Below are 54502 nucleotides of genomic sequence, written 5' to 3' on the forward strand. Positions count from 1 at the left end.
AGGCCGTTGGGGCCGGGCGTCAGCGCCAGGCCGATGACGGTGCCAAGGTAGATGAGCCAGGTGTGCAGGGCCATGGTCGATCCCCGGTAGGGCGGGAGCCGCCGGGAGGCCGCTCATCCAGCCTGCACGCTAGCCCATGGGCGCCGCGCCGCACAAGGCCGGGTGCTTGTTGCGGTGGCCGTTATGCCCTGTTCTATGGCGGGGAAGGCCTGTGTCCCGGGTGGGCTGGCAGGCATCTTCCCTAGCAGGGGCCGCGTCGCCGGCAGTCTGTCGGGGCAGCGCCGGGCGCCCGGCTGTGGCACACTCTGCCGCTTACGACAGGCGTGCCGCCACCGGCGTTGCCGCTTTGCCGGTCCAAGAATTTCTGCCTGCGGCTGGCCGCGGGCTTATCGCACACCTGGTCGCCAGCGCGACCCAGACGAAGAGGAACGCCCCGTGCACAAAGCCGTAATCAGTGGCACTGGCCTGTATACCCCGGCTAACAGCATCTCCAACGAGGAGCTGGTGGCTTCCTTCAACAGCTACGTTCAGCAGTTCAACAGCGACAACGCCGCCGCCATCGAGCGGGGCGAGGTCGAGGCGCTGAGCGAGTCCAGCGTGGCCTTCATCGAGAAGGCATCAGGCATCAAGAGCCGCTACGTGATGGACAAGGCCGGCATTCTCGACCCGCAGCGCATGACCCCGCGCATCCCCGAGCGTTCCAACGACGAGTGGGGCATTCTCTGCGAGATGGCCGTCGGTGCCGCCAAGCAAGCCCTGCAGCGCGCCGGCAAGACCGTCGCCGATATCGACGGGGTGATCGTCGCCTGCTCCAACCTGCAGCGCGCCTACCCGGCGGTGGCCATCGAAGTGCAGGCGGCCCTCGGCATCCAGGGCTGGGGCTACGACATGAACGTGGCCTGTTCCTCGGCCACCTTCGGCCTACAGGCGGCCAACAACGCCGTGCAGACCGGCCAGGCCCGCGCCGTGCTGATGGTCAACCCGGAGATCTGCACCGGCCACCTGAACTTCCGCGACCGCGACAGCCACTTCATCTTCGGCGATGCCGCCACCGCGGTGATCGTCGAGCGCGCCGACCTGGCGACCTCGGCGCAGCAGTGGGACATCGTCGGCACCAAGCTGCTGACCCAGTTCTCCAACAACATCCGCAACAACTTCGGCTTCCTCAACCGCGCCGCGGAGGAGGGCATCGGTGCCCCGGACAAGCTGTTCGTCCAGGAAGGCCGCAAGGTGTTCCGCGATGTCTGCCCGATGGTTGCCGAGCTGATCGCCGCGCACCTGGCCGAGAACCAGCTGAATGTCGGCGACGTGAAGCGCTTCTGGCTGCACCAGGCCAACCTCAACATGAACCTGCTGATCGCCCGCAAGCTGCTCGGCCGCGACGCCGAAGAGGGCGAGGCGCCGGTGATCCTCGATACCTACGCCAACACCAGTTCGGCCGGCTCGGTGATCGCCTTCCACAAGCATCAGGACGACCTGCCCAGTGGCGCGCTGGGCGTGCTCAGCTCCTTCGGTGCCGGGTACTCCATCGGTAGCGTGATCCTGCGCAAGCATTGAGTGCTGCAACCTGAGGTGCGCTGAGCGCACCCTACGGGAGGCCCATGAGCGATGACGATCTGCTGCCGCGCCTGCTGGCAGGCGAGCAGCAGGCCTTTCGCGAACTGGTGGCGACCTACCAGGGCGCGATGCGCGCGGTGGCCTATGCCATAGTCGGCAGCCGACATGCCGACGAGGTGGTGCAGGACGCCTGGCTCGCCGTGGTGCGCAATCTGGACGGCTTCCAGCGCCGCTCCAGCCTGAAGACCTGGCTGCTGACCATCACCGCCAATACCGCCAAGAGCCGCCTCAAGCAGCGGCGTCGCGAGGTGTTGCTGGATGACCTGCCGGCGCCCCATGGCACGCTCGGCGGCGAGCGTTTCGCCGCCGACGGCCACTGGCTGACCCCGCCGCACGCCTGGCACGAGGATTCGCCCGAGGCCCTGCTGGGCGAGGACGAGCTGCGCCAGTGCCTGGAAAAGACCCTGGCCAGCCTCTCCGAGATGCAGGCCAGCGTGCTGCTGCTGCGCGAGCGCCAGGGCCTGGAGCTGGAGGAGATCTGTAATCTTCTCGAGCTTTCGCTCTCCAATGTGCGGGTGCTGCTGCACCGCGCCCGGCTCAAGGTGTTCGCCACCCTGGAGCATTTCGAGGAGACCGGCCAATGCTGAGCTGCAAGGAACTGGTAGCCCACTCCAGTGATTTTCTCGACGGCCAGCTGAGCCTGCGCGAGCGCCTCAGCGTGCGCGCGCACCTGGCCATGTGTCGCCACTGCCGGCGCTTCATCCGCCAGATGAAGGTGACCCAGGGCGTGCTGCGCGCCTTGCCGGATGCGGCCATCCCCGAGCTGGATGCCCTGGCCGAGCGCCTGGCGCAACAGCGTCGCCAGCCCTGAGCGATTGGCCCCGGCGCGTTCTGCGGCCTGGGTGATGCACATGGCAGCGGCTTCAGCCGCGTCCACCCCGCGCGCCGGCCCGGCGCAGAAAAAACTTTTCGCCTGGCTGTAACGCCCCGTAGTCTGCTGGGTCTAGTGTTGCGAGGGGGCCATGCCGGCCTCCGCAATCACCCCCACCGGAGAGACTCCATGAAACAGCTGAATTCCGTTGTCGCCACCCTGGGCGCCGCCCTGCTGAGCACCGCCGCGTTCACCGCCCAGGCGGCCGGCAACCCGTTCGCCGCCGAGGAGCTGAGCAGCGGCTACAGCCTGGCGGCCCAGGAGAAGGCTAACGAAGGTTCCTGCGGCGAAGGCAAGTGTGGTGGCGAGATGAAGGCCGCCGACGGCAGCAAGGCCGGCGAAGGCAAATGCGGTGGCGAGAAAGCCGCCATGGAAGGCAGCTGTGGCGAGGAAGGCAAGATGGCCAAGGAAGGCAGCTGCGGCGCGACGAAGGCCGAGTAAGGAACGGCGCACATGACCTCGCAGCCTTTCGTCAGCGGCGCCGGCCTCGGCCTGCGCCGCGGCCTGCTCCCGGCGCTGCTCGACAGCGCCGAGGGGCAGGTGGATTTCCTCGAACTCGCCCCGGAAAACTGGATCGGCGTGGGCGGGCGCTTCGCCCGCCAGCTGCGCAGCCTGAGCGAGCGCCTGCCGCTGCTCTGCCATGGTCTGTCGCTCAACCTCGGTGGCTTCGCGCCGCTCGATTTCGAGCTGCTCGCGGCCATCAAGGCCTTTCTCGACGAGCACGGCATCCGTGGTTACAGCGAGCACCTGTCGGCCTGTGCCGACGATGGCCAGCTGTACGACCTGATGCCGCTGCCGTTCAGCGACGAGTCGGTGCGCCGCGTCGCCGCGCGTATCCGCACGGTGCAGGAGGTGCTGCAGCGGCCGCTGATCATCGAGAACGTCTCGGCCTATGCGCGCCTGCCCGGCGAGCTGGACGAGGCCACCTTCATTCGCGCGGTGCTGGCGGAGGCCGACTGCCGGCTGCTGCTGGACATCAACAACGTCTACGTCAACGCGAGCAATTTCAGTTTCGACCCGCGCGCCTACATCGACGCCATGCCCGGCGAACGCATCGCCTACCTGCACCTGGCCGGGCATTCCGACGAGGCCGCCGGCCTGAAGATCGACACCCACGGCGCGCCGGTGTGCGACCCGGTGTGGGCTCTGCTGGAACATGCCTACGCCCGCCACGGCGTGCGTCCGACCCTGCTCGAGCGTGATTTCAACTTCCCGCCGCTGGCCGAGCTGTATGCCGAGGTGGCGCAGATCCGCGCCCTGCAGCAGCTGGCCGACAGGCGCCGGGAGTCGGCGGCATGAACGCCGTGCAGGCCCAGGCGGCCTTCGCCGCCCGCATCCGCCAGCCCACGGCGCAGGCGCTGCTGCCGGGCATCCCCGGCGAGCGCATGGCGGTGTACGAGGCGCTGTTCTTCAACAACATCGAGAGCTTCCTGTGCAGCGGTTTCCCGGTGCTGCGCCGGCTGTTCGAGGATGCGCGCTGGCAGCGCCTGGTGCGCAGCTTCATCGCCGGGCACCGCTGCCGCACGCCATACTTTCTGCAGATCGGCGAGGAGTTCATCGGCTGGCTGCAGCAGGGCTTCGTCGCCGAGGCGGATGATCCACCGTTCCTCCTCGAACTGGCGCACTACGAGCGGGTCGAGCTGGCCCTGGATGTGGCCTGCGCGGAGCTGCCCGCGCACGGCTGGTCGCCCCTGGCCTGGCCGCTGGCCTATGTCTGGCCGGTGCAGCGGCTGAGCGCCGAATACCGCCCGGCGCAGCCGCCGGCCGAGCCGACCTGCCTGCTGGCCTGGCGTGATCGCGCGGACAGGGTGCGTTTCCAGCAGCTGGCGCCGTTCGCCTACCGCCTGGCCCTGCGCCTGCAGGCCGGCGAGGACAGCGCCGCGGCGCTGGCGGCCCTGGCCGAGGAGAGCGGCCTGGTCGCCGACGCGAGCTATTTCAACCATGCCCGTGCGCTGCTGGAAGACTGGCGGCGCCAGGACATTCTCTGCTAGCGGAGCTGCCCATGCTGACCCTGCTCAATCGCCTCCAGGATGCCCTGGACGCCACGCGTCGCCTCGATTTTCTCGGCCCGTTGCTGCTGCGCCTGTACCTGGTGCCGATCTTCTGGATGGCCGGCACGCACAAGCTGGCCGACATGCCCGCGACCATCGCCTGGTTCGGCAACCCGGACTGGGGCCTGGGCCTGCCGTTCCCCGCGCTGCTGGCCTGGCTGGCGGCGCTGACCGAGACGGGTGGGGCGCTGCTGTTGCTGTTCGGCCTGGCCCTGCGCTGGATCAGCATCCCGCTGCTGGTGACCATGCTGGTGGCGATCGCCAGCGTGCACTGGCCGTTCGGCTGGCAGGCGATCGCCGATCCGTCCGCGCCCTTCGCCAACGAACGGGTGCTGGCCTCGGTGGAGAAGCTCGAACGGGCCCGCACCCTGCTCAAGGCGCACGGCAATTACGACTGGCTGACCAGCAGCGGCAAGCTGGTGGTGCTGAACAACGGCATCGAGTTCGCCACCACCTACCTGGTGATGCTGGTCGCGCTGTTCTTCACCGGGGCCGGACGCTGGGTCAGCCTGGACTACTGGTTGGCGCGGCGCTGGCGCCGCCCCTGAGCCGAAATGACCCGGGTTTTTCCCGCCCGCGGCCGGCTCGCCGGCCCGGCGCACAGCGTCGGCCGGGCGCCGGGCAGGGCGCCGAGTTCACTTATTAGAAAAAGAAGTAAAAAGTTCCGCTGTCATCGAACTTTCATATATCAGAAACCGGTCTGAAATAACCCCCCGCCAAGATTCCCCTCCAGCACCAAGGGCAGTTGCCCGCGTGTTTTCAACGCAAAAGACCAATAGGGGAATTTTCGATGATCCGTAAGCACTTCGCCGGTTTCGTAACCAGCGCCCTGGCTCTGGCCGTTTCCGCCCAGGCTTTCGCCGGCACCGTGACCACTGACGGTACCGACATCGTCATCAAGACCAAGAGCGGTCTGGAAGTCGCCACCACCGACAAACAATACAGCTTCAAGCTGGGTGGCCGTCTGCAGGCCGACTTCGATCAGTTCGACGGTTTCTATACCAAGAACAACGACGCGGGCAACGAAGCCTATTTCCGTCGCGCTCAGCTGGAACTGGGCGGCAACTACAAGGACTGGCGCTACCAGATCAACTACGACTTCGCCGACAAGTCGGGTTCGAGCCAGAAGTTCGACGAAGCGACCATCACCTACACCGGCTTCTCGCCGATCAACATCAAGATCGGTCGTTTCGATCCCGACTACAGCCTGGAAAAAGCCACCAGCTCCAAGTGGGTCACCGCCATCGAGCGCTCCTCGGTACTGGACCTGGCCTCCTGGACCACCGACCACGAAGACGGCATGGGCGTGCAGGTCAACGGCACCTACGGCGGCATGTTCTACGGTTCGACCAGCGTCCAGCAGCAGGACAAGGGCGACTACCTGGAAGACAGCGACGGCAAGGACGTCAACAGCTTCTTCGCCCGTGGCGTGATCGCCCCGATCGTCAGCGAAACCCAGGTGCTGCATTTCGGTCTGGACTACGCGACCCGTACCTACGGTGGCGCCAAGGCTTATGACGGCAAGATCGATACCCGTCTGGGCGTGCGTGGCGTCGACCAGGGCGGTTCGAGCAACACCGGCAAGGTGCTGCTGGCCGGTGCCGATGGCAACACCGCTGGCTTCGACGACGACAGCGTGGTCGGCCTGGAATTCGCCTACATGTACGGCCCGTTCTCGGTGCAGAGCGAATACCTCAAGCGTGACCTGACCGGCGCCGATGACAATGGCGATCGCGAAGCCACCGGCTACAACGCCCAGCTCGCCTACACCCTGACCGGCGAATCGCGCGTGTACAAACTCGACGGCGCCAAGTTCGACACCATCAAGCCGGCTGACAAGCAGTACGGTGCCTGGGAAGTGTTCTACCGCTTCGACAACCTGACCGTCGAGGATGACGACCAGAACCTGGGCGTGGCTGGTATCGACGAAACCACCGCCGACGTCCACACCCTGGGTGTGAACTGGTACGCCAACGAAGCCGTCAAGCTGTCGCTGAACTACCTGATGACCAAGTCGGATGCCGAAACCGTTGCCGTGCAGAAGCGTGGCGAGCATGACGACGACGATGGCCAGGCCATCTCCCTGCGTGCCCAGTACGTGTTCTAAGTCAGACCCCATCATCTGACTGCTCCTCTGAGCCCCGCTATTGGCGGGGCTTTTTTTCGCCCCCAGGAAAAGGGACACTGCGGCATGCCCGTACAGACCCTCGATTCGATCCGCCAGATCACCGCCGCCGACTGGGACGCGCTGCTGCCCGGCGCCGCCCAGCCCTTCCTGCGCCATGCCTTTCTCGCCTGCCTGGAGGACAGCGGCAGCGCCGTGGCCGCCACCGGCTGGCAGCCCAGCCATCGCCTCTGGCGTGACGCGCGGGGCGAGCTGCGCGCCATTCTGCCGGCCTGGATCAAGAGCCACTCGCGCGGCGAGTACGTGTTCGACTGGGGTTGGGCCGAGGCCTGCCAGCGTGCCGGCATCGCCTACTACCCCAAGTTGCTGACGGCAGTGCCGTTCTCGCCGGTGGTCGGTCCGCGCCTGCTCGGCGCCCCGGCGGCCTGTGCGCAACTGCTGGGCGAGGTGAGCGCCACGCTGGGGGAGCAGGGCCTGTCGAGCTGGCACCTGAACTTCAACGAGCCGGCCGAGGCGGCGCTGCTGGCCCGCCAGCCGGGCTGGCTGCAGCGCAGCGGTTGCCAGTTCCACTGGTTCAACCGCGGCTACCGCGACTTCCAGGATTTTCTCGACGGCTTCGCCTCGCGCAAGCGCAAGCAGGTGCGCAAGGAGCGCGAGCTGGTGGCCGGGCAGGGCCTGGAGTTCGTCTGGCTGGCGGGGCATGAGCTGAGCGAGGCGCAGTGGGACTTCGTCTATCGCTGCTACGCCAACACCTATCGGCTGCGCGGCCAGGCGCCGTATCTAACCCGCGAATTCTTCAGCCTGCTGGCCGAGCGCATGCCCGAGGCCATCCGCGTCAACCTGGTGCGCCAGGGTGCGCGGCCGGTGGCCATGGCCTTCCTGCTGAGCGCTGGCGACTCGCTGTACGGGCGCTACTGGGGCTGTTTGCAGGACTTCGCCAACCTGCACTTCGAGACCTGTTTCTACCAGGGCATCGAGCAGGCGATTGCCGGCGGGCTGCAGCGCTTCGACGCCGGGGCGCAGGGGGAGCACAAGCTGGTGCGCGGCTTCGAGCCGGTGCTGACGCAGTCCTGGCATTACCTGGAGCATGCCGGCCTGCGCGCGGCGGTGGCGAGTTTCCTGCGCGAGGAACACGAGCAGGTGCTGCGCTACCGCGAGCAGGCGCTGGCGGCCTTGCCCTACCGGCGAGGCTGATCTGCTAGCCTGGCGGGCGACTCTTGCGTAGGGTGCGCCGCGCGCACCGGGGCCTTCTGCGGCTCGTCAGGTGCGCGCGGCGCACCCTAGGCGCAACGGCTGAAACCCGGCCAGGGATTGCCCCGGGCCGGGTCGGTGCCGCGCTGGCGATCAGCCCTTGGCCGGGGTGATGCCGTTGTTGATCTGGAACTGCTTGATCAGTTTTTCCGGCTTCTTCTCTTCTTTCTGCAGCAGGTAGACCACGCGCTCGCCGTTCGGGCCGCTGGCGACTTCGGTGTGACGGAAGATCGGCTCGCCGAGGTTGTTCACGTCGACCATGTCGCCGTAGCGCTGGCCCACGAAAATGATGCCTTCCTGGCGGATCTCGCCGTAGAAGCTGGAGGCCGGCGGCAGGCTCTGGGTGAGGAATTGGTAGGCGGCGATCTTGTTCAGATCCTTGCCCTGATCCTCGGCACGCAGGGCCAGCACGATGTTCTGGCCGTACTTGTCCTTCTGCTGCAGGTCTTTCAGGTAGGGCGCCTTGCCGCTGACGAGGAAGTCACGGTAGACCGTGGCGTCGTCGAACAGGTAGAGGCTTTCCTCGGTACGCACCTGGTACCAGTCTTCGTTGTTCAGGCTTTCCGCCTTCGGTGCCGGAGCCTGGCTGCTGCAGGCGGCCATGGCCGCAGCCAGCAGAGCGATGGATACAGGTTTGAACATGGATTTCACGGACATCAAATTACCTCCCCAGGACGAATGGCAAGAGAGTCTCGCCGCGCCAGGTGACGAAATGATGACGTTTGCGTAACAGGCTCGATTATTGCGATGCCAGAGCGCCCGGAGCCGGGCCGGCACGGGGCGCGAATGCGGTCACGCCAGGCGGCGATCGATCCCCGTATGATCCGCGCCTGTTCAACAGGGATGAGCCGAGAGGGCGCAACGGATGCAAAACTACCTGAAACAATGGGCCGCCCTGGCCCTGTTGTGTGTTCTGGCTGGGTGTTCCAGCCACGGCCGTGACCTCGGCGTCGCCGCCGAGTCGGCCACCGCGGCGCCGAGTGCGCCGGTGCAGGGCAAGGCCTCCGGGCGCCTGCTGGTGTGGACCGCCGATTTCTCCCTGCAGGTGCCGGACATGAGCAAGGCCCGCAACCAGCTCAGCGAGCGCATGCTGGCGCTGGGCGGCTATGTCGAGGAGAAGAGCGACTACGGCGAATACAGCCAGAGCTTCGTCTTCCGCGTGCCGGCGGATGCCTTCGAGGCGGCCCTGGGCAGCGTCGAGCAGAGCGGCAAGGTGCTCTCGCGCCACGTCAAGGGCGAGGATGTCACCGAGCAGTACGTCGACGTGGAAACCCGCCTGCAGAACAACATCGCCCTGCGTGACCGCCTCAAGGAGCTGCTGGGCAAGGCCAGGGACATCAAGGACATCCTGCAGATCGAGAACGAGCTGAACCGCATCCAGTCGGAGATCGACTCCATGCAGGCGCGCATGCGCATCCTCAAGGACCAGATCCAGATGGCCACCGTGCGCGTCGAACTGCGCCAGCAGGAGGCCCAGAAACCGGCGACCATCTACGGGCCGCTGGGCTACCTGTACAAGGGCACCGAGTGGTTCGTGACCAAGCTGTTCATCATTCGTGAGTGAGGCTGGCGGCAATGGCGACCAGCCGGGCATGATTGCGCTTCTTGCACACGGAGGGCACGGCAGATGGACGACACATTCCTGATCATCCCCGGCTACGGCGGTTCCGGCCCCGAGCATTGGCAGAGCCGGTGGCAGCAGGCCGATTCGCGCTTTCGCCGGGTCGAGCAGCGCGACTGGTGGCGCCCGCTCTGCAGCGAGTGGGTGGCGGCGCTGGAGCAGGCGGTCGCCGCCAGCGGGCCGCATACCGTGCTGGTCGCCCACAGCCTGGGCTGCGGGCTGGTGGCGCACTGGGCGGCGCAGACCCGCCTGGCGATCCGCGCCGCCATGCTGGTGGCCCCGCCGGACCCGGAAGGCCCGGCCGCACAGCTGAGCATCGACGGCTTCGTGCCGGTGCCCGACCTGCCGCTGGCCTTTCCCAGCCTGCTGGTGGCCAGCAGCAACGACCCTTTTTCCAGCCTGGAGCACGCCCACGGCGCGGCGCTGCGCTGGGGCAGCCGCTGGGCCAATATCGGCGCGGCCGGGCATATCAACGGCGACAGCGGCCTGGGCGACTGGCCGCAGGGGCGGGCGCTGCTGCAGTCGTTGCTGGAGTGAGGCGGCGTGCCTGCTGACGCGCCGACTTGTGGTTAACTTGGCGCCCTGCAATTGCACATCACACAGGCCCATCGTGAGCGAACAAGCGAAGAACCCCCTGCATGGCATCACCCTGGAACAGCTGCTCACCGAACTGGTGGCGCGCTACGGCTGGGACGGCCTGGCCAAGCGCATCGACATCCGCTGCTTCAAGAGCGATCCGAGCATCAAGTCGAGCCTGACCTTCCTGCGCAAGACGCCCTGGGCGCGGGAGAAGGTCGAGGCGCTGTTCGTGCAGATGCGCAGCAAGGGCTGACGGCCCCGGCGCCTGCCGCCCGGTGATCCATCCTCCTCCCGCGATAACCCGCCTTCAGCGATTGCGCACCTGCGGCGCGCTCAGCGGCAGCGCGCAGCCGGTCTGGCCATCGGCCTGCAGGTAGGGGCCGAGGATCGGTGCCATGCCCTTGAGCACCTGCACCGGCAGCGCGGAGGTGAAGCGGAAGTTCTCCGCCGCCTGGCCCGGCACGAAGGCGGTGAGGGTGCCGAAGTGGCGCGGGCCGAGGTAGAAGACGAAGGTGGCGGTGCGGTTCAGCGCCCGTGAGCTGAGCACGTGGCCGCCGCGGGTGACGCTTTCCACCCGGTTGTCGCCGGTGCCGGTCTTGCCGCCGAGGGTCAGCGGGCTGCTGTCGGCCAGGCTGAAGCTGCCGTGCAGACGCCGCGCGGTGCCGGCTTCCACCACTTGCGACAGGGCTTCGCGCAGGGCCGCGGCGACTGCCGAGGGCAGCACCCGCTCGCCGCGCTGGGCGTTCTGCAGCAGGTGGGTCTCGTAGGGCGTGGCGCTGGCGAACTGCAGGGTGTCGATGCGCACGCTGGGCTGGCGGATGCCGTCGTTCTGGATGATGCCCATCAGCTCGGCCAGCGCCGCCGGACGGTCGCCGGAGCTGCCGATGGCGGTGGCCAGCGACGGCACCAGGTGGTCGAACGGATAGCCCAGCCGTTGCCAGCGCTGGTGGATGTCGAGGAAGGCCTCCACCTCCAGCATGCTGCGGATGCGGCTGTCGCGGGCACTCTTGTGGCGGCTCTTGAACAGCCAGCCGTAGACTTCCTGGCGCTCCTTGCTGCTGGCCGCCACGGCGTCCTTGAAACTGGCCTGCGGCTGCTCGATCAGGTAGCCGAGCAGCCACAGCTCCAGCGGGTGCACGCGGGCGATATAGCCCTGGTCGGGCAGGCTCCAGGCGCCGGGGCCGTAGTCCAGGTAAAGGTTGTGGATCTTCTTGTCGGTCAGCCTGGCCTGCGGCAGGTGGGCCTCGAGGAAGGCGGCGAAGGTGGCTTCGTCCACCTCGGGCATCAGGTAGCGATGCACGGCGGCCAGGCGGGTGGGCGTATGGCGCAGGCCGTCGAGGAAGGTGTCGAGGCGCTCCTGGGCCGTCTTGCCCTGGTACTTGCGCCAGAAGCGCAGGAGGAAGGTGGTGCCTTCGCGGTCGGCGAAGCGCTTGAGGTAGTCGGCGCGCAGCGGGTTCTTGTCGTCGCCCAGCAGCTCGGCGCTGTTGCTCTCGCCGTGGTAGGTGCTGTAGCGCACCAGGTCGCGCAGCAGGCGGATGAACGGCAGGTTGATCGACTCGCGCAGGGCCTCGCGCAGGGTGGGAATGCGCCCGTTGTCCTCGCGCCTGAAGTTGCTGAAGCTGTGCAGCCCGCCACCGGTGAAGAAGCGCTCGTAGGGGCTGGCCGAGTACTTGCGCTCCAGGGCCGCGTCGAGCAGGGCGGGCAGGCCGAGGTCGGGTTGGGCGATCAGCTGGTCGAGGGCCCAGCGGGTCAGGTGGTCCTGCGCGGCCACCTCGACCTGGCGCAGCTGCTCGGCGCTCTGCCCGGCGTAGCGGGCGTGCAGCTCGGCCATCACCTCCAGGTAGCTGGTCAGCACGCGCAGCTTGGCGGTGGAGCCCAGTTCCAGCTTGCTGCCCTCGTTGATGTCGAAGGGCTGGTCGGTGTTGTCGGTCTGCACCCGCACCCGCGCGCCGGCCGGGGTGCGTTCGAACAGGGTGAAGCTGTAGCGCACCTCGGCGGTCTTTTCCGGCGACAGCAGGCGTTCGCCATACAGGCCGATTTGCCCGGCGAACTCGGGGTCGGCCAGTTGCCGCAGGTAGGCGCTGACCTGCTGCTGCAGCTCGGCGTTGAGCGTGCTGCTGGCGGCCAGGTCGAGGCGGTCGAGGTCGTACAGCGGCAGGTTGAGCAGGTTGGACAGGCGCGTGCGCGCCACGCTGATGCCCTTGTTGCTCTGCACCGGCTGGATCGCCGGGTGCAGCGCCAGGTCGCGAAAATGCAGGGTCTGCCCCAGCGCCGCGTCGCGCAGGGCCCAGCCGATCACCCCGCCGGCGGCCAGCACGCGGATATGGCTGTCGGTCAGCGCTTCCAGCTCGCGGCGGCCCTTGGCCAGGTAATAGGAGGGGCGGCGCTGGGCGATCATCAGCGCCAGCACCTGGCGCAGGGCCTGGCCGCGCTCGCTGTCGCGCACCAGCGGGGTGCGCTGCGGGTCGAGCAGGGCATTGACCTCGGCGAAGTCGGCGCCGAACCACACCCGCAGGCCATCGGCCAGGCCGTGCACCTCGCCATGCCCGGGGGCGGCGGAGAGCGGCACGCTGTTGAGGTAGTCGCGCACGATGGCCTGGCGCGCGGCGAGAGTATCCGGGCCCTGCTGGTAGGCACGCACGCTGGCGGAAACCATCTGCCGCAGCTTGTCGCGGGCAGAGGGGGTGCGACCGTCCGGCGAGTGGCGGTATTTCTCCAGTTGGGTGGCCAGGGTGCTGCCGCCGGCCGACTGTTCCTGCACCCCGAACAGCTTGCCGAGCTGCGACAGCGCGGCCTTGGCGAAGCGCGGCCAGTCCACCGCCGGGTTGGCCTGGGGCTGGTCGGGGTCGAGCAGGTGGCGGTTCTCGATATACAGCAGGCTGCCGACGATCAGCGGCGGGATCTCGGCGAAGCTGGCGTACAGCTGCTGCGGGTAGCGGAACTGGTAGAGCGGCAGGCCGCGGCAGTCACTGATGGTCAGGCCGGCCTGGGGTTTTTCGCGAAACGGCGGGAAGTAGCCGCGCTGGCTGTAGTCGAGCAGGGCGGGGGAGAAGCGCACCTGCTCGGCGACCAGGAAGCCGCGTTGCTGCAGGCGCTCCAGCAGCTGGGGCAGGCTGGCGTAGCCGAGGCGCTTGTCGAACGGCCCGGCCGCCGGGTAGTGGATCGCCGGGCTCGGTCCGGGTTGCAGCTGGTAGCTCAGCTCGGCGGCGTAGCGGCTGAATTCGCGGGCCTGCAGCCTGGCCGTGTTCAGCTCCTGGCGCAGGGCCAGGCCGAGGCCGGCGAGGGCGGTCAGCAGGACGAGCCACAGCCAGGTCTTGCGGCGTTTGCGGGGCGGCGGTTTTTTGGGCGACAACAGGGGCTCGGAATCGCCCACGGGGAGCGCGGTCTGCGGTGCGTTTGACTGCCATAGAACGCCCATGGGGATCGGCCTGGCCACCCGGGAAGCAAGCTCTTGCTGCAAGCTTAGCCGCGCTCTGCGCGGGCGGCGGCTTTTCGCTGGGGGTTCGCGGCTGCAGCTGCTCCTGTGCGCTGGCGGCGCGCCGGTGCAAGGCGTTACGCCGCCGGTTCGAAACTGTCGGCCCGGGCCATGGCCCACATGCGCGGGTAGAACTCGCCGGAGACTTCGCCGCCGAGCAGCTCGCCGGGTTCGAGGAACACGTGCAGCTGCGAGTACAGCTTGATCTCGCTGGCCGACATGCGCCGCACCAGGTGCCTGGCCTCGATCTGCGCCGGGTGGCTGAGGCCGGCGGCGGCGAGCATCTCGGCCAGGGCCTTGAGCGTGTTGCGGTGGAAGTTGTGCACCCGCTCGGCCTTGTCCGGAACCACCAGGGCGCGCTGGCGCAGCGGGTCCTGGGTGGCCACGCCGGTCGGGCACTGGTTGGTGTGGCACGACTGCGACTGGATGCAGCCGATGGCGAACATGAAGCCGCGTGCCGAGTTGGCCCAGTCGGCGCCCAGGGCCAGCACGCTGGCGATGTCGAAGGCGCTGACGATCTTGCCGCTGGCGCCGAGCTTGATCTTGTCGCGCAGGCCGCAGCCGACCAGGGTGTTGTGCACGAACAGCAGGCCCTCGCGCAGCGGCACGCCGATATGGTCGGTGAACTCCAGGGGCGCCGCGCCGGTGCCGCCTTCCTTGCCGTCGACCACGATGAAGTCGGGGAGGATGCCGCTTTCCAGCATGGCCTTGGCGATGCCCATGAACTCCCAGGGGTGGCCCAGGCAGAACTTGAAGCCGATCGGCTTGCCGCCCGCCAGTTCGCGCAGTTGCGCGATGAACTGCAGCAGTTCCAGCGGCGTGGAAAACGCGCTGTGGCGCGCCGGCGAGATGCAGTCCTGGCCCATCGGCACGCCGCGGGTCAGGGAGATTTCCGCGGTGACCTTGTGCCGCGGCAGGATGCCGCCGTGGCCCGGCTTGGCGCCCTGGCTCAGCTTGATCTCGATCATCTTCACCTGCGGGCTGGCGGCCTGCTCGGCGAAGCGCGCCGGGTCGAAGCGGCCCTGCTGGTCGCGGCAGCCGAAGTAGCCGCTGCCCAGCTCCCACACCAGGTCGCCGCCGTGCTCGCGGTGGTAGGGGCTGATGCTGCCTTCGCCGGTGTCGTGGTAGAAGCCGCCGCTCTTGGCACCCTGGTTCAGCGCGCGGATGGCGTTGGCGCTGAGCGAGCCGAAGCTCATCGCCGAGATGTTGAACACCGAGGCCGAGTAGGGCTGGCTGCACTGGGGGCCGCCCACCGTGACGCGGAAGGTGGCGGGGTCGCAGTGCTCGGCCGGCAGCATGGAGTGGCCGATGAACTCGAAGCCGCTCTGGTACACGTCGCTGAGGGTGCCGAAGGGCTTGTCGGCGCTCTGGTTCTTGGCCCGCGCATAGACCAGCGAACGCTGCGCGCGGGAGAACGGCAGCATGTCGCCGTCGGCCTCCAGCAGGTACTGGCGGATCTCCGGGCGGATGGCCTCGACCAGGTAGCGGATGTTGCCCAGGATCGGGTAGTTGCGCCGCACCGCCTGGCGCGTCTGCAGCAGGTCGATGAGGCCGACCAGGCTCAGCGCACCGCTCAGCAGGGTCGGCAGCCACAGCCACTCGTGGCTGGCGACGAAGGGCAGGCCGAGCAGGGTGAACAGGACGCAGCAGGCGAAGAAGGCGTAGCGGTTCAGCAGCGACAGGCTCATGCGGGCTCCCGGGATGGCAGGTACAGAGGCACAGGGTAGGCCGAAGGGGCGGCGCTGTCGCCCTCAGTGGCCGCGCAGGCGCAGGCTGATGGCGGCCACCGCTTCTTCGTCGGCGCGCAGGCGCGCGGGCAGGAAGTCGCGGACGAACTCGACCCAGGTGCGGGTCTTGGCATCGAGGAACTGCCGCGACGGGTACAGCGCATAGATGCCCAGCGGGAGCAGGCGGTGGTTGGGCAGCACGCGCACCAGGCTGCCGTCGCCCAGGCCGCCGACCGCCGAATACAGCGGCAGCGCGCCGATGCCCAGGCCGGCCTTGATCGCCTCGGTCATGGCGTCGGCGGTGTTGACCTGGAACGGCGTCTGCTTGATCTGCACCTGTTCCTGGCCGTCCGGACCGTCGAACAGCCACTTGTCCAGGCCCATCACATTGTTGACCAGGCGCAGGCAATGGTGCGCGTTCAGCTCGCCGGGCAAGCGCGGCACGCCATGCCGGGCCAGGTAGGCGGGGGAGGCGCACAGCACGCTGTAGGTGCTGCCCAGCTGCTTGGAGATGAAGCCCGAGTCGGGCAGCTCGCCGGCGATCACCACCGAGATGTCGTAGCCCTCGTCGAGCAGGTCGCTGTTGCGGTTGGCCAGGGTCAGGTCGAAGCTGACGTCCGGGTACTTCTCGTGGTACCCGGCGATGGCCTTGATCAGGTAATGCTGGCCGATGCCGGTCATCGCATGCACCTTGAGCACGCCGACCGGGTGGGCATTGGCCTCGCCGGCCTCGGCCTCGGCCTCGTCGATGTAGCCGAGGATCTGCTCGCAGCGCAGCAGGTAGCGCTGGCCGGCCTCGGTCAGGGCGATGCGCCGGGTGGTGCGGTGCAGCAGGCGGGTGCGCAGGTGCGTCTCCAGGGTGGCGACGGCGCGCGAGATGTAGGAGGTGGTCAGTGACAGGCGCTGGGCGGCGGCGGTGAAGCTGCCGGTCTCCGCCACGCAGACGAAGGCGCGCATGTTGAAGAGGGTGTCCATGGAGGATTCCGGCTCGGGCTGGCGGCGAATTCTGTCACGAAGTCTAGCCCGGATTATGGCTGTTTCAGTACACAATCCATCATCTATCCGCACGCTTATCCGGCGCCCGGCGCCCCTCTAGAATCGCCAGCCTTCTCGGCTTCTTGCCATTCTCAGGATGTAGCGCAGTGCCCCGCACCCCTTGGCCGTGTCTTGTTCGTGCCAGTCTGTTGACCCTGATTTCCCTGCTCAGCGCCTGCATCGACAGCCAGGGCATCGTGCCACACGCCGAACGCCTGCAGGCCGCGCGGCTCGACCCCGGCGCCGCCCTGCGCGAGGCCGAGCGGGAGGCCGCCTGGCCGCAGGCGCGCTGGTGGCAGGCCTATGGCGATGCGCAGCTGGACGCCTGGATGGCCCGGGCGCTGGCCGCCAGTCCGAGCCTGGCGATGGCCGCCGCGCGGGTGCGCCAGGCCAGCGCCCTGGCCGGCGTGGTGGAGTCGGCCGAGGCGCCGCAGCTGGGCCTGGAGGCCAGCGTGCAGCGCAAGCGCTGGCCGGCGGACTACTTCTACGGCCCCGGCGTCCTCGGCCGCACCAGCAGCTGGAACAACACCGCGCAGCTCGGTTTCAGCTATGACCTCGACCTCTGGGGCCGCGAGCGCAGCCGCAGCCGGCAGGCCGTCGACCAGGCCCGCCAGGCGGTGGCCGAGGCGCGGCTGGCGGCGCTGGAGCTGCAGGGCAACCTGGTGCGCAGCTACATCCAGCTGGCCCTGCTGCACGCCGAGCTGGATATCGCCCGGGCCAGCCTGGCCCAGCAGCAGGCGCTGCGGCAGCTGGCCGAACGACGCCTGCGCGATGGCATCGGTACCCGCCTGGAGGTCAGCCGCACCGAGGCGCCACTGGCGGAGAGCCAGCGACGCATCGACGCGCTGCACGAGGCCATCGTCCTCAGCCAGCACCAGATCGCCGTGCTGGCCGGCCAGGGGCCGGGGGCGGGCGAGCGCCTGCAGCGGCCGACGCTGTCCCTGCAGCGCCAGCCCGGCTTGCCGGCGCAGTTGCCGCTGGAGCTGCTCGGTCGCCGCCCGGACCTGCAGGCGCGGCGCTGGCAGGTGGCCGCCGCCGCGCGCGGCATCGAGGTGGCCAAGGCGAGCTTCTACCCCAACATCAACCTGCTCGCCGGGCTGGGCAGCAACGCCACCCAGGGCGGCCTGCTGGACTTTCTGCGCTACGACAAGCTGGCCTACAACGTCGGCCCGGCGCTGAGCCTGCCGCTGTATGACGGCGGGCGCCGGCGCGGCGAGCTGGGCGTGGCTAGCGCCGACTACGACCTGGCCGTGGAGCAGTACAACCAGAGCCTGCTGCAGGCCCTGCAGCAGGTGGCCGACGCCCTGGTGCGGCAACAGTCGCTGGCGCAGCAGGCGCACCTGGCCGCCGAGGCCGTGGCGGCGGCGCAGCACACCAGCGAGCTGGCCCTGCTTGCCCAGCAGCGCGGCCTGACCGGCTTCGACGAGGTGCTGCAGACCCAGCCGCTGCTGTTCGAGCGCCAACTCACCCAGCAGCAGGTGCGCGCCGCCCAGCTCCGCGCCCAGGCCGACCTGCTGCTGGCCCTCGGCGCCGGTGTGCAGCCGCAGCCCGGCGCGCCGAGCGAGGCCAGCCTGGCACCGGGCGAGCCGCGCCTGCGCTTTCTTCCCCAGCCCTGAGGACCTTGCATGCCGCACTCCTTCAAGCTCGCGCTGGCCGACTGGGCGCGCAGCGACGGCCTGACCTGGGCCTTCGTCGGCAAGGCGCTGCTGAGTGCCTTCATCGCCCTGTGGCTGGCCTACCGCCTGCAGTTGCCGCAGCCGACCACCGTGCTGGCCACGGTGTTCATCGTCATGCAGACGCAGAGCGGCCAGGTGCTGGCCAAGAGTTTCTACCGCCTGATCGGCACCCTGCTCGGGTTGGCGGTGATGGTGCTGCTGATCGCCCTGTTCAACCAGGAACGGGTGCTGTTCATGCTCAGCCTGGCGCTGTGGATCGGCCTGTGCACCGCCGGCGCCGCGCGTTATCGCGACTTTCGCGGCTATGCCTGCGTGCTGGCCGGCTACACCGCGCTGATGATCGGCCTGCCGGCCACCCAGGCGCCGGAAGGCGCCTTCATGCAGGCGCTGTGGCGGGTGCTGGAGATCAGCCTGGGCATTCTCTGCACCGGCCTGGTCCACGGCCTGCTGCTGCCCCAGCGCAGCAGCGACGACCTGCGCCGCAGCCTGCAGGCGCGCTTTCGCGAGTTCGCCGGGTTCGCCAGCGCGGGCCTGCGCGGCGGCCTCGGCGTGGAGCGTTTCGAGGCCTGCAACGTGCGTTTCGCCGCCGCCGCGGTGAACCTGGAGAACCTGCGCAGCGCCACCGCCTTCGAAGACCCGCACATGCGCCTGCGCAGCGGCCGCCTGGGGCGGCTGAACAACGAGTTCATGGTGCTGTCCACCCGTTTCCACGGCCTGCACCAGCTGCTCCAGCGCCTGGCCGGGGCGCCCGGCCAGCGGGTGCGCGAGGCGCTGCAGCCGAGCCTGGCCGAGCTCGATGCCTTGCTCGCGCCCCTGCACGAGCGCCTGTGCAGCGAGGCCGATGCCGCGCAGCTGGCCGAGCGCCTGGCCATCGCCAAGCAGGCGCTGATGCAGAGCATCCGCCAGGGCCGCACGCAGCTGGCCATGGGCCAACCCGGCGAGGCGCAGCGGCTCGACTACGACACCGCCGCCGAGCTGCTCTACCGCTTCGCCGACGACCTGCACGACTACGCCCAGACCCACGCCTCGCTGCTCGATCACCAGCATGCCCGCGAGGACTGGCAGGACAGTTTCCGCCCGCGCGCCAACGCCGCCGCGGCCGCGGTGGCCGGGGTGCGCAGCAGCCTGCTGATCCTCCTCCTGAGCCTGTTCTGGATGGCCACCGCCTGGCCCAGCGGCGGCACCTTCGCCATGACCGTGGGCATGGTCGCGGCGCTGGCGTCGACCTCGTCGAGCCCCAGGCGCCTGTCGCTGCAGATCGGCCTCGGCGCGCTCGGCGGCGCCTGCCTGGGTTTTCTCCTGACCTTCTGGGTGCTGCCCTGGCTGGATGGCTTCGCCCTGCTGTGCTGCGCGCTGGCGCCGGTGTTCGCCCTCGGCGCGTGGATTTCCGCGCGGCCGCACGGCGCCGGCTACGGCCTGGGTTTGCTGATGTGGTTCTGCATGCTCTCGCTGCCGGCCAACCTGACCCTCTACGACCCCCAGCGCATGCTCAACGAATACCTCGCCGCCTTGCTCGCCATGGGCCTGGCCACGGTGGCCGCGGCGGTGCTCCTGCCGCCCAACCGGCCCTGGCTGTGGCGGCGCCTGGAGCACGACCTGCGCATGTGCGTGGTGCAGGCGGTGAGCGGCCGCCTGCGCGGCCTGGTCGGCGAGTTCGAGAGCGGCACGCGCGACCTGCTCAGCCAGGCCTACGCCTTCTCCACCGGGCGGGCCGACGTGCAGCGCCAGCTGCTGCGCTGGATGTTCACCGTGCAGGAGGTCGGCCATGCGCTGATCGAGCTGCGCCTGGAGCAGGAGCGCCTGCCGGCGCTGGCCTGCTACGCCGAGTCGATGCCCTGGCGGCATTCCATCCGCCTGCTGGGGCGGGCGCTGATCCGCCTGTTCGTGCAGCCCGGCGAAGGCAACCGCCAGCGCGCCCTGCACGCGGTGGAGCAGGCCATCGACACCCTGCGCGGCACCGCCGAACCCTGCGCGCCGCAGTTCGACAGCTCGCCGCTGCGGCGCATGCTCAGCTACCTGCACGTCATCCGCAGCTCGCTGCTCGACCCGCTGTCGCCGCTGCGCTCGCCCGGCGCCTCGGCCTACCACCACGGAGTCGCCCATGCCGCGTGAAATCGCCCTGCACGGCGTGTACCTGCCGAGCCTGACCCTGCTGTTCCTGCTGGCCCTGCTGCTGGCCTGGGCGCTCGACCGGCTGTTCGCCTGGCGCGGCCTGTACCGCCATGCCTGGCACCCGGCGCTGCTGCGCGTGAGCCTGTTCACCTGCCTGTACAGCGCCCTGGCGCTGATCATCTACCGTTGAGAACCGCCATGCCCGTGAAACGCCTCGTCAGTGTCTGCGCGACCCTGCTCATCCTCGGCCTGGCCGTGCTGCTGGTGCGCACGCTGTGGCTGCACTACATGGACGCGCCCTGGACCCGCGACGGCCGGGTGCGCGCCGACATCATCAACATCGCCCCGGACGTGGCCGGGCTGGTGGTCGAGGTGGCGGTGCACGACAACCAGCGGGTGGCGGTCGGCGACCTGCTGTTGCGCATCGACCCGGCCCATTACCGGATGGCCGTGCAGCAGGCCGAGGCCCTGGTGGCGGCGCGCAAGGCGGCGCTGGCGATGCGCCAGGTCAACGCCCGGCGCCGCGCCGAGATGGACGACCTGGTGGTGTCGCGCGAGAGCCGCGAGGATGCCGGGCACCTGTCCGCCATCGCCCTGGCCGAATACCAGCAGGCCCTGGCCCTGCTGGATGCCGCCCGGCTCGACCTGCAGCGCACCGAGGTGCGCGCCACGGCCGCCGGCTACATCACCAACCTCAGCGTGTTCGAGGGCGACTACGCCAGCACCGGCGAGCCGAGCATGGCCCTGGTCGACGGCAACTCGTTCTACGTCAACGGCTACTTCGAGGAAACCCGCCTGCCGCGCATCCGCCTCGGCGCGCCGGTGGAGATGCGCATGATGAGCGGCGAGCGCCTGCGCGGCCATGTCGACAGCATCGCCCGCGGCATCTACGACCGCGACAACCCGCAGAGCCGCGAGCTGACCGCCGACGTCAACCCGACCTTCAACTGGGTACGCCTGGCCCAGCGCGTGCCGGTGCGCATCCACCTCGACGAGCTGCCGGCCGGCCTGCAGCTGGCCGCGGGCATGACCTGCACCGTGGTGGTCGAGGAAGCCGCCGAACAACCGGCGAATGCCGGGGGCCAGGACGGATTGTTGTTTGAGCGGTAACAGTGCATGCGCACTTCGCCGGTATATCGCCGGCGCCCGGCTACCTAGAATTGACCTGCCTCCCACGATGAGGCGAAGCAGCCCAGGCTACCTCTACCGGGCCGACTGGCTGCAACTTCGGCCGCTGCATACCGGCACGGCCGAAGTCCTTTTCCCTGTACTCAGGAACACTGCCCATGAAAGCTCTTACCTTGCTGGCCCTGGCCGGCCTGACCCCGTTCGTCTTCGCGGCGGAGCAGGCGGATACCACCGCGCGCGGCGAACCGCCCGTCGAGGTCTACACCTACGGCATGGAGGTGGACGTGGCCCGCGTCATCGCCACCACCGATGTGTCGCAGATCTGCGGCGTGACCCCGTCGATCATGACCTACGAGGATCACCAGGGCCACGTGCATCGCCTGGAATACCGGGTGCTCGGCGGCGGCTGCACCGACGGCTGATACGTTCGGCCCGCGCAGCGTGAAACGCAGCATGCCCGGCCAGCCGCCGGGCATCGTCGTTTCTGCGGGGGGAAAGTCGGCGGTTTCAGCCGCGTTGGAGGCGGGCGTGATCGGCCAGTTCGGCCTCGATGAAGGCGCCGATCATCGCCAGGTACACCTGGGCCACCACCTGCGGGTTGGCGCCCTCCTGCTCGGCCAGCGCGCCGACCTTGGCCAGCACCTGGGCCACCCGGTCCGGTGCCGGCACCTCGGCGCTGCTGCCCTTGAAGCGCGCCGCCTGGCTGACGAAGCGGCCGCGCTCGGCGAGCAGAGCGACGATCTGCCGGTCGAGGCGATCGATCTGGGCGCGTACTTCGGCGAGGGATTCACAGTTGACGTCCATCTGCCTGGCTACTCCGGGTCTGCGTTGGGCTGGGTCGAACGGTCGCTGCCGCGTGGTGGCAGGCGGCGGATCTGCCGGTCCTGCAGGCGCGAGAACAGCAGTAGGGCGCAGATAGCACCGAGCAGGGCGAACAGCATGTCCGACTGGGTATCCCAGGGGTCGCCCTGGGTGCCGAGGAATTCCACCGCGCCCTGGCCCACGGCGACGGCCACGCCCCACTCGATGAACTCGTAGCAGGCGCTGATGGCCAGCACGATGCAGGCCACGATGAAGGCCAGCATCGCGCGGGTACGCACATAGTCGCCGCGCAGCAATATCTCGCGGGCCACCAGCGCCGGCACCAGGCCCTGGAAGAAGTGGCCGAGCTTGTCGTAGGGGTTGCGCTGCAGGCCGAACGCCTCGGCAAACTCGAAGCCCAGCGGCACCCGCGCATAGGTGTAGGCGCCGCCCAGCATCAGCACCAGCGCATGCAGGAAGATCAGCACATAGAGCAAGGTGCTCAGCGGGTAGCGCCGGTAGGTGGCCCAGAGAATGGGCAGGGCGATCAGCACCGGCGCCACTTCCAGGGCCCAGGTGGCCAAGTCGTAGGGGCGGTAGCCGGAGAGCGCCAACAGGCCGAGCAGCAGGATCGAGGCGCCTATGAGCCAGGGCGTGCGGGGTGAGTTCATCGGGTCACCGGGTAGTCGAATTCAGTGCGAGGGCGAGCGAAGCTCAACCGACAATGCCATACCAGCAGCCGCTTGCACATGGCGCCAGATAGGCGTTGAAGGCCGCATATATCGCCAGCAGCCAGAGCCCCCCGACGCTGGCCAGCAGCAGCCAGCTGCTCAGCCGTAGCCAGCGCCGCTGCAGGGTCTTTTTGGCCAGCAGCGCCAGAGCGGCCAGCACCAGGCAGGGCAGCACCACGAGCAGCAGCACCTGTGCGGGCGAGGCGCAGGGCTGGCTTTCGCCGGGGCAGGGCTGGAAGGCGTGCAGCTCGCCGCACAGCACCAGCAGCGCGGCGGGCAGGGTTCTACGCATGTCCGGCTCCCTGGGGCCGCGCCAGGCTGCGCAGCACCAGATAGAGCAACGGGCCGATGGAGACGAAGACCAGGGTGAGCGCGAAGTAGGGCAGCACCGCGACCACGGGCTTGCCGCGCGCCTGGTTGTCCCGGTACATCCAGATGCACGCCAGGGCGGCGAGGATATACAGGTCGATCACCACCTGGGCGGTGTCGGGGCTCGACATCAGCTGCAGGCCGAACTGCAGGAGCGATTGCTCGGCCTGCAGCAGGGTGAACAGGGTATAGGCCGCGAAGGCCAGCAGGGTCAGCAGTGGTAGCAGGGCTTTCTTCATGGTCACGTCCTTGTTAACAAACCCATTCGCTCTTGTGGGAGCGGCTTCAGCCGCGATTTCGGTCACCAGCGCCGCTCCTGCTGACGACTGCGCCGCAGGCCCCGGCGCGCTACAGGCTGCCTTTGTACCACCGGCACCGGCTGCAGCGCTGCCCACTGCTGCGCATCGGCGCCTGGCGCTGCTACTGCCCGCGCGGCGATCCACCGCGGGCCGCCAATCAGCGGGGCGCGTCAGGCACCGAGCCCGGTTCGGGATGAAGATGCACCGCCAGCCACAGCGAACCCTCGGCGGCGCGCTCAACCGAATGCGCCACCCCGGCGGGCAGGAACAGATGATCGCCGGCCTTTAGCGCAACCCGTTCGCCGGCTACCTGCAGTACGGCTTCCCCGCGAACCAGCAGCACCCACTCGTCCTGGGCCTGCACATACTCCTGCGGGGCGATGGCGGCCGAACTGACGATGCGCTCGACCAGCAGGTTGCGGTGGCTGAGCAGCGTGTCGAAACGCTCGCCCTGCCGCGGGGCGGCGGCATCGCTGAACAGGTTGCTGACGTGCATGGCTGGCCTCTTTGGGTGGCTGGCGATTCGCTTGGCGCTAGGCGGCGCGGCAGCGCCCATGCGGCGCTTACTCCGCGGTGATGGGGCCTTGGGTGCCGGCATCGAAGTCGGCCCAGTGGTCCTCGTTCTTCAAGCGCCGATCGCCCTGGATGGTGTAGAGGATATTGCCGTCCCTGAATACCAGGGCCCCATCACTGCGCTTGGCCTGCACGCTTTTCCCGTTGAGCCAGACCCGCTCGTTGTCATCGATGCGGATGGTGGCCAGCGTTCTTCCCGAGGTGGATCTGGCAACCCATTGCCCGGCATAGGGCGTCTGGCCACTCGCCGAAGTTGTTGCGGCGGGGGCCGGCGAAGCAAAACCGGCCTGGGCATTTTCTGCCCTGGACTTGTGGATGTCGCAGCCCTGCAGCTCGGAGACCTGGGTGCAGCCGGAGCGTTCGAGTTGCTGCCGGTATTTTTCATCGATGGCATGGGCCGAGGTGCAGGCCAATAGAGCGATGCCGGCGGTGATGATCGTTTTCTTCTGCATGGACTTCGACCTTGTTCGGGGTGATTGGGCAAGTGGCGAAGATTGAATTTGCAATGCGGCGTTTAACGTTTAGGTTAAGGGGTTGCGGCACGCAGTCCCAGAGAGCGAAGCGAACGATTTGAACCGCTAGTTAGGTTGAGCCACAAACTAAGATACTGCGCTGCCTTTTCTGATGGCAATTGCCTCAGCCATCCCAATTTTTTGTTCGGTGTACTCAAGAGGGATTCCTAGGCTTCCAGAGATTGGCTCAAAAATTTTGGTTAGTCTATTGCATGAGTTAGACTGAACACTTAGTGGGCATTTACCGCTCACGCCTAGCAGGTAGGCTTGAAAGTGCACGCCACCCTTCGGGATGCTAACGGGCTGTATCAGTATTTTTGTAAAAGTTCCGATTTCGAAAGTATCTTTATATGAGCTGCCTTCCAATATTACTGAGCAGTCGTTTTTATTTATCAGTATGCATGCCGTGCGCGCTCTAAGGGTTTCGCGAACAATAATGAATAATAGTGTCGGTACTATAATTAACAGGGGCCATCCACCAAAAATCTTAATAAATATACTTATGTCGCTGTATATAATTATCAGGGACAAAAAAATTCCGATTGGAGTTATGATGGCTGTCGTAATCATCAAGAACAGCATGAATGCGAAATTAGCCCCGATAATTTTGATGATGTTCCCGTTTGTAATTACTTTCATGGATTCAGGTAGGATCTAGCTATTATTGGGCGGCATACCTGTCGTAATAGTCTGCGACAGATGCAGCCGTATAACTTTCCTTGTCGTCCATAAAGCCCTTGTCTGCCTTGGCAGCGCTCGCGCTAGAGGCGATATCGCTCGGGGAGTAACGCGACAGGGGACGGCAAGCCCGGGCGCCGAGTGGCTCGGCGGCTTGTTGTGGACGCTAGCGCTTTGCCTGGGAACTGTCCATGTGGCGGCGCGGGGTCAGTTGCGCGCGGCGCTGACGCCTTCGAGGGTGGCGAAGGAGGTGTCCTTGGCGGTGAGCAGGAAGTCGCGCATGAACGGGGCATCCAGCATGTCGGCGCGGATGCCGGCGTAGAGGGTGGCGAACAGGCCCTTGTCGCCCAGGCGCTTGGCGGTGACGTAGCCGCGCGAGCTGTATTCGTGCAGCGCCCAGTTGGGCAGGCCGCACACGCCGCGGCCGCTGGCCACCAGCTGCATCATCATCACCGTGAGTTCCGAGGTGCGCACCTGCGCCGGTTCGACGTCGGCCGGTTCGAGGAAGCGGGTGAAGATGTCCAGGCGGTCGCGCTCCACCGGGTAGGTGATGAGGATTTCCCTGGCCAGGTCTTCGGGGACTATGTAGGGCTTGGCGGCCAGCGGGTGCTGGTTGCCCACGGCGAGCATGGCTTCGTAGGTGAACAGCGGCACGTAGGTGATGCCGGCCAGTTCCACCGGGTCGGAGGTCACCACCAGGTCGAGGTCGCCGCGGGCCAGGGCCGGCAGCGGGGCGAAGGAGAAGCCGGAGGCCAGGTCCAGCTCGACTTCCGGCCAGGCATCGCGGAACTGGTCGATGGTCGGCATCAGCCACTGGAAGCAGCTGTGGCATTCGATGGCCATGTGCAGCCTTCCCGCCGTGCCGCCGGCCAGGCGTGCCAGGTCGCGTTCGGCGCCGCGCATCTGCGGCAGCAGGCTGTCGGCCAGTTGCAGCAGGCGCAGGCCGGCGCTGGTGAAGCGCACCGGCTTGGTCTTGCGGATGAACAGCGACAGGCCGAGCTGGCTTTCCAGTTCCTTGAACTGGTGGGAGAGGGCGGACTGGGTCAGGTGCAGGCGCTCGGCTGCTTCCACCAGGCTGTCGGCCTCGCGCAGGGCGTGCAGGGTTTTCAGGTGGCGGATTTCCAGCATGGCGGCCTCGCTCTGTAGGGTGGATGACGCTCGGTTCATCCACCGCTTGGGCTGTGCGGGTTGGCGGTGGACAAGCGGAGCGTTATCCAGCCGACGATGATCGTGAGAAAAACTGTAGATCGTCGCGAATATGTTGAGTTTGTCTCATGCGTGCCCGGCTGTCGAGAATGGCGACCATCAGCACAAGGAGACAGCCCCATGGCATTGGCCCACACCCTCGGTTTTCCGCGCATCGGCCGCGACCGCGAATTGAAGAAGGCCCTGGAAGCCTATTGGCAGGGCGCGCTGGACGAAGCCGGCCTGCGCGCCGTCGGCCGCCAGCTGCGTGCCGCGCACTGGCAGTTGCAGAAGGACGCCGGCATCGAGCTGCTGCCGGTCGGCGACTTCGCCTGGTACGACCAGGTACTCGGCCACTCGCTGGCCTTCGGCGTGATCCCCGCGCGTTTTCGCCCGCACGGCGGCCAGCCGGGGCTGGATACCCTGTTCGCCATGGCCCGCGGCACGGGCGCCGGGCACGCCGGGCCGGGCTGCTGCGGCGGTGCCCATGGCCAGCCGCTGCTGGCCCTGGAGCTGACCAAGTGGTTCGACAGCAACTACCACTACCTGGTCCCGGAATTCACCGCCGACCAGCAGTTCGCCCTGAGCTGGGAGCAGCTGTTCGAGGAGGTCGAAGAGGGCCACGCGCTGGGCCACAAGCTCAAGCCGGTGCTGATCGGCCCGCTGACCTACCTGTGGCTGGGCAAGGCCAAGGGCAGCGAGTTCGAGCGTCTCGACCTGCTCGAACGCCTGCTGCCGGTCTACGGCGAGATCCTCCAGCGCCTGGCCGCCCAGGGCGTGGAGTGGGTGCAGATCGACGAGCCGATCCTCGCCCTCGACCTGCCGCAGGACTGGAAGAATGCCTTCGAGCGCGCCTACAACATCCTCCAGCGCGAGCCGGGCAAGAAGCTGATCGCCACCTACTTCGCCGGCCTGGAGGACAACCTCGGCCTGGCCGCCGGCCTGCCGGTGGATGGCCTGCATATCGACCTGGTGCGCGCACCGGAGCAGTTCCCGGCGATTCTCGACCGCCTGCCGGCGTACAAGGTGCTGTCGCTCGGCGTGGTCGACGGGCGCAATGTCTGGCGCACCGACCTGGCGCGGGCCCTGGAGGTGCTGCAGCAGGCCCACGAGCGCCTGGGCGAGCGGCTGTGGCTGGCGCCGAGCTGCTCGCTGCTGCACAGCCCGGTGGACCTGGGCCGCGAGCAGCAGCTGGATGCCGAGCTGAAGAGCTGGCTGGCCTTTGCCGTGCAGAAGTGCGAGGAGGTCGCGGTGCTGGCGGCCGCGCTGAACCAGCCGCAGGCCGCGCACGTGCAGGCCGCCCTGGCGGCGAGTCGGGCGCTGCAGGCCAGCCGCGCGCAGTCGAGCCGCATCCACAAGCCGGCGGTGCAGGCGCGCCTGGCCGCCGTCACGGCTGCCGACAGCCGGCGCCAGGCGCCGTTCGCCCAGCGCATCGAGCGTCAGCGGGCGCGCCTGCAACTGCCGGCGTTGCCGACCACCACCATCGGCTCCTTTCCGCAGACCGCGGCGATCCGCCAGGCGCGCCAGTCGTTCAAGGCCGGCAAGCTGTCGGCGGCCGAGTACAGCAAGGCCATGCGCGGCGAGATCCGCCACGCGGTGAGCGTGCAGGAGCAACTGGGCCTGGACGTGCTGGTGCACGGCGAGGCCGAGCGCAACGACATGGTCGAGTACTTCGCCGAGCAGCTCGACGGCTACCTGCTCACCCGCTTCGGCTGGGTGCAGAGCTACGGTTCGCGCTGCGTGAAGCCGGCGATCATCTACGGCGACCTGAGCCGCCCGCAGGCGATGACGGTGGCCTGGAGCCGCTATGCGCAGAGCCTCACCGGCAAGCTGATGAAGGGCATGCTGACCGGCCCGGTGACCATGCTGCTGTGGTCCTTCGCGCGTGACGACATCTCCCGCGAGCAGCAGGCGCGCCAGCTGGCCCTGGCTCTGCGCGACGAGGTGGTCGAGCTGGAGGCGGCCGGCATCCGCATCATCCAGATCGACGAGGCGGCCTTCCGCGAGGGCCTGCCGCTGCGCCGGGCGCAGTGGCAGGGCTACCTGGCCTGGGCCAGCGAGGCCTTCCGCCTTGCTGCCAGCGGCGTGCGCGACGAGACGCAGATCCACACCCACATGTGCTACAGCGAGTTCAACGAGGTGATCGAGTCCATCGCGGCGATGGATGCCGACGTGATCACCATCGAGACCTCGCGTTCGGACATGCAGTTGCTGGAGGCCTTCGAGCGTTTCGAGTATCCCAACGAGATCGGCCCGGGGGTGTACGACATCCACTCGCCGCGGGTGCCGGATAGCGCCGAGATGGTTGCCCTGCTGCGCAAGGCCGCGGCGCGCATCCCCGTCGAGCGGCTGTGGGTCAACCCGGATTGCGGCCTGAAGACCCGCGCCTGGGCGGAAACCGAGGCGGCGCTGGTGAACATGGTGGCGGCGGCGCGCCAGCTGCGTGGCGAGCTGGCCTGAACGCCGGGTTTGCCGATGGTGGCTGGCTGCGAGCCGGCTAGGCGGCGATGGCGACCAGGCTCAGCAGGTAGCCGTCGAAGCTGGCGAACTGCCCGCTCAGCTGGCTGCCGGCCGGCCAGGCCTGGCTCAGGTCGAGCAGCAGGCGCAGCCGGGCCTGGCCGTTGCCGGCGTGCTCGACCAGCTCGGCATCCTGGAAGTAGAAACGCTGGCGCACCAGTGGGTAGAGCGCCTTGAACAGGCTCTCCTTGAGGGAGAAGGTCAGGGTCACCCGCTGGGCCAGGGCCAGCTCGTCCAGCCCGCTGGCCCGCTGCAGTTCGGCCGGGGTGAGGATTTCTCCGGCCAGCTTGGCGGCGCGGGCCGGACTCAGTTGCTTCTCCAGGTCCAGGCCCAGGCCCTGCCAGTCTTGGCTGTGCGCCACCAGGGCGGCGGCCTGGCCATGGCTGTGGGTGATCGAGCCGACGCTGCCGGCCGGCCACTGCGGCGCGCCGTCTTCGCCGCGCAGCGGCACGCTGGCGCGGCCCTGCAGCAGCTGCAGGGCCTGGCGCGCACACAGGCGCCCGGCCAGGTATTCGCCCTGGCGCTTGGCCACGCCGTTGACCGGGGCGATGGCGCAGTGGGCGAAATCGTCGCTGCGCAGCTGCGCCGGGTCGAATTGCGCACGCACCAGCTGCGCCCCCGCCAGCGCCAGCGGCGTCGGCCAGGCAGCGGGGAGCAGGGTGCAGAAGGGCGGGAGGGCTGTGGACGTCATGCTCGGCATTCTGCCGTGCAGCGGGGAAGCGGGCCAGCCGTTTACATTTCTTTGCACAAGGTTAACCAAGTGCTACAGAGCAAACGCTCGTTTTTTGTTTAGATGGGACACGCGTTCCAACTGAACGCTGGTGAGGTTGTAGCCACGGCCGGCAATTTGCTGCTGTGGTTTTACTCTACTGATTGAGTGCGGGAGCCCGTTTGGGCTCCCGTTTTTTTTTGCCTGCGGTTTGCTGCCGGGCCGCTAGAGCCTGTTGATCATCCCTCGTAGGGTGCGCCGCGCGCACCAGGGGCCTGTGCGAAGTTGCAGGTGCGCACGGCGCACCCTACGCATGGGCAAGCCCGGATCGATGCCCGTTTGCAGGGGCTGGAACAGCGCGTAAACAGGCGCTCAGAACACTTCCTCGAACAGCGCCCGCATATCGGCCCAGGAACGCTCGTCGGCCTCCTTCTGGTAGCCGACATCCATGCCGTGGGCCTGGTGCGCGTCGGCGTCCGGGTTGCTGAAGCCGTGCTTGGCGCCAGGCAGCTCGACGAAGCGGTAGTCGGCGCCGGCCTTGTCCATCTCGCTCTTGAAGTCGGCGACCTGCTGCGCGGTGATGAAGCTGTCGGCGCTGCCGTGTTCGACCAGCACCCTGGCCTTGACACTGCCCGGCGTGGCCGGGGTGGCGGTGACCAGGGCGCCGTGGAAGCTCACCACCGCGGCCAGCGGCAGGCCCTGGCGGGCCATGTCCAGCACCACCTTGCCGCCGAAGCAGTAGCCGACGGCGGCCAGGCGCGCCGGGTCGGTCTGCGGTTGCGCCTTGAGCAGGTCGAGGCCGGCCTGGAAGCGTGCCTTGGGCGTGGCCGGGTCGGCCAGGGCGGCGTTCATGAAGGCCTTGGCGTCGTCCGGGTGGCTGGTGTGCCTGCCGCCCCCGTACATATCCACGGCCAGGGCGCTGTAGCCGAGGGCGGCGAGGTCGCGGGCGCGGCGCTTGGCGTAGTCGTTCAGGCCCCACCACTCGTGCACCACTATCACTCCGGGACGCTGGCCGGCGATGGCATCGTCCCAGGCGTGGTAGCCGACCAGTTGGGTGCCGTCGGCGGCGGTGTAGGGGAGCTCGCGGGTCTGGATTTCGGCCTGGGCGAGGGCGCTGCAGCACAGCAGGCCGAGGAGCAACTTGCGCATGGTGGTTCTCCGTTCGAGTGGGGTGGCGCGCTGCCGAAGCCGCAGGTTAACCCCGGGGTCGGCACCGTTAAAGGTGAAAGCCTAGCCTGCTATCGGTGGCTTTTCTGTGCTCGTCTGAGGCTCGCATCGGCTCGTCCGTCCGAGAGTTTGGCCTGTTTCCACGCACCTGATGCGCGGCACCGTCGCCTGACGACGGGCCGCCCCTGGCGCTGTTCTGCACCAGTTTCGCCGGCTCCCCCGGGTTGGGGCGAGGCGCTAACTTCAGCCCTTGGGCGGGGTGATGCCCATCGACACGTAGATGCTGGTGAAACGGTCCATGCCCATCTCCGCCGGCTTGACCCATTCCACCGGCACGTACAGCAGCCCGCCGCCCACCGGCACCGGAGCGGTCGGCACCAGGATGGCGTGGTAGGCACGGCCGTCGATCTCGACCGGCTGCGGGTTGGGCAGCAGGGCCAGCACGGCGGTGCCATCGCCCCCGAAGAAGCACCAGACCGGGCGCATGGCGGCCAGGTCGGCGCCTTCCTTCTGGTCGAGCAGGCCGACGAAGCGGTCGGCCAGGCCATACAGGTTGCCCAGCAGCGGGATGCGCCGCAGGGTGCGGTCGAACAGGCGGCGCAGCGGCCCCTTCAAGCCCAGCTGCACGGCCAGGCCGAGCGGGTAGAGCGCCACCAGCAGCGCCAGGGTGCCGAGCAGCCAGGCCAGCAAGGGGCTGCTGACGAAAGGCTGGCCCAGTTCGGCGAACAGCTTGCCGATGAAGCTGGTCGGGCCGATCAGCTGGTTCAGCAGGCTTACCAGCCAGCCCAGTAACGCCAGGGACAGGGCCAGCGGCAGCAGGGCGAGCAGGCCGGCCAGCCAGGTGGTGGCGAGGGAGTGGAAGCTGCGTTTGAACATGGCGGGGTTCCGTTGGCGATGGGCGCGACAAGGCTATTGCAAAGGCTCGATGCCAGCTACCGTTGGCTGCCGGCGGCGCGTGCAAAACCTGGGTGGGAGCGGCTTTAGCCGCGAAAAGCCGTCGACAGCGGAGTATCTTTCGCGGCTGAAGCTGCTCCTGCGACGCCGTGGCCCGCACCGACAGTCAGCGGGGATGGGATTTTTGCAGGCCCGCTTCACTAAGCTGGCGAGAGGGGCGGGTTTGGCGCTGTTAAAAAGTCGCGTTACTTGAGTGTTCGATTAAATAGTGGCTGCTGCACTGCGCAGTTTCTGCCTTGTTTGCGGGGGCGGAATCACGGCGCGGTGGTTATGTTGGCTGATGTGGATGGGTTTTAATCGTTAGTCGTCTCTGTTTGCTTGTCGTGGTTGTGTTGTCTGTTGTTCGAGTTTCATCTGCTGGGCTGTGTATCGTGGCCTATTGATATATCTCCGATAAGATTCTGGATTGCTATGTCCACCAATGCTTTGTATACCGATTTATCCGGCTATTACGACCTGATGTGTGCCGATATCAACTATCAGGCGCAAAGCAATACCGTGCGCAGGCTGCACCAGTTGTTCGGCAACGAGGGCCGGCGCCACCTCGATCTGGCCTGTGGGACCGGGCCGCATGTCCGGCATTTCATCGATTTTGGCTACCGCAGTGGCGGGCTGGATATCAACCAGCCGATGCTGGATATCGCCCGGCTGCGCTGCCCCGACGCGCAGTTCGCCTTGCAGGACATGTGTGCCTTCACGGTTGACGAACCGTTCGATCTGATCACCTGCTTCTTGTATTCCATTCACTACAGCGGCGGGCTGGAACGGCTGGAGGCGTGCATTGCCAGTGCGCATGGCGCGCTCGGCGTGAATGGCGTCTTCTGTTTCAATTCAGTCGATAAAGACAAGATCGACAACCATTCATTTGTCAGGCATGTCGTGGAACATGAAGGCAGTGAGTTTGCTTTCGGTTCGGCCTGGAACTATTGCGGCCATGGCGACAGGCAGTCGCTCAGGGTCGGTATTGAAAAGACCACGCTGGGAGTGACCCAGGCATGGCAGGATGAACACCCGATGGTGGCGGCAAGTTTCGCCGAGTTGCAGCGGCTGTTGCAGCCTTATTTCGCAGTGCATGTGTTCGAACATGATTATGAAAAGCTAGTTCCCTGGGAGGGGACGTCGGGCAACGCCATCTTTGTTTGTGTAAAACATTAAGCGTGTTCATCGTGCATAGGGCGCGGGGCGGCCTGCTGGCGGTTGACCCGGGCGGCAGGCCTATTTGCCGCCCAGGATCGCGCTGGGGTCGAGGTAGAACATCTTCTTCCAGCCCTGGCTGTTGCCGTCGGCGCGCCACGGGTAGGGCAGCAGGCTGAGGATGGCGTAGTGCAGGTGGGGCGGTTTGCCGCGGGCGTTGCCGGAGTCGCCGACCGTGCCCAGCTGGCTGCCGGGCAGCAGGGGTTGGCCGGGCCAGGCGCTTTGGCTGTCGAGGTGGGCGAAGTAGTGCAGGCGCCATTTCGGCCCGAGCACCACCAGCACCTTGCCGCCCATGTCGATCTCACCGCGCAGCAGCACCAGGCCGTAGGTCGGCGCGACCACGGGCGTGCCGGTGCGGGCGAAGATGTCGATGCCCTTGTGCACGCCGGAGCGGCCCCAGGGCTCGAACCAGAAGCTCTTGGGGTGCCAGTCCTGGCTGCTGGCGCCCTGTACCGGCACTTGCGGCCATTCGGGGGCGAGCAGCCAGGCCAGCAGCAGGGCGAGTAGCAGGTAGCGTTTACGCGGGCGTTTGATCATGCGGCATCCATGCGGCGGGGTGGTGGCTCAGCTGTCCTGGTGCGCCCGATAGGCGCCGGGGGTTAGCCCGGTCCATTTCTTGAAGGCGCGGTGGAAGGCCGAGGGTTCGGAGAAGCCGAGCTGTTCGGCCAGGGCCTGGATCGACAGCTCGTCGCGGCCCAGGTGGTAGATGGCCAGGTCGCGGCGCAGGTGGTCCTTGAGTTCCTGGAAGCTGCTGCCTTCCTCGCGCAGGTGGCGGCGCAGGGTCTGCGGGCTGACGTGCAGTTGCTGGGCGACCTGTTCCAGGTCCGGCCAGCTGGCGCAGTCGCGGCCGAGCAGGCGGCGGATGCGGCTGGTCAGGCTGTCGCCGCCATCCGGGCGGGCCAGCAGGTCGGCCGGCGAGTGCTGGAGGAACTGCTTGAGGGTGCGTTCGTCCTGCAGCAGCGGCATGTCCAGGTAGCGCGCGTGGAACTGCAGGCTGGTGCGTTCGGCGTCGAAGCGGCGCGGGCAGGGGAACAGCAGGTCGTATTCGCCGCTGTGCGGCGGTTCGGCGTAGGCGAAGCTGGCCTGTTCCAGGCGGATGCGCTGGCCGATCAGCCAGCTGCCGAGGCGGTGCCAGATCACCAGCAGGCTTTCGGTGAGGAAGTGGTCCGGGTCCCACAGCAGCGAGCTGTCGATGCTCAGGCACACGCGGTCGCCGTCGCGCTGCAGTTGCACACTAGGTGCGTCGGGGAACAGGCCGTAGAACAGCATGCCACGCACCAGGGCTTTTTCCAGGGTGCGGCAGTGGATGATGGCGTGGCACATCATGGCGAAGGTACCGCGCTTGCTCGGGCGCTGGCCGAAGCCCATGTATTCGTCGTCGAGCAGCAGCCACAGGGCCTGGATCAGGCGCGAGAACTGCTCCGGGGCCAGGCGCGCGCGCGGCTCGTCGAGCAGCGCCGGCTGGATGCCCAGCTCGCGCAGCAGCGCGCTGCAGTCGCGGCCCTGGCGCTCGGCGCCACGCAGGGCGGCGCGGATGAAGTGACTGGCGATGGTGCGTTCGCGCATGGGCTGGCTCGGCAAAAGACTGGCCGGATGGTAGGCCGCAGGCCCCGGGCGAGACAAGCCGGGTTGCGGCAGATCAACAGGACGATTCGGCCAGTCGCTATGCTGGGACAGTGATCGGGCACACAGCGTGGAGACGGGGGTGGCAGTGGCGGATACCCAGGTGGACGTGGTGATTGTCGGCGGTGGCCAGGCGGCCCTGGCGGTGGCGTACTTCCTGCGCCGCAGCGGGCTGTCGTTCGTCATCCTCGATGCGGAGCAGGGGCCAGGCGGGGCCTGGCGGCATGGCTGGAATTCGCTGCGGCTGTTCTCGCCGGCGACCTGGAGTTCGATCCCCGGCTGGATGATGCCGCCGGTGGCTGAAGGCTACCCGGGCCGCGACCATGTGCTCGATTACCTGGCCCAGTACGAGCGGCGCTACCAGTTGCCGGTCGAGCGGCCGGTGTGGGTCGAAACCGTCGAGCGCACGGCCGCCGGCCTGCGGGTGCGCGCCGGGGCGCGTAGCTGGCTGGCGCAGGCGCTGGTCAGCGCCACCGGCACTTGGCGCCATCCTTATATTCCGGCCTATGCCGATGCCGAGCGATTTCGCGGCGAGCAGCTGCATTCGGCCGACTACGTCGAACCCGGGGCCTTCGCCGGCAAGCGCGTGCTGGTGGTCGGCGGCGGCAATTCCGGGGCGCAGATTCTCGCCGAAGTGTCGCGGGTCGCCGAGACGACCTGGGTGACGCCCGAGGAGCCGCTGTTCCTGCCCGACGAGGTGGATGGCCGGGTGCTGTTCGAACGCGCCACCGAGCGCTGGAAGGCGTTGCAGGAGGGGCGGGTGATCGAACAGCCGGTCGGCGGCCTGGGCGATGTGGTCATGGTGCCGCCGGTGCGCGAGGCGCGCGCGCGTGGCGTGCTCAAGGCGGTGCGGCCGTTCAGCCGTTTCACCGCAAGCGGCGTGGTCTGGGCCGATGGCCAGGAGTCGCCGGTGGATGCGGTGATCTGGTGCACCGGCTTTCGTCCGGCGCTGGATCACCTGGCCGCGCTGGGCGTGGTGAACGAGGATGGCAAGGTGGACGTTGCCGGCACCCGTTCGCTCAAGGAGCCGCGGCTGTGGCTGGTCGGCTATGGCGAGTGGACCGGCGCGGCCTCGGCCACCCTGATCGGAGTGACCCGCACCGCGCGCAGCACGGTCAATGAAATCGTCGAGGCCCTGGGCGCCCGGCACGGAGTGCAGTGAGCATGGAATTCTTCGCCTGGCTCAACGCGCAGCTGCTGCGCATGGACTGGCTGGCCGATCTGGTGCGCCTGCTGCTGGAGGACGGCCTGGGCCTGGATACCGCCAGCCGTCTCGGCGCCAGCCTGCACTTCTTCCTCTACGACGTGATCAAGATCTTCATCCTGCTCGGGCTGCTGATCTTCGGCGTGTCCTGGGTGCAGAGCTATTTTCCGCCGGAGCGCACGCGGCGCATCCTCGGCGGCCTGCGCGGGGTGCGCGCCAACCTGATGGGCGCGTTGCTCGGCACTCTCACGCCGTTCTGTTCCTGCTCGTCGATCCCGCTGTTCATCGGCTTCACCAGTTCCGGGCTGCCGCTGGGGGTGACCTTCGCCTTCCTGATTTCCTCGCCGCTGGTGGACCTGGCCTCGGTGATCCTGCTGGCGAGCATCTTCAACTGGTCGATCGCCCTGGCCTACGTGCTGGTGGGCATCGTCCTGGCGGTGCTCGGCGGCAGCCTGATCGGCCGGGCGCGCATGGAGCGCCATGTCGAGGCCTTCGCCATGCACAACAGGGTGCTCGACCTGCCGCCGAGCCAGCTGACCCGACGCGACCGCCTGCTGTTCGGCTGGGAGCAGGTGCGCGAGGTATTCGGCCGCGTCTGGCCGTATGTGCTGATCGGCGTGGGCATCGGCGCGGCGATCCACAACTGGATTCCCCAGGAGCTGGTGCTGGCGCTGCTCGGCGAGGAACACTGGTGGTCGGTGCCGCTGGCCACCCTGGTGGGTGCGCCGATGTATGCCGACATTTTCGGCACCCTGCCGATTGCCGAGGCGCTGGTGGCCAAGGGTGTCGGCCTGGGCACCGCGCTGGCCTTCATGATGGCGGTCACGGCCTTGTCGCTGCCGTCGCTGATCATGCTCAAGAAGGTGGTGAAGGCGCCGCTGCTGGCGCTGTTCTTCGCCATAGTGACGGTCGGCATCATGCTGATCGGCGTGCTGTTCAACCGCTTCGCCTACCTGCTTATCTGACCGGCAAGGAGTGTGTCCATGATCATCAAGATTCTCGGTTCCGGCTGCAAGAAGTGCATCACCCTGAGCGAAAACACCCAGCAGGCCCTGCATGACCTGGGGCTGACGGCGCAGGTGGTGAAGGTCACCGACTTCGCCGAGATCGCCGCCCACGGGGTGATGTCGACCCCGGCGCTGGCCATCGACGACCAGGTGGTGTCGGTGGGCAAGGTGCTCACGGCGGCCGAGGTCGCCGACCTGCTGCGCGCCGGCTGAGCCTCGGGTCGGCTCGCGCGGCAGAGCTGCCGTGGCCGTCCATACTCAGTAGCGGCGCCGCGCTATCAGCGGTCGTTGTTCCAGCCAGCGGCAGGGGAGTCCGAGTCGTGGAATTCAAGGATTACTACCAGATTCTCGGCGTCGACAAGGGTGCCAGCGCCGACGCGATCAAGAAGTCCTACCGCAAGCTGGCGCGCAAGTACCACCCCGACGTGAGCAAGGAGGCCGATGCCGAAGTGCGCATGAAGGAGGTCAACGAGGCCTACGCGGTGCTCGGCGACGTGGAAAAACGCGCCGCCTACGACCAGCTCGGCGGGCGTTACCAGGATGGCCAGGAGTTCCAGGCGCCACCGGGCTGGGACAGCGGCTTCGAGTTTACCGGTGGCGATTTCTCCGCGGCCGACCTGGGCGAGTACAGCGACTTCTTCGCCAACCTGTTCGGCCAGGCCGGCCGTGGCCGCCACGCCCACGGGCGGGCGCAGTCGCGGCGCGGCGAGGACCATCACGCCAAGATCGTCATCGAGCTGCGCGATGCCTATGCGGGGGCGACGCGCACCCTCACCCTGCGCGGTGCGCGCGCCGATGCCCAGGGCCGGGTGAGCCTGCAGGAGCACAACCTCAACGTGCAGATTCCCAAGGGCATCCGCGAGGGTCAGCAGATCCGCCTGGCCGGCCAGGGCAGCCCGGGGATCGGCGGCGGACCGGCCGGGGATCTGTACCTGGAGGTGCACTTCCAGGCGGACCCGCACTACCGGGTGGACGGCCGCGATGTCTACGAGACGCTGCCGGTAACGCCCTGGGAGGCGGCGCTGGGGGCGAGCATCGAGGCGCCGACGCCGTCCGGCAAGGTGCAGGTGAAGATTCCCGCGCATTCGCAGAGCGGGCGCAAGCTGCGCCTCAAGGGCCGTGGCATTCCCGGCGAGCCGGCGGGCGACCTGTACCTGCTGCTGGAGGTGGTCCTGCCGCCCGCCGACACGGACAAGGCCCGCCAGCTCTACGCCATGATGGCCCAGGAGCTGCCCTTCAACCCGCGCCAGGCCATGGGAGTGTGAAGCATGCCGTCCATCGAGATCATCACCGGTGTTGTCGTGGATGAGGTCACCCTCGACCTCGACGAACTGGCCCGGGCCTGCGCCGTCGAGTCGGTGTGGATAGTCGAGCGGGTCGAGGCGGGGCTGCTCGGCGTGCTGGGCCAGGAGCAGCCGGCCGGCTGGCGTTTCAGCAGCGCCGAACTGGCCCGTGCCCGGCGCCTGGTGGCGCTGGAGCGCGACTTCGACGCCAACCCCGAACTGGCCGCCCTGGTGGCGGACCTGATCGAGGAAGTGGCGCGGCTCAAGGCCAGGCTCAAGGCTGCCGGCCTGGACTGAGCCCCTCGGCATGCCTGGGCAGGCCCAGGGAGATCAGCGCCGCTGCCAAGACGAAGGCCGAGGAAATCCACAGGCAGGCCTCGAGTCCATATGCCTGGTAGACCCAGCCCGATAGCAGGGTGCCGAGCAGGCGGCCGAGGGCGTTGGACATGTAGTAGAAGCCCACGTCCAGTGACACGCCATCTTCCTTGGCGTAGCTGACGATCAGGTAACTGTGCAGCGAGGAGTTCACCGCGAACAGCACGCCGAACAGCAGCAGGCCGCCGAGCAGCACCCAGTGTGCCGGGCCACCGGCCTGCAAGCCGAGGGCGATGGCCGCCGGCAGCCCGGCCAGCAGCGCGGCCCAGACGAAGGCGGCGCGGCCGTCCGGCACCTGGCCGCTGCGCTTGCCGGTGATGGCCGGGGCCAGGGACTGGACCATGCCGTAGCCGATGATCCAGCTGGCGAGGAAGCCGCCGACCTGCCAGAAGTCCCAGCCGAACACGCTGGAGAGATAAACCGGCAGGGCCACCACGAACCACACGTCGCGGGCGCCGAACAGGAACAGGCGGGCGGCCGACAGGATGTTGATCGCCCGGCTCTTGGACAGCAGTTCGCGGAACTTGGGTTTGCCCTTGGCCTTGCCCAGGTCCTTGCGCAGCAGCCGCAGGCTGGCCAGCCAGATCAGCGCCAGCACGGCGGCCATGGCCAGCACTGCGCCGGTGAAGCCGAGCAGGGCGAGCAGGGCACCGCCGAGGAAGAAGCCGACGCCCTTCAGGGCGTTCTTCGAGCCGGTGAGAATCGCCACCCACTTATACAGGGTGCCTTGCTGGCCGGCGGGCACCAGGAGCTTGATCGAGCTCTTGGCGCTCATCTTGTTGAGGTCCTTGGCGATGCCCGACAGCGCCTGCGCGCCCATCACCCAGGGCACCGTGAGCCAGGCGGCCGGCACGCAGAGCATCAGCAGCGCCGCCACCTGCAGGCCGAGGCCGAGGTTCATGGTGCGATTCAGGCCCAGGCGCGCGCCCAGGTAGCCACCGACCAGGTTGGTGACCACGCCGAAGATCTCGTAGAACAGGAACAGCGCGGCGATCTGCAGCGGCGAATAGCCGAGGCTGTGGAAATGCAGCACCACCAGCATGCGCAGGGCGCCGTCGGTGAGGGTGAAGGCCCAGTAGTTGCCGGTCACCAGCAGGTACTGGCGCACGGCGGGCGAGAGGGTCGCGAGGGAGTGCATGAGGTTATCCGGTGAACGGAGCGCAGGGCGGATTCATGGTGTAGGGTGCGCCGCGCGCACCATGGCGCGGCAGGTGGTGCGCACGGCGCACCCTACGGGTCAACTTGCCATCCCGACCAGCCGCGCCAGCTCCACGGTGCGGTTGGCGTAGCCCCACTCGTTGTCGTACCAGGCGTAGAGCTTCACCTGGGTGCCACCCACCACCATCGTCGACAGTGCATCGATGATCGAGGAGCGCGGGTCGGTGCGGTAGTCGATGGACACCAGCGGCCGTTCCTCGTAGCCGAGGATGCCCGCCAGCGGGCCGGCGGCCGCGGCCTTGAGCAGGGCATTGACCTCGTCCGCGGTGGTCGCGCGCTCGACCTCGAACACGCAGTCGGTCAGCGAGGCGTTGGCCAGCGGCACGCGCACGGCATGGCCGTTCAGCTTGCCGCGCAGCTCGGGGAAGATCTCGGCGATGGCGGTGGCCGAACCGGTGGTGGTGGGGATCAGGCTCATGCCCGAGGCGCGGGCGCGGCGCAGGTCCTTGTGCGGCTGGTCGAGGATGCTCTGGGTGTTGGTCAGGTCGTGGATGGTGGTGATCGAGCCGTGACGGATGCCGAGGTGCTCGTGGATCACCTTGACCACCGGTGCCAGGCAGTTGGTGGTGCAGGAGGCGGCGGTGACGATGCGGTGCACGGCCGGGTCGAACAGTTGCTGGTTGACCCCCATCACCACGTTGAGCGCGCCGGCTTCCTTGACCGGGGCGCTGACCACCACGCGCTTCACGCCCTGGTCGAGGTAGGCCGAAAGCATCGCGACGGTCTTCATCTTGCCGCTGGCCTCGATCACCAGATCGCAGCCGCTCCAGTCGGTGTCGGCGATGGCCTTGTTGGCCGTGACCCTGATCGACTGGCCGTCGATCACCACGCAGTCGCCGGCGCTGCTGGCCTCATGCTGCCAACGGCCGTGCACCGAGTCGAAATTGAGCAGGTGGGCGTGGGTGGCAGCGTCGCCGGCCGGATCGTTGATCTGCACGAACTCCAGCTCCGACCAGCCCCAGGCGGCGCGCAGGGCCAGGCGTCCGATGCGGCCGAAGCCGTTGATACCGACTTTGATGGTCATGCGGGGTTCCTCAAATGGCAGATTGATTGACGCGTTTCGATAGTTGCTCGGCCGACTCCTTGCGTTCGGAGTAGCGGTCGACCAAGTAGTCGGCGCGCTCGCGCAGCAGCAGGGTGAACTTGACCAGTTCTTCCATGACATCCACCACCCGGTCGTAATAGGCCGAAGGCTTCATCCGCCCGGCCGCATCGAATTCGAGGAAGGCCTTGGGCACCGAGGACTGGTTGGGGATGGTAAACATGCGCATCCAGCGCCCCAGCACGCGCAGCTGGTTGACCACGTTGAACGACTGCGAGCCGCCGCAGACCTGCATCAGCGCCAGGGTCTTGCCCTGGGTCGGGCGGATCGCGCCGATGGCCAGCGGCACCCAGTCGATCTGCGCCTTGAACACGGCGGTCATCGCGCCGTGGCGTTCCGGCGAGCACCACACCTGGCCTTCCGACCACTGCATCAGTTCGCGCAGTTCCTGCACCTTGGGGTGGCTGTCCGGGGCATCGTCCGGCAGCGGCAGGCCGCGCGGGTCGAAGATGCGCGTTTCGGCGCCTAAGCGCTGCAGCAGGCGCGCGGCCTCCTCGGTGAGCAGGCGGCTGAACGAGTGCTGGCGGGTCGAGCCGTACAGCAGCAGGATGCGCGGCTGGTGCGTGGCCTGCAGCGGGGTGCCGAGCCGGTCGGCATCGGGCAGCGCGAACAGTTGGTCGTCGAGCTGGGGCAGGCTGTCGTCGTGCATCGGTAGGGTCCTTTTCGGTCTGGCCAGGCGTCAGCAGCAGGAGACGGCGCGTTCGGGGCGGTCATCCATGCATTGCAGGCGCTGGGCGACGGGGGTGAGCCAGTCGCGGTTGGCCTCCAGGGTGGTGCGCAGGACGCCCAGCACCCACTCCGGCAGATCCGGGTGCAGGCGGTAGTACACCCACTGGCCCTGGCGGCGGTCGGCCAGCAGGCCGCAGGTGCGCAGCTGGGCCAGGTGGCGGGAGATCTTCGGCTGGCTTTCGCCCAGGGCGCAGGTCAGCTCGCAGACGCACAGCTCGCCTTCGCCGGTGACCAGCAGCATCAGGCGCACGCGGGTGTCGTCGGCCAGGCATTTGAAGACGCTGGTCGGGGTCAGGGGTTCGCTCATGCTGGCGTCCTCCATATATTCGATTTTTCGAATATATGGAAAATCGAATGTCAGGTAAAGCCATGGCAGGCGCAACGTGCCCGGCAGGATGGGGGAAACCCGCCGCGCACTTGGCGGGAATCCGCCATAAATGTCGCTCAAGAGATGCCGATAATTATATTAAGTGTTTGTTATTAAAGGAATTTATTTAAATTTAGGCGGCTGGCACAAGCCTTGCGATAAGCGCTACAGCTCCCCGGTGGAGCCCCACAACAAATCCCTCCAGTGAGGAGGGTTAGCGCTAAATGCGGCTGCACGGCCTTGCGGACATCGAGGCTGGCGCAGCAAGAGAGGAACTGCCATGACCCGCAAACCGCTGTACAAGAGTCTGTACGCCCAGGTGCTGGTGGCCATCGCCATCGGTATCGCCCTCGGACATTTCTACCCGGAGACCGGCGTTGCCCTGAAGCCGCTGGGTGATGGCTTCGTCAAACTGATCAAGATGGCCATCGCGCCGATCATCTTCTGCACCGTGGTCAGCGGCATCGCCGGCATGCAGGACATGAAGGCGGTGGGCAAGACCGGCGGTTACGCGCTGCTGTATTTCGAAATCGTCTCCACCGTGGCCCTGCTGATCGGCCTGGTCGTGGTCAACGTGGTGCAGCCGGGCGTCGGCATGCATGTCGACCCGTCCACCCTCGACACCAAGGGCATCGCCGCCTACGCCGCCGCCGGCGAGTCGCAGAGCACCGTGGCCTTCCTGCTCAACGTGATCCCCAGCACCATAGTCGGCGCCTTTGCCAGCGGCGACATCCTGCAGGTGCTGTTCTTCTCGGTGATCTTCGCCTTCGCCCTGCAGCGCATGGGCGACTACGGCAAGCCGGTGCTGCACTTCATCGACCAGATCGCCCAGGTGATGTTCGGCATCATCAACATGATCATGAAGGTCGCGCCCATCGGTGCCTTCGGCGCCATGGCCTTCACCATCGGCCAGTACGGCGTCGGTTCGCTGGTGCAGCTGGGCCAGCTGATGATCTGCTTCTACGTCACCTGCGCGCTGTTCGTCCTGCTGGTCCTCGGCGGTATCGCCAAGGCCCACGGCTTCAGCATTCTCAAGTTCATCAAATACATCCGCGAAGAGCTGCTGATCGTGCTCGGCACCTCGTCCTCGGAGTCGGCCCTGCCGCGCATGCTGGACAAGATGGAGAAGCTCGGCGCGAACAAGTCGGTGGTCGGCCTGGTCATTCCTACCGGCTACTCGTTCAACCTCGACGGCACCTCGATCTACCTGACCATGGCCGCGGTATTCATCGCCCAGGCCACCGACACGCCGATGGACATCACCCACCAGATCACCCTGCTGGCGGTGCTGCTGATCGCCTCCAAGGGCGCGGCCGGGGTGACCGGCAGCGGCTTCATCGTGCTGGCGGCCACCCTGTCTGCGGTCGGCCACCTGCCGGTTGCCGGCCTGGCGCTGATCCTCGGCATCGACCGCTTCATGTCGGAAGCCCGCGCCCTGACCAACCTGATCGGCAACGGCGTGGCCACCATCGTGGTCGCCAAGTGGTGCAAGCAGCTCGACGAGACCACGCTGCAACAGCAACTGGCCGCTGGCGGGCAGACCGTGCCGGGCGCGGCGGACGTGCTCGGCCAGCAGAAGGTCGCCTGACTGCCTGATTTTCACCGCCCTGTCGGCAGGGCGGTACTCTCCTGGCCCGTCCTCGTGACGGGCTTTTTTTGTCCGCTTGCCGGGCGATTTGTTAGAGATGCTTCACAGCCTGAGCGGATCGAACGCACAGCCGGGTGGCGGCTGCGCGTAGAATGGTCGCCCTCAAGAACGACTCTGGAATGGATGCCATGTCGACTGATTCGCGCTCGCCTGCGCGCTGCATTTCCCGCCCCCCGGCTTGCCGACTGAACCACGCTCCTCTGGCGAGCGAGGGTTGAGCGGATGCAGAGCCACGATTTCTTCATCAACCTGATTCTCAGCGTGATCATGATCGTTGGGGTCTACCAGTTCTATTTCCTGACCCAGCGCTACACCCTGGTGGAGGTGCGCACCTTCCACTCGCGCCTGGACGAGAAGATGCCGTTCTGGCCGTCCTGGTCATGGATCTACAGCTTCCTCTACTACCCGGCGATCCTCTACATCAACTGGCTGGTGGAGAGCCCGCGCGACTTCACCATCATCGCCTTCTCCTACATCGTCCTGCTGGTGATGCAGATGGTCTGCTTCTGCGCCTTCCCGGTGTCGACTCCCGAGCACTGGCGCAGCATCAATACCGGGAGCAGCTGGTCCGAGCGCTTCCTGCGGTTCGTGCAGCGCTTCGATGCGCCGTCCAACTGCTTCCCCAGCATGCATGTCTCGGTGGCCACCCTGACGGCGCTGCTGGCGCTGGGTTCGCTGGGGCCCTGGGTGTTCCTGTTCCCGCTGCTGATCGCCCTGTCCTGTACCTTCACCAAGCAGCATTACCTGGCCGACCTACCGGCCGGCGCGCTGCTGGGCTGGGTGGCCTATCAGGTTTACCTGCTGCTGATCTGATTGCTCTTGCACTCCATCAGTGCTTTAAGGCGGCGCTCCTCCCCCGGACGCCGCCTTCTTTTTTTGCGCAGAGCTCCTGGCAATCCGCGCTCGAACCTTGGCTCCGGCGCTTTCTGCAGCGCCGCCGTGCGATTGCGGCTTTCCCTGGCGCGTCGCTCTGGCTAAGCTCGCGGTTCCGCATCCGCAGCAGAGGTTTTCCCATGGCGCAGCAACGACCGGCCGCCGATATCGCCCGTCAGATCCTCGACGGTTTCGACGACTATCGCGAGCACTTCCGTGAGATCACCAATGGCGCCCGGGCACGCTTCGAGAAGGCCCAGTGGCAGGAGGCGCAGGCCGCCTCGGCGGCGCGCATCAACCTCTACGAGGAAAAGGTCAGCGAAGTGGGCAAGCGCCTGCGGGCCAGCTTCAGCGACGACTTCCTGCTGGATGTCGAACTGTGGCCGCTGGTGAAAAGCGCCTACATCACCCTGATCGACCAGCGCTACGACGACGAACTGGCGGAGACCTGGTTCAACTCGATCTTCTGCGGCCTGTTCAGCCATGACCAGATCAGCGATGGCTGCATGTTCATCCACACCACGCGGCCGGCCCTGCGCCCCCAGGCCAGTGCGCCGCAAACCCGCATCTACCGGCCGCAGGGCAACCTGCAGCAGGCCTTGCAGGCGGTATTCGGCGATTACCGCTTCAGCGTCGACTTCGAGAACCTCGAGCGCGATATCCAGCGCCTAGAAACCCAGCTGCGCGCCAACCTGCCGGACTGGGTGTGCAAGGATCCGGAGCTGACCATCGAGCTGTTCTCCTCGACCCTGTACCGCAACAAGGGCGCCTACCTGGTCGGGCGCGTCTATACCCGCGACGAGCAGTGGCCGCTGGTGATTCCGCTGCTGCACCGCGAAGGGCAGGGCATCCAGATCGACACCCTGATCACCGACGAGGCGGAAGTCTCGATCATCTTCTCCTTCACCCGTTCCTACTTCATGGTGCGGGTGGAGATCCCGGCGGAGTTCATCGGCTTCCTCAAGCGCATCCTGCCGGGCAAGCACATCGCCGAGCTGTACACCTCGATCGGCTTCTACAAGCACGGCAAGTCGGAGTTCTACCGGGCGCTGATCAACCACCTGGCCAGCACCGACGACAAGTTCATCATGGCCCCCGGCGTGCGCGGCATGGTCATGAGCGTGTTCACCCTGCCGGGCTTCAACACGGTGTTCAAGATCATCAAGGACCGCTTCTCGCCATCGAAGAACGTCGACCGCGCCACGGTGATCGAGAAGTACCGCCTGGTGAAGAGCGTCGACCGGGTCGGGCGCATGGCCGATACCCAGGAGTTTGCCGACTTCCGCTTCCCCAAGGCCAAGTTCGACCCCGAGTGCCTGGCCGAGCTGCTGGAAGTGGCACCGTCCACGGTCGAGATCGAGAACGGCGACACCGTGCTGATCCGCCACTGCTGGACCGAGCGGCGCATGATCCCGCTGAACATCTACCTGGAGAGCGCCAATGAGGCGCAGATGCGCGAGGCCCTGGAAGACTACGGCCTGGCGATCAAGCAACTGGCCGCGGCGAACATCTTCCCCGGTGACATGCTGCTGAAGAACTTCGGCGTCACCCGCCATGGCCGCGTGGTGTTCTACGACTACGACGAGATCTGCTACCTGACCGAGGCCAACTTCCGGCGCATCCCGCCGCCGCGTTACCCGGAAGACGAGATGTCTTCCGAGCCCTGGTATTCGGTGGCGCCGCTGGACGTGTTCCCCGAGGAGTTCCCGCCGTTCCTGTTCGCCGACATCCGCCAGCGCCGCCTGTTCAACAAGCTGCATGGCGACCTGTTCGACGCCGCCTACTGGCAGGGGCTGCAGGAAGCGATTCGCGCCGGCAAGGTGATCGACGTGTTCCCCTACCGGCGCAAGGAAGTGGCCGACACCATCCAGTAACGCGACCATTGATCTGCGACAGCCGGCGGCTGGCCGGCGCGAACTAACCTATGCTCAGAAGTGGCCGCTGCCAGCGGCCATGACTGCATTGCCCCAGGCAGGAGGAAGTCGCATGAAAGCCAAATTGCACAGTCTTATCCGTCAGTGCCTGATTGCCCTTGGCGTCGTCGAGGCTCCGCGCCTGCAGCCGATCCCGGTCCGCCGCCAGCCGGCGCCGCGGGATCCGCGCCGCGGCTAAGCGCTGCAGCACAGCCCATCGGTAAAGTCTCGGCGGGGAGGCGCAAGGCGTCCCGCAGCGCCGTGGCGCGTGGCATTGCCATTGCCATTGCCATTGCCGGCCGGGGGGCATCGCTGAGATCGCGTCGGTCTCGGTCTTTATCCGTGCAGCCCCGTATTCTCTAGGCTGTAGCGTGATGTCGGAGTAATGGCACGGGCGTGCTGGTGAATTTTCTGGGCTGTGCTAGACAATATTGGGTGAGCCCGGAAGTCCGCCATCAACCTTATTCAAGGATGATCTCCCATGCGCCAGAATCTCCCCGTGTCTCAGCAGGAAAGAACCTTTCCCGCTGCGGAACGCCTGATCTCGACGACCGACCTGAACAGCAAGATCACCTATTGCAACGACGCCTTCGTCTCGATCAGCGGCTTCACCCGCGAAGAGCTGATTGGCCAGCCGCATAACCTGGTGCGCCATCCGGACATGCCGCCAGCGGTATTCGGCCATATGTGGGAGACCATCAAGCAGGGCAAGCCCTGGATGGGGGTGGTCAAGAACCGCGCCAAGAATGGCGATTACTACTGGGTCAGCGCCTATGTCACGCCGATCTACGAGAATGGCAAGATGGCGGGTTACGAGTCGGTGCGCTCGCTGCCCACGGCCGAGCAGAAGCGCCGCGCCGAAGCGCTCTACGCGCGCTTGCGGGCCGGCAAGCCGCCGGTGCCCATGCTCGAAGCCTGGACCTATGACCTGGTGCGTTGCTGGCCACTGATTCTGGCGGGCTTGGTGATACTGGGCTCGCATTGGCTGCTCAGTGGTATCTGGCTGCCCGTTTTCATCCTGGCGGTGATGTTCGCCCTGGGTTCCTACCAGCTGTACAGCCAGCGCCAGTTGATCCGCAAAACCCTGGCCGAACACCCCAAGGCCTTCACCAGTGCCCTGGTGGCTCTGACTTACAGCGACAATCGCGGTGCCCAGGCTTTGCTCGACATGGCGATGATCAGTGAAGAGGCGCGCCTGCAGACCGCCCTGACGCGCCTGGAAGATGCCGGTGAAAGTGTGCGGCAACGGGCCGCGCAGTCCGCCGAGCTGTCGCGTTCGGGCGCCGAGCTGCTGGACCAGCAACGCAGCGAGACGGATCAGTCGGCCACGGCGATCAACCAGATGGCCGCCACCATCCAGGAGGTGACGCACAATGTGCAGAACACCTCGCACGCCGCCGAGGAGGCCGATCGCCTGGCCCTGCAGGGGCGCCAGTTGGCCGACAGCAGCCTGGAGGCGATGCAGCACATGGCCGGGGCCGTGCACGAGATCGGTCGGGCGGTGAACGACCTGGCCGAGTCGACCCAGTCGATCGGCAGCGTGGCCGACGTGATCACCTCGATTGCCGAACAGACCAACCTGCTGGCACTGAATGCGGCGATCGAGGCCGCGCGCGCCGGCGAGCAGGGCCGCGGCTTTGCCGTGGTGGCCGACGAGGTGCGGGCGCTGGCCGGACGCACCCGCGAATCCACCGAGCAGATCCACCAGATCATCGCCTCGCTGCGCAGCGGCGCAGACCGGGCGGTCCACACTGCGGGCAAGGGCGAGGCCATCTCCCGCGAGAGCGTGCAGAGCGTCGAGGAGGTGCGTGAGGCCCTGGTCGGCATCAGCACCGCGGTGACCCGCATCACCGGCATGAGCCAGCAGATGGCTGCGGCTTCCGAGCAGCAGAGCCATGTGGCGGAAGATATCAGCCGGCAGATCACCCGCATCGCCCAGCTGTCCGACCACAGCGCCGGGCAGGCGCAGCAGGGCGCGGCGATTGGCCGGGAGCTGGAGCAGATGGCCGAGTACCTGCACAGCCTGGCGGAGCGCTTCAACCGCTAGCTGCGAGCCGCACTGCTTGCAGTTGCCGATACGGGTTAAAGCGGCCGGCTGGAACCCGGGCCGCTGCCCCCGGAAGACCCGGCCATGCCGGGTCTTCGCCTTTGTGCGCTGCCCAGTGCGCGCGGGCGTGTGCCCTTTGCCCGCGCTCGGCCATCCGCTCGGCGGTGATGTGCGGCGCTGCACGGCGCCTGTGGCACACTGCGCGGCCGAAGGAGAACCCCGATGTCCCGACCTTGCTGCGAGCGCTGCGCCCGGCCGCAGAGCCATTGCCTGTGCCCATTGCTGGCCAACCTGCCGAGCCGTACGCGAGTGCTGATCCTGCAGCATCCGGATGAGGTGCGGCATGCCCTGAACACGGCGCGCCTGGCGGCGCTGGGCCTGCAGAATGCCGAGCTGCGGGTGGGCGAGGTGTTTGCCGACCTGGCGCAATGGCTGGACCCGGCCTATCGCGCCTGCCTGCTGTTTCCGGGGGAGGGCGCACAGCCGTTGCCGCTGCTGCCCGAGGCCGGCGATGAGCGGCCGCTGCTGCTGGTGGTGCCGGATGGCACCTGGCGCAAGGCCCGCAAGCTGCTGCACGTGAATCCCGGGCTGGCCGCCTTGCCGCGGGTCTGCCTGCCGCCAGGGCTGGTCTCGCGCTATCGCTTGCGCAAGGCGCCGGCCGAGGGCGCGCTGGCCACCATCGAGGCGATCAGCGTTGCCCTGAACCTGCAGGAAGCGCCGGCCTGTTTCGACGAGCTGCTACGGCCATTCGAGGCATTGATCGAGGGGCAGATCGCGGCGATGGGCGAGGCCACGTTCCGCCGCAACCATCTGTAGCAGTAGACCCTGTGCCGTCGGCAGTTTAATTGCCCTTGTGCGCGAACCGGGAGGCGAGCACTGGCTTTGCGTAGGAGCGGCTTCAGCCGCGAATTTCGCGGATAAACCCGCTCCCGCAGCAGCGGCTAGGCGCTGTAGCAAAGCCTGCGCTTAGCGCTCGCGCAGCGCCTCCGACCGGGCCTTGAGCACGGGTTTGAGCAGGTAGTCCAGCACGCTTTTCTCGCCAGTGATGATGTCCACGGTGGCGACCATGCCGGGGATGATCAGCAGCGGGTGCTCGTCGCTGCCCAGGTGGCTCCTGTCGGTGCGCACCTGGATCAGGTAGAAGCTGTTGCCTTCCTCGTCGGTGATGGTGTCGGCGCTGATCAGCTCCAGCTTGGCCTTGAGCCCGCCATAGATGGTGTAGTCGTAGGCGGTGAACTTGACCATGGCCTTCTGTCCCGGGTGCAGGAACGCCACATCCTGGGGGCGCACCTTGGCTTCGATCAGCAGGTTGTCTTCCAGCGGCACGACCTCGACCATCGTATCGCCGGGCTGCACGACGCCGCCGATGGTGTTGACCTTGAGCAGCTTGATCACCCCGTGCACCGGCGAAACCACGGTGGTGCGGGTCACCCGGTCATCGATGGCGACGCTGGTGGAGGTGATCTTCTTCAGCTCGGTGCGCATTTCATTGAGTTCCTTGAAGGCATCCGAGCGAAAGCCCAGTTCGGACTCTTCGATGCGGCTCTTGATCTCCTCTACCGCCGACTCGGCCCGTGGAATGGCCAGGGTGGTGGCATCCAGCGAGCCGCGCACCTCCACCGCGCTGCGGCGCAGGCGCAGGATCTCGACCTGGGAGATCGCCCCCGTCGCCACCAGCGGCTGCGACATGTTCAGTTCCTGCTGGATCAGCCCCAGGCTGGAGCGGTACTGCTGGGCCTTGGCGCGGAACTCGGCGAGCTCCTGGGTCTTCTGTTGCAGCTGTTCGCGCAGGGTGTTCTGCTCGCTGTGCAGGCGCTGCTGGCGCGAGCGATACAGGGCCATCTCATCCTCGACCAGCTGCGGCGCGACTTTTACCAGCTCCTCGGGCAGCGCCAGGGGGCGGCCCTCGGCCTCGGCGCTGAGGCGTTCGACCCGGGCGACCAGGGCCATGCGGTCGGCCTCGGTCTCGCCACGGTTGGAGAGGAAACGGGTGTCGTCCAGGCGCAGCAAGGTGTCGCCCTTGTTCACCACCTGGCCTTCGCGTACGAAGATCTCCGTGACGATGCCGCCTTCGAGGTTCTGGATCACCTGGACCTTGCTCGAGGGAATGGCCTTGCCTTCACCGGTGGTGACCTCCTCCAGCACGGCGAACTTGGCCCAGACCAGGGCGGCCAGCAGGCAGGCGCAGACCGTCCACACGGTGGCCCGGGCCAGCCAGGGCGAGTCTTCGAGGACGGCTCCGTCCACCTCGGGCATGAACTCGGTGTCCTGCTTGTGTTTCTGCAGGCTGCCGAAGTAGTCACGAATCGATTGGCTCAGTTCCATGCACGACCTCCAGCGGGGCAGCGCGTCATACCGCCGCCGGACCGACGCGGCCCTTGCGCAGGGCTTCGATCACGGCTTCCTTGGGGCCATCGGCGACGACATGGCCATTGTCGAGCACCACCAGACGATCGACCAGGCTGAGCATCGAGGCCCGATGGGTAATCAGCAGCACGGTCTTGCCTTGTGCCCAGCCGTGCAGGCGGTTGCGCAGGATGTCCTCGCTGGTGTTGTCCATGGCGCTGGTCGGCTCGTCGAGCAACAGGATCGGCGGGTCGAGAAGCAGGGCGCGTGCCAGCAATACCGCCTGGCGCTGGCCGCCGGAGAGAAGCTGGCCGCGTTCGCCCACCGGACGGTCGAAGCCCCTGGGATGCTGCCGCGCCAGTTCGGACACCCCGGTCAGCTCCGCCACTTCGAGCATGCGCGCATCGCTGACATAGCGCGCGCCAAGGGTCAGGTTGTCGCGCAGGCTGCCGGCCAGCAGCGGCAGGTCATGGGCGACATAGCCGATCTGGTGGCGCAGGTCGGCGACATCCAGCTGGCGCAGGTCGAGGCCATCGAGGAGGATCTGCCCTTCATCCGGGGTGTAGAAGTTCATCACGAGGCGGGCCAGGGTGCTCTTGCCCGAACCGCTGCGGCCGATGATGCCGACCCGTTCCCCGGCAGCCAGGTGCAGGCTGACCTTGGCCAGGGCCGGCGTGCTCTGTCCGGGATAGCTGAAGCTGACCTGGCGCACGTCGAGGGCGCCCTTGAGCTGAGTGCGTTCCAGCGGGCGTTGGTTGGCTTGGCGCTCCTGCGGCAGGGCCATCAGGGCGTCGGTGCTGGTCATGGTCAGGCGCGCCTGCTGGTAGCGGGTGATCAACCCGGCAATCTGCCCGAGGGGCGACAGCACGCGACTGCCGAGCATGTAGCAGGCGACCAGGGCGCCGACACTCAGGTGCCCGGCAATGATGATGTAAACCCCGGCGACTATGGTGGCCATGCCGGCGACCTGCTGGAAGAACAGGGTACCGTTGGTGGCCAGGGAGGCCAGGAAGCGACTGTGGTTGTCCAGGCGGGTGAGGGCGCCGTGGGTCTTTTCCCAGCGGTGCTGGCGTTCGCTCTCGGCACCGCAGGCCTTGAGGGTTTCCAGGCCGCCGAGCGTCTCGATCAGCAGGGCCTGGCGTTCGGCCCCCAGGACCAGGCTCTTCTGTACCGTGTCGCGCAGGCGGGCCTGGATGATCAGCGCGAAGATCGCGGTGATCGGGAAGGCCAGCAGCGGGATCACCACCAGCCAGCCGCCGAGCAGGCCGATGATCACGATCATCAAGACGGAGAAGGGCAGGTCGATCAGGCTGGTCAGCGTGACCGCCGTCAGGAATTCGCGCAGTCCCTGAAAGTCGTGAATGCTCTGGGCAAAGCCGCCGATCGTCGCCGGGCGCGCCTTCATCGACATGCCGGTGATGCGTTCGAACAGGGTGGCGGACAGCACCACGTCGGTCTTCTTGCCGGCCACATCCAGCAGGTGGGCGCGCAGCACGCGCAGCAGCAACTCAAAGCCGCTGCCGATGAACAGGCCGATGACCAGTACCCACAGGGTTGCGGTGGCCTGGTTGGGCACCACGCGGTCGTAGGTCTGCATGACGAACAACGGCACCATCAGGCCGAGCAGGTTGATCAGCAGGCTGGCAAGGACCGCGTCGGTATAGAGCCAGCGCGACAGCTTCAAGGTATCGCGGAACCAAGCCTCGATGCGTGGCACCAGTGGGTTGCGCACATCCTCCAGTTCATGCCGCGGGCGGGCGAACAGTGCCTGCCCCGAGTATTCCAGGGCCAGGTGTTCATGGCTGACCCACTGCTCGCCGCCTTCGGACTCGCACGGCAGGATCAGCAGCTTGTTCTGCGGGCCGATCTTGCGCAGCACGGCGCTGCGGCCATCTTTGAGCAGCAGCAATACCGGCAGGTTGAGTGGCGAGATGGCGCTCAGCTCGCGCCGCAGTATGCGCCCCTGCAGGCCGGCCCTGGCGGCGGCGCGGGGCAACAGCTCGGCAGTCAGGCGTTGTGCGGGCATGGGCAGGCCGGCCGTGAGGCTGGCGCGACTGGCGGAACAATCATGCAGTTTGCAAAGGATCAGCAATCCGTCCAACAGCGGGTCGTCGTGACTCTGCCGTTGGTCATCGGAGGGTGTCCGTTCCATGGTGGTCAAGGTCACTACTCCTGAGAGACCGTCTGCCAACAGTGGGCGTGTTGGCAGACGCTCCCTTCGCCGGGATTACTTCATTTCCGGCAGGCGGGCCTCGCTCTTCACTTCGGTGAGGGCTACAGCTTCGGCCGGCAACACCACGTTCTGTTTCTTCAGCAGCTCTCCCGTGGCGGAGAGCACACGGTACATGGAGAACTCTTCGATATAACGCACCTCGGTGTAGCGACGGTTGGCGGTAAACAGTTCGTTCTCGCTGTCCAGCAGGTCGAGCAGGGTGCGCTGCCCCAGGCTGAACTGCTGCTGGTAGGCCTCGCGCACGCGCGAGGTGTAGTCGGCATAGTCACGTGCCTCGGGGGTTTGCAGGCGCGCGTTTTCCATGGCGTTCCAGGCCAGGGCCAGGTTCTCGTTGAGCACGCGCAGCGCATTGTTGCGAATGTCCATCGACTGGTTGATCTGGTGCGCCGCCGATTGTAGGCGCGCCTTGTCGCGCAGGCCGTTGAACAAGTTGTAGTTCATTACCACGGCTGCCCGCCAGGTGTTGTAGTGGCCTTCATCGCCCTGGACGTTGTCGTCGGCGGTGGTGGCCAGTTCCAGGTCGAAGCGCGGGTAGAAGGGCGACTTGGCCACTTCGTACTGTTTCTCGGCGGCATTCACATCCGCCTGCGCCGATTTCAGGTAGGGGTTGTTGTCGATCACGGTCTGGCGGGCCAGGTTGATGTCTTGCGGTACTTCGCCTTTCACCGTGCTGGGTTGCTCCAGTTCGTCGGGCATGCGGCCGACCGCGCTGAAGAAGTTGGCTTCTGCATCCGCCAGGTTGACCTGCTCGGTGTACAGGTTGTTCTTGGCCAGAGCCAGGCGCGCCTCGGACTGGTCGAGGTCGGCGGTGCTACCGACGCCCCGCTCGCTGCGCAGGCGGATTTGATCGTTGATGCGCTGGTGCGCCTGCAGGTTGTTCTCGGCCAGGCTCACCATTTCGCGACGCTTCAGGACATCCAGGTAGACCTCGGCGGTGCGCAGGGCCAGGCTTTCCGAGGTGGCGAGTACGTAGTAAGCCCGCGAGTTGACGACGGCCTCGGTGCGCGCCACCTCGTTGGGGGTGTTGAAACCGTCGAACAGCATTTGCCGCAGACGCAGCTCGGCGTCGCGATAGTTGAGGGTTTCCTTGTTGTGGTCGTTGTCCTGGGCGCGGGTGCTGGGGCTGTCGGTCTGCTCCCGGCCATAGCCCAGCAGCAGGTCGACGGTGGGCAGGTAGCCACCTTTGGCAACTTTCACCTCTTCATCCGTAGAGAGGCGGTCATTCATGCTGGCATGCAGTTCCGGATGATTGTCGATGGTGCTCTGGATCGCTTCGGCGAGCGTCATGGCCTGCACCTGCGTACTGAGCATGGCGAGCAGGATGCTGCTGCAGAGCGGTTTTAGAACGTGCATGAGGGGCTCTCCTTGATTCATATGCTCGGTCTTAACGCCAAAATAATGACATCTAGTTCCTAGAAAGGCGCTTCAAGCCTGTTACATCACAGCTAAGAACATCCTCAAGAGTAGCTAAGAAAAATTCAGAACAAGATTTATGAGAAATAAGTCTTATGCACTCCGTGATAACGGGCACATTGTTTCCTTCGTAAGCCGCGAGAAATGGGGTTTTCATGCCGTTT

Annotated in this window: 53 protein-coding genes and 2 pseudogenes (1 of these 55 only partly in view); 31 read left to right on the top strand and 24 right to left on the bottom strand. The window is 67.0% G+C overall.

Going from position 1 to position 54502, the window contains the following annotated elements; translation table 11 throughout:
* On the bottom strand, positions 1-74 hold the 5' end (the start) of the coding sequence (locus F3I62_RS17700) for a LysE family translocator (RefSeq protein ID WP_160490965.1). Its footprint begins 538 nt before the window's first position; 74 of the gene's 612 nt are visible here — the first part of the coding sequence; its start codon is at positions 72-74; its stop codon lies off the left edge, out of view.
* Between the two features lie 361 nt (positions 75-435).
* Here F3I62_RS17700 and F3I62_RS17705 point away from each other — a divergent pair, with 361 nt between their 5' ends.
* The 9 genes from F3I62_RS17705 to F3I62_RS17745 all read left to right on the top strand — a co-directional run bounded on the left by F3I62_RS17705 (position 436) and on the right by F3I62_RS17745 (position 7858).
* Positions 436-1557, top strand: a complete 1122-nt coding sequence (locus F3I62_RS17705; protein WP_160490966.1) for a beta-ketoacyl-ACP synthase III — start codon at positions 436-438, stop codon at positions 1555-1557.
* 44 nt (positions 1558-1601) lie between these two features.
* Positions 1602-2204, top strand: a complete 603-nt coding sequence (locus F3I62_RS17710) for an RNA polymerase sigma factor (protein ID WP_160490967.1) — start codon at positions 1602-1604, stop codon at positions 2202-2204.
* Positions 2198-2428, top strand: a complete 231-nt coding sequence (locus tag F3I62_RS17715) for an anti-sigma factor (protein WP_160490968.1) — start codon at positions 2198-2200, stop codon at positions 2426-2428. The genes F3I62_RS17710 and F3I62_RS17715 overlap by 7 nt, the downstream gene beginning before the upstream one ends.
* Positions 2429-2617: 189 nt before the next feature.
* Entirely contained in the window at positions 2618-2929 is a 312-nt protein-coding gene (locus F3I62_RS17720; RefSeq protein ID WP_160490969.1) for a hypothetical protein, read from the top strand.
* A gap of 12 nt (positions 2930-2941) precedes the next feature.
* On the top strand, positions 2942-3787 hold the full coding sequence (locus F3I62_RS17725; protein ID WP_160490970.1) for a DUF692 domain-containing protein: 846 nt from the start codon (positions 2942-2944) through the stop codon (positions 3785-3787).
* Entirely contained in the window at positions 3784-4479 is a 696-nt protein-coding gene (locus F3I62_RS17730; RefSeq protein ID WP_160490971.1) for a DUF2063 domain-containing protein, read from the top strand. Before F3I62_RS17725 ends, F3I62_RS17730 begins: the two co-directional genes overlap by 4 nt.
* 11 nt (positions 4480-4490) lie before the next feature.
* Positions 4491-5087, top strand: a complete 597-nt coding sequence (locus tag F3I62_RS17735) for a DoxX family protein (RefSeq protein ID WP_160490972.1) — start codon at positions 4491-4493, stop codon at positions 5085-5087.
* A gap of 242 nt (positions 5088-5329) precedes the next feature.
* Positions 5330-6646 (top strand): OprO/OprP family phosphate-selective porin, encoded by a 1317-nt coding sequence (locus tag F3I62_RS17740; protein ID WP_160490973.1) that lies wholly within the window; start codon positions 5330-5332, stop codon positions 6644-6646.
* Between the two features lie 84 nt (positions 6647-6730).
* Positions 6731-7858, top strand: coding sequence for a GNAT family N-acetyltransferase (locus tag F3I62_RS17745; RefSeq protein WP_160490974.1), 1128 nt, complete (start codon positions 6731-6733; stop codon positions 7856-7858).
* A 150-nt stretch (positions 7859-8008) separates the two neighbouring features.
* Here F3I62_RS17745 and F3I62_RS17750 read toward each other — a convergent pair whose 3' ends face one another.
* A complete protein-coding gene (locus tag F3I62_RS17750; RefSeq protein WP_256667811.1) occupies positions 8009-8572 on the bottom strand; it encodes a hypothetical protein in 564 nt (187 codons plus the stop codon).
* 208 nt (positions 8573-8780) lie between these two features.
* Between F3I62_RS17750 and F3I62_RS17755 the strand changes: the two genes are divergently transcribed.
* The 3 genes from F3I62_RS17755 to F3I62_RS17765 all read left to right on the top strand — a co-directional run bounded on the left by F3I62_RS17755 (position 8781) and on the right by F3I62_RS17765 (position 10368).
* Positions 8781-9479, top strand: coding sequence for a DUF4349 domain-containing protein (locus F3I62_RS17755; RefSeq protein ID WP_160490976.1), 699 nt, complete (start codon positions 8781-8783; stop codon positions 9477-9479).
* Between the two features lie 63 nt (positions 9480-9542).
* Entirely contained in the window at positions 9543-10073 is a 531-nt protein-coding gene (locus F3I62_RS17760) for an alpha/beta hydrolase (RefSeq protein ID WP_160490977.1), read from the top strand.
* 73 nt (positions 10074-10146) lie between these two features.
* A complete protein-coding gene (locus tag F3I62_RS17765; RefSeq protein ID WP_160081768.1) occupies positions 10147-10368 on the top strand; it encodes a VF530 family DNA-binding protein in 222 nt (73 codons plus the stop codon).
* A 54-nt stretch (positions 10369-10422) separates the two neighbouring features.
* On the opposite strand, the gene F3I62_RS17770 is transcribed toward F3I62_RS17765, so the two are convergent.
* From F3I62_RS17770 to F3I62_RS17780, 3 genes are all read right to left on the bottom strand, one after another.
* The gene (locus F3I62_RS17770) at positions 10423-13533 is read right to left on the bottom strand and encodes a transglycosylase domain-containing protein (protein WP_160490978.1); all 3111 of its coding nucleotides are present in this window, start codon (positions 13531-13533) and stop codon (positions 10423-10425) included.
* A 134-nt stretch (positions 13534-13667) separates the two neighbouring features.
* Positions 13668-15278 (bottom strand): FMN-binding glutamate synthase family protein, encoded by a 1611-nt coding sequence (locus tag F3I62_RS17775; RefSeq protein ID WP_160490979.1) that lies wholly within the window; start codon positions 15276-15278, stop codon positions 13668-13670.
* 63 nt (positions 15279-15341) lie between these two features.
* Positions 15342-16292, bottom strand: coding sequence for a LysR family transcriptional regulator (locus tag F3I62_RS17780; protein ID WP_160490980.1), 951 nt, complete (start codon positions 16290-16292; stop codon positions 15342-15344).
* A gap of 167 nt (positions 16293-16459) precedes the next feature.
* Here F3I62_RS17780 and F3I62_RS17785 point away from each other — a divergent pair, with 167 nt between their 5' ends.
* The 5 genes from F3I62_RS17785 to F3I62_RS17805 all read left to right on the top strand — a co-directional run bounded on the left by F3I62_RS17785 (position 16460) and on the right by F3I62_RS17805 (position 21690).
* A complete protein-coding gene (locus F3I62_RS17785; protein ID WP_160490981.1) occupies positions 16460-17968 on the top strand; it encodes an efflux transporter outer membrane subunit in 1509 nt (502 codons plus the stop codon).
* 9 nt (positions 17969-17977) lie between these two features.
* Complete coding sequence (locus F3I62_RS17790; RefSeq protein WP_160490982.1) at positions 17978-20140, top strand: FUSC family protein; 2163 nt, start codon at positions 17978-17980, stop codon at positions 20138-20140.
* Positions 20130-20330: a DUF1656 domain-containing protein gene (locus F3I62_RS17795; protein ID WP_160490983.1), complete on the top strand. Its 201-nt coding sequence runs from the start codon at positions 20130-20132 to the stop codon at positions 20328-20330. The genes F3I62_RS17790 and F3I62_RS17795 overlap by 11 nt, the downstream gene beginning before the upstream one ends.
* An 8-nt stretch (positions 20331-20338) precedes the next feature.
* Positions 20339-21250, top strand: a complete 912-nt coding sequence (locus F3I62_RS17800) for an HlyD family secretion protein (protein ID WP_160490984.1) — start codon at positions 20339-20341, stop codon at positions 21248-21250.
* A 176-nt stretch (positions 21251-21426) separates the two neighbouring features.
* Positions 21427-21690, top strand: coding sequence for a DUF2790 domain-containing protein (locus F3I62_RS17805; protein ID WP_160490985.1), 264 nt, complete (start codon positions 21427-21429; stop codon positions 21688-21690).
* A gap of 85 nt (positions 21691-21775) precedes the next feature.
* Here the strand turns inward: F3I62_RS17805 and F3I62_RS17810 are convergent, their stop codons facing one another.
* The 7 genes from F3I62_RS17810 to metR all read right to left on the bottom strand — a co-directional run bounded on the left by F3I62_RS17810 (position 21776) and on the right by metR (position 26359).
* Positions 21776-22072, bottom strand: coding sequence for a chorismate mutase (locus F3I62_RS17810; protein WP_160490986.1), 297 nt, complete (start codon positions 22070-22072; stop codon positions 21776-21778).
* A gap of 8 nt (positions 22073-22080) precedes the next feature.
* The gene (locus F3I62_RS17815; RefSeq protein WP_160490987.1) at positions 22081-22740 is read right to left on the bottom strand and encodes a DUF2238 domain-containing protein; all 660 of its coding nucleotides are present in this window, start codon (positions 22738-22740) and stop codon (positions 22081-22083) included.
* Between the two features lie 43 nt (positions 22741-22783).
* The gene (locus F3I62_RS17820) at positions 22784-23092 is read right to left on the bottom strand and encodes a hypothetical protein (RefSeq protein WP_160490988.1); all 309 of its coding nucleotides are present in this window, start codon (positions 23090-23092) and stop codon (positions 22784-22786) included.
* Complete coding sequence (locus F3I62_RS17825; RefSeq protein WP_160490989.1) at positions 23085-23408, bottom strand: DUF2834 domain-containing protein; 324 nt, start codon at positions 23406-23408, stop codon at positions 23085-23087. The genes F3I62_RS17820 and F3I62_RS17825 overlap by 8 nt, the downstream gene beginning before the upstream one ends.
* A gap of 217 nt (positions 23409-23625) precedes the next feature.
* Positions 23626-23964 (bottom strand): cupin domain-containing protein, encoded by a 339-nt coding sequence (locus tag F3I62_RS17830; RefSeq protein WP_160490990.1) that lies wholly within the window; start codon positions 23962-23964, stop codon positions 23626-23628.
* Between the two features lie 67 nt (positions 23965-24031).
* On the bottom strand, positions 24032-24493 hold the full coding sequence (locus tag F3I62_RS17835) for a hypothetical protein (RefSeq protein ID WP_160490991.1): 462 nt from the start codon (positions 24491-24493) through the stop codon (positions 24032-24034).
* A gap of 945 nt (positions 24494-25438) precedes the next feature.
* The gene (gene metR, locus F3I62_RS17840) at positions 25439-26359 is read right to left on the bottom strand and encodes a transcriptional regulator MetR (RefSeq protein WP_160491019.1); all 921 of its coding nucleotides are present in this window, start codon (positions 26357-26359) and stop codon (positions 25439-25441) included.
* A gap of 198 nt (positions 26360-26557) precedes the next feature.
* On the opposite strand from metR, the gene metE reads away from it, so the two are divergent.
* Complete coding sequence (gene metE, locus F3I62_RS17845; protein WP_160490992.1) at positions 26558-28876, top strand: 5-methyltetrahydropteroyltriglutamate--homocysteine S-methyltransferase; 2319 nt, start codon at positions 26558-26560, stop codon at positions 28874-28876.
* Positions 28877-28913: 37 nt separating this feature from the next.
* On the opposite strand, the gene F3I62_RS17850 is transcribed toward metE, so the two are convergent.
* From F3I62_RS17850 to F3I62_RS17860, 3 genes are all read right to left on the bottom strand, one after another.
* Positions 28914-29624, bottom strand: a complete 711-nt coding sequence (locus F3I62_RS17850) for a 4'-phosphopantetheinyl transferase (protein WP_160490993.1) — start codon at positions 29622-29624, stop codon at positions 28914-28916.
* Between the two features lie 390 nt (positions 29625-30014).
* Positions 30015-30791, bottom strand: a complete 777-nt coding sequence (locus F3I62_RS17855) for a dienelactone hydrolase family protein (protein WP_160490994.1) — start codon at positions 30789-30791, stop codon at positions 30015-30017.
* A 261-nt stretch (positions 30792-31052) separates the two neighbouring features.
* A complete protein-coding gene (locus F3I62_RS17860) occupies positions 31053-31685 on the bottom strand; it encodes a DUF502 domain-containing protein (RefSeq protein WP_160490995.1) in 633 nt (210 codons plus the stop codon).
* Between the two features lie 489 nt (positions 31686-32174).
* On the opposite strand from F3I62_RS17860, the gene F3I62_RS17865 reads away from it, so the two are divergent.
* Positions 32175-32918, top strand: coding sequence for a class I SAM-dependent methyltransferase (locus F3I62_RS17865; protein WP_160490996.1), 744 nt, complete (start codon positions 32175-32177; stop codon positions 32916-32918).
* 60 nt (positions 32919-32978) lie between these two features.
* Here F3I62_RS17865 and F3I62_RS17870 read toward each other — a convergent pair whose 3' ends face one another.
* Positions 32979-33494 (bottom strand): M23 family metallopeptidase, encoded by a 516-nt coding sequence (locus F3I62_RS17870; protein WP_218572931.1) that lies wholly within the window; start codon positions 33492-33494, stop codon positions 32979-32981.
* A gap of 27 nt (positions 33495-33521) precedes the next feature.
* On the bottom strand, positions 33522-34523 hold the full coding sequence (locus tag F3I62_RS17875; protein WP_160490997.1) for an AraC family transcriptional regulator: 1002 nt from the start codon (positions 34521-34523) through the stop codon (positions 33522-33524).
* 139 nt (positions 34524-34662) lie between these two features.
* Between F3I62_RS17875 and F3I62_RS17880 the strand changes: the two genes are divergently transcribed.
* From F3I62_RS17880 to F3I62_RS17900, 5 genes are all read left to right on the top strand, one after another.
* Positions 34663-35742, top strand: a complete 1080-nt coding sequence (locus F3I62_RS17880; protein ID WP_160490998.1) for an ArsO family NAD(P)H-dependent flavin-containing monooxygenase — start codon at positions 34663-34665, stop codon at positions 35740-35742.
* 2 nt (positions 35743-35744) lie between these two features.
* Complete coding sequence (locus F3I62_RS17885; RefSeq protein ID WP_160490999.1) at positions 35745-36749, top strand: permease; 1005 nt, start codon at positions 35745-35747, stop codon at positions 36747-36749.
* An 18-nt stretch (positions 36750-36767) separates the two neighbouring features.
* Positions 36768-37004 carry a thioredoxin family protein gene (locus F3I62_RS17890; protein WP_160491000.1) on the top strand — a complete coding sequence of 79 codons (237 nt, stop codon included), beginning with the start codon at positions 36768-36770 and terminating at the stop codon, positions 37002-37004.
* 107 nt (positions 37005-37111) lie between these two features.
* The gene (locus F3I62_RS17895; protein ID WP_160491001.1) at positions 37112-38056 is read left to right on the top strand and encodes a DnaJ C-terminal domain-containing protein; all 945 of its coding nucleotides are present in this window, start codon (positions 37112-37114) and stop codon (positions 38054-38056) included.
* Between the two features lie 3 nt (positions 38057-38059).
* Positions 38060-38371 carry a chaperone modulator CbpM gene (locus F3I62_RS17900; protein ID WP_160491002.1) on the top strand — a complete coding sequence of 104 codons (312 nt, stop codon included), beginning with the start codon at positions 38060-38062 and terminating at the stop codon, positions 38369-38371.
* Here F3I62_RS17900 and arsJ read toward each other — a convergent pair.
* From arsJ to F3I62_RS17920, 4 genes are all read right to left on the bottom strand, one after another.
* A complete protein-coding gene (arsJ, locus tag F3I62_RS17905) occupies positions 38349-39587 on the bottom strand; it encodes an organoarsenical effux MFS transporter ArsJ (RefSeq protein ID WP_160491003.1) in 1239 nt (412 codons plus the stop codon). The two genes, F3I62_RS17900 and arsJ, sit on opposite strands and share 23 nt — an antisense overlap.
* A 99-nt stretch (positions 39588-39686) precedes the next feature.
* On the bottom strand, positions 39687-40691 hold the full coding sequence (locus tag F3I62_RS17910; RefSeq protein ID WP_160491004.1) for an ArsJ-associated glyceraldehyde-3-phosphate dehydrogenase: 1005 nt from the start codon (positions 40689-40691) through the stop codon (positions 39687-39689).
* A gap of 10 nt (positions 40692-40701) precedes the next feature.
* Positions 40702-41418 (bottom strand): arsenical resistance protein ArsH, encoded by a 717-nt coding sequence (arsH, locus tag F3I62_RS17915; protein WP_160491005.1) that lies wholly within the window; start codon positions 41416-41418, stop codon positions 40702-40704.
* 30 nt (positions 41419-41448) lie between these two features.
* A complete protein-coding gene (locus F3I62_RS17920; RefSeq protein WP_160491006.1) occupies positions 41449-41805 on the bottom strand; it encodes a metalloregulator ArsR/SmtB family transcription factor in 357 nt (118 codons plus the stop codon).
* A gap of 340 nt (positions 41806-42145) precedes the next feature.
* Between F3I62_RS17920 and F3I62_RS17925 the strand changes: the two genes are divergently transcribed.
* The 7 genes and pseudogenes from F3I62_RS17925 to F3I62_RS17945 all read left to right on the top strand — a co-directional run bounded on the left by F3I62_RS17925 (position 42146) and on the right by F3I62_RS17945 (position 49162).
* The gene (locus F3I62_RS17925; RefSeq protein WP_160491007.1) at positions 42146-43453 is read left to right on the top strand and encodes a dicarboxylate/amino acid:cation symporter; all 1308 of its coding nucleotides are present in this window, start codon (positions 42146-42148) and stop codon (positions 43451-43453) included.
* 282 nt (positions 43454-43735) lie between these two features.
* Positions 43736-44326, top strand: coding sequence for a phosphatase PAP2 family protein (locus tag F3I62_RS17930; protein WP_160491008.1), 591 nt, complete (start codon positions 43736-43738; stop codon positions 44324-44326).
* A gap of 200 nt (positions 44327-44526) precedes the next feature.
* On the top strand, positions 44527-46260 hold the full coding sequence (aceK, locus tag F3I62_RS17935) for a bifunctional isocitrate dehydrogenase kinase/phosphatase (protein ID WP_160491009.1): 1734 nt from the start codon (positions 44527-44529) through the stop codon (positions 46258-46260).
* 112 nt (positions 46261-46372) lie between these two features.
* Positions 46373-46498 (top strand): PA1414 family protein, encoded by a 126-nt coding sequence (locus F3I62_RS20355; protein ID WP_256667815.1) that lies wholly within the window; start codon positions 46373-46375, stop codon positions 46496-46498.
* Between the two features lie 282 nt (positions 46499-46780).
* Positions 46781-47059: pseudogene (locus F3I62_RS20610) on the top strand (PAS domain-containing protein); the annotation flags it as partial.
* A 312-nt stretch (positions 47060-47371) separates the two neighbouring features.
* A pseudogene (locus F3I62_RS20615) lies at positions 47372-48346 on the top strand (methyl-accepting chemotaxis protein); the annotation flags it as partial.
* Positions 48347-48568: 222 nt separating this feature from the next.
* Positions 48569-49162 carry a tRNA-uridine aminocarboxypropyltransferase gene (locus F3I62_RS17945; RefSeq protein ID WP_160491011.1) on the top strand — a complete coding sequence of 198 codons (594 nt, stop codon included), beginning with the start codon at positions 48569-48571 and terminating at the stop codon, positions 49160-49162.
* 150 nt (positions 49163-49312) lie between these two features.
* Here the strand turns inward: F3I62_RS17945 and F3I62_RS17950 are convergent, their stop codons facing one another.
* The 3 genes from F3I62_RS17950 to F3I62_RS17960 all read right to left on the bottom strand — a co-directional run bounded on the left by F3I62_RS17950 (position 49313) and on the right by F3I62_RS17960 (position 54278).
* Positions 49313-50671 carry an HlyD family type I secretion periplasmic adaptor subunit gene (locus F3I62_RS17950; protein ID WP_160491012.1) on the bottom strand — a complete coding sequence of 453 codons (1359 nt, stop codon included), beginning with the start codon at positions 50669-50671 and terminating at the stop codon, positions 49313-49315.
* Between the two features lie 25 nt (positions 50672-50696).
* The gene (locus F3I62_RS17955) at positions 50697-52844 is read right to left on the bottom strand and encodes a type I secretion system permease/ATPase (RefSeq protein WP_372240153.1); all 2148 of its coding nucleotides are present in this window, start codon (positions 52842-52844) and stop codon (positions 50697-50699) included.
* Between the two features lie 75 nt (positions 52845-52919).
* Complete coding sequence (locus F3I62_RS17960; protein ID WP_160491014.1) at positions 52920-54278, bottom strand: TolC family outer membrane protein; 1359 nt, start codon at positions 54276-54278, stop codon at positions 52920-52922.
* Positions 54279-54502 lie beyond the last annotated feature (224 nt).

The organism is Pseudomonas sp. R-28-1W-6 (genome assembly GCF_009799925.1).
In the GTDB taxonomy this organism is placed as follows: domain Bacteria; phylum Pseudomonadota; class Gammaproteobacteria; order Pseudomonadales; family Pseudomonadaceae; genus Aquipseudomonas.

What these genes read in the sequence shown, in the direction of transcription:
- arsJ (WP_160491003.1), bottom strand. Translation starts at nt 39,587, where the DNA reads ATGCACTCCCTCGCGACCCTCTCGCCCGCCGTGCGCCAGTACCTGCTG.
- F3I62_RS17745 (WP_160490974.1), top strand. Translation starts at nt 6,731, where the DNA reads ATGCCCGTACAGACCCTCGATTCGATCCGCCAGATCACCGCCGCCGAC.
- F3I62_RS17850 (WP_160490993.1), bottom strand. Translation starts at nt 29,624, where the DNA reads ATGACGTCCACAGCCCTCCCGCCCTTCTGCACCCTGCTCCCCGCTGCC.
- F3I62_RS17865 (WP_160490996.1), top strand. Translation starts at nt 32,175, where the DNA reads ATGTCCACCAATGCTTTGTATACCGATTTATCCGGCTATTACGACCTG.
- F3I62_RS17795 (WP_160490983.1), top strand. Translation starts at nt 20,130, where the DNA reads ATGCCGCGTGAAATCGCCCTGCACGGCGTGTACCTGCCGAGCCTGACC.
- F3I62_RS17950 (WP_160491012.1), bottom strand. Translation starts at nt 50,671, where the DNA reads ATGGAACTGAGCCAATCGATTCGTGACTACTTCGGCAGCCTGCAGAAA.
- F3I62_RS17870 (WP_218572931.1), bottom strand. Translation starts at nt 33,494, where the DNA reads ATGATCAAACGCCCGCGTAAACGCTACCTGCTACTCGCCCTGCTGCTG.
- F3I62_RS17955 (WP_372240153.1), bottom strand. Translation starts at nt 52,844, where the DNA reads ATGGAACGGACACCCTCCGATGACCAACGGCAGAGTCACGACGACCCG.
- F3I62_RS17800 (WP_160490984.1), top strand. Translation starts at nt 20,339, where the DNA reads ATGCCCGTGAAACGCCTCGTCAGTGTCTGCGCGACCCTGCTCATCCTC.
- F3I62_RS17780 (WP_160490980.1), bottom strand. Translation starts at nt 16,292, where the DNA reads ATGGACACCCTCTTCAACATGCGCGCCTTCGTCTGCGTGGCGGAGACC.
- F3I62_RS17720 (WP_160490969.1), top strand. Translation starts at nt 2,618, where the DNA reads ATGAAACAGCTGAATTCCGTTGTCGCCACCCTGGGCGCCGCCCTGCTG.
- F3I62_RS17740 (WP_160490973.1), top strand. Translation starts at nt 5,330, where the DNA reads ATGATCCGTAAGCACTTCGCCGGTTTCGTAACCAGCGCCCTGGCTCTG.
- aceK (WP_160491009.1), top strand. Translation starts at nt 44,527, where the DNA reads ATGGCGCAGCAACGACCGGCCGCCGATATCGCCCGTCAGATCCTCGAC.
- F3I62_RS17920 (WP_160491006.1), bottom strand. Translation starts at nt 41,805, where the DNA reads ATGAGCGAACCCCTGACCCCGACCAGCGTCTTCAAATGCCTGGCCGAC.
- F3I62_RS17805 (WP_160490985.1), top strand. Translation starts at nt 21,427, where the DNA reads ATGAAAGCTCTTACCTTGCTGGCCCTGGCCGGCCTGACCCCGTTCGTC.
- F3I62_RS17930 (WP_160491008.1), top strand. Translation starts at nt 43,736, where the DNA reads ATGCAGAGCCACGATTTCTTCATCAACCTGATTCTCAGCGTGATCATG.
- F3I62_RS17890 (WP_160491000.1), top strand. Translation starts at nt 36,768, where the DNA reads ATGATCATCAAGATTCTCGGTTCCGGCTGCAAGAAGTGCATCACCCTG.
- F3I62_RS17860 (WP_160490995.1), bottom strand. Translation starts at nt 31,685, where the DNA reads ATGTTCAAACGCAGCTTCCACTCCCTCGCCACCACCTGGCTGGCCGGC.
- F3I62_RS17725 (WP_160490970.1), top strand. Translation starts at nt 2,942, where the DNA reads ATGACCTCGCAGCCTTTCGTCAGCGGCGCCGGCCTCGGCCTGCGCCGC.
- F3I62_RS17960 (WP_160491014.1), bottom strand. Translation starts at nt 54,278, where the DNA reads ATGCACGTTCTAAAACCGCTCTGCAGCAGCATCCTGCTCGCCATGCTC.
- F3I62_RS17910 (WP_160491004.1), bottom strand. Translation starts at nt 40,691, where the DNA reads ATGACCATCAAAGTCGGTATCAACGGCTTCGGCCGCATCGGACGCCTG.
- F3I62_RS17925 (WP_160491007.1), top strand. Translation starts at nt 42,146, where the DNA reads ATGACCCGCAAACCGCTGTACAAGAGTCTGTACGCCCAGGTGCTGGTG.
- F3I62_RS17770 (WP_160490978.1), bottom strand. Translation starts at nt 13,533, where the DNA reads ATGGGCGTTCTATGGCAGTCAAACGCACCGCAGACCGCGCTCCCCGTG.
- F3I62_RS20355 (WP_256667815.1), top strand. Translation starts at nt 46,373, where the DNA reads ATGAAAGCCAAATTGCACAGTCTTATCCGTCAGTGCCTGATTGCCCTT.
- F3I62_RS17810 (WP_160490986.1), bottom strand. Translation starts at nt 22,072, where the DNA reads ATGGACGTCAACTGTGAATCCCTCGCCGAAGTACGCGCCCAGATCGAT.
- F3I62_RS17735 (WP_160490972.1), top strand. Translation starts at nt 4,491, where the DNA reads ATGCTGACCCTGCTCAATCGCCTCCAGGATGCCCTGGACGCCACGCGT.
- F3I62_RS17945 (WP_160491011.1), top strand. Translation starts at nt 48,569, where the DNA reads ATGTCCCGACCTTGCTGCGAGCGCTGCGCCCGGCCGCAGAGCCATTGC.
- F3I62_RS17855 (WP_160490994.1), bottom strand. Translation starts at nt 30,791, where the DNA reads ATGCGCAAGTTGCTCCTCGGCCTGCTGTGCTGCAGCGCCCTCGCCCAG.
- F3I62_RS17820 (WP_160490988.1), bottom strand. Translation starts at nt 23,092, where the DNA reads ATGCGTAGAACCCTGCCCGCCGCGCTGCTGGTGCTGTGCGGCGAGCTG.
- F3I62_RS17825 (WP_160490989.1), bottom strand. Translation starts at nt 23,408, where the DNA reads ATGAAGAAAGCCCTGCTACCACTGCTGACCCTGCTGGCCTTCGCGGCC.
- metR (WP_160491019.1), bottom strand. Translation starts at nt 26,359, where the DNA reads ATGCTGGAAATCCGCCACCTGAAAACCCTGCACGCCCTGCGCGAGGCC.
- F3I62_RS17750 (WP_256667811.1), bottom strand. Translation starts at nt 8,572, where the DNA reads ATGTCCGTGAAATCCATGTTCAAACCTGTATCCATCGCTCTGCTGGCT.
- F3I62_RS17900 (WP_160491002.1), top strand. Translation starts at nt 38,060, where the DNA reads ATGCCGTCCATCGAGATCATCACCGGTGTTGTCGTGGATGAGGTCACC.
- metE (WP_160490992.1), top strand. Translation starts at nt 26,558, where the DNA reads ATGGCATTGGCCCACACCCTCGGTTTTCCGCGCATCGGCCGCGACCGC.
- F3I62_RS17760 (WP_160490977.1), top strand. Translation starts at nt 9,543, where the DNA reads ATGGACGACACATTCCTGATCATCCCCGGCTACGGCGGTTCCGGCCCC.
- F3I62_RS17875 (WP_160490997.1), bottom strand. Translation starts at nt 34,523, where the DNA reads ATGCGCGAACGCACCATCGCCAGTCACTTCATCCGCGCCGCCCTGCGT.
- F3I62_RS17790 (WP_160490982.1), top strand. Translation starts at nt 17,978, where the DNA reads ATGCCGCACTCCTTCAAGCTCGCGCTGGCCGACTGGGCGCGCAGCGAC.
- F3I62_RS17815 (WP_160490987.1), bottom strand. Translation starts at nt 22,740, where the DNA reads ATGAACTCACCCCGCACGCCCTGGCTCATAGGCGCCTCGATCCTGCTG.
- F3I62_RS17715 (WP_160490968.1), top strand. Translation starts at nt 2,198, where the DNA reads ATGCTGAGCTGCAAGGAACTGGTAGCCCACTCCAGTGATTTTCTCGAC.
- F3I62_RS17730 (WP_160490971.1), top strand. Translation starts at nt 3,784, where the DNA reads ATGAACGCCGTGCAGGCCCAGGCGGCCTTCGCCGCCCGCATCCGCCAG.
- arsH (WP_160491005.1), bottom strand. Translation starts at nt 41,418, where the DNA reads ATGCACGACGACAGCCTGCCCCAGCTCGACGACCAACTGTTCGCGCTG.
- F3I62_RS17775 (WP_160490979.1), bottom strand. Translation starts at nt 15,278, where the DNA reads ATGAGCCTGTCGCTGCTGAACCGCTACGCCTTCTTCGCCTGCTGCGTC.
- F3I62_RS17710 (WP_160490967.1), top strand. Translation starts at nt 1,602, where the DNA reads ATGAGCGATGACGATCTGCTGCCGCGCCTGCTGGCAGGCGAGCAGCAG.
- F3I62_RS17835 (WP_160490991.1), bottom strand. Translation starts at nt 24,493, where the DNA reads ATGCAGAAGAAAACGATCATCACCGCCGGCATCGCTCTATTGGCCTGC.
- F3I62_RS17755 (WP_160490976.1), top strand. Translation starts at nt 8,781, where the DNA reads ATGCAAAACTACCTGAAACAATGGGCCGCCCTGGCCCTGTTGTGTGTT.
- F3I62_RS17885 (WP_160490999.1), top strand. Translation starts at nt 35,745, where the DNA reads ATGGAATTCTTCGCCTGGCTCAACGCGCAGCTGCTGCGCATGGACTGG.
- F3I62_RS17830 (WP_160490990.1), bottom strand. Translation starts at nt 23,964, where the DNA reads ATGCACGTCAGCAACCTGTTCAGCGATGCCGCCGCCCCGCGGCAGGGC.